General features: G+C 61.1%; 54 protein-coding genes and 1 tRNA gene (1 of these 55 cut by a window edge). 26 read left to right on the forward strand and 29 right to left on the reverse strand.

Translation table 11 applies throughout. The features are described from left to right. Positions 1–156: 156 nt before the first annotated feature. Genes Q0936_RS12310 through Q0936_RS12325 form a run of 4 tightly spaced genes read right to left on the reverse strand, consistent with a single transcriptional unit; the run spans position 157 to position 4,473 of the window. A complete protein-coding gene (locus Q0936_RS12310) occupies positions 157–1,128 on the reverse strand; it encodes a D-glycerate dehydrogenase (RefSeq protein WP_299298177.1) in 972 nt (323 codons plus the stop codon). A 1-nt stretch (position 1,129) separates the two neighbouring features. Beyond that, positions 1,130–2,020 (reverse strand): succinate--CoA ligase subunit alpha, encoded by an 891-nt coding sequence (sucD, locus tag Q0936_RS12315; protein WP_299378158.1) that lies wholly within the window; start codon positions 2,018–2,020, stop codon positions 1,130–1,132. Further along, positions 2,017–3,216, reverse strand: coding sequence for a malate--CoA ligase subunit beta (locus Q0936_RS12320; protein WP_299293798.1), 1,200 nt, complete (start codon positions 3,214–3,216; stop codon positions 2,017–2,019). Before Q0936_RS12320 ends, sucD begins: the two co-directional genes overlap by 4 nt. Before the next feature lie 12 nt (positions 3,217–3,228). Beyond that, positions 3,229–4,473, reverse strand: coding sequence for an aminotransferase class V-fold PLP-dependent enzyme (locus tag Q0936_RS12325; RefSeq protein WP_299293795.1), 1,245 nt, complete (start codon positions 4,471–4,473; stop codon positions 3,229–3,231). A 194-nt stretch (positions 4,474–4,667) separates the two neighbouring features. Between Q0936_RS12325 and Q0936_RS12330 the strand changes: the two genes are divergently transcribed. The 8 genes from Q0936_RS12330 (at position 4,668) to Q0936_RS12365 (ending at position 10,430) form a co-directional block, all read left to right on the forward strand. Continuing rightward, positions 4,668–5,303, forward strand: a complete 636-nt coding sequence (locus Q0936_RS12330; protein WP_299293792.1) for a response regulator transcription factor — start codon at positions 4,668–4,670, stop codon at positions 5,301–5,303. Between the two features lie 111 nt (positions 5,304–5,414). Next, positions 5,415–6,389: a CoA ester lyase gene (locus Q0936_RS12335; protein WP_299293789.1), complete on the forward strand. Its 975-nt coding sequence runs from the start codon at positions 5,415–5,417 to the stop codon at positions 6,387–6,389. A gap of 192 nt (positions 6,390–6,581) precedes the next feature. Further along, the gene (locus tag Q0936_RS12340) at positions 6,582–7,046 is read left to right on the forward strand and encodes a GNAT family N-acetyltransferase (RefSeq protein ID WP_299293786.1); all 465 of its coding nucleotides are present in this window, start codon (positions 6,582–6,584) and stop codon (positions 7,044–7,046) included. 43 nt (positions 7,047–7,089) lie between these two features. Beyond that, positions 7,090–7,166, forward strand: a tRNA-Arg gene (locus tag Q0936_RS12345). Positions 7,167–7,356: 190 nt separating this feature from the next. Further along, positions 7,357–7,977 (forward strand): glutathione S-transferase, encoded by a 621-nt coding sequence (locus tag Q0936_RS12350; RefSeq protein WP_299293783.1) that lies wholly within the window; start codon positions 7,357–7,359, stop codon positions 7,975–7,977. A 34-nt stretch (positions 7,978–8,011) separates the two neighbouring features. Next, on the forward strand, positions 8,012–8,680 hold the full coding sequence (locus Q0936_RS12355) for a cupin domain-containing protein (protein WP_299293780.1): 669 nt from the start codon (positions 8,012–8,014) through the stop codon (positions 8,678–8,680). A gap of 4 nt (positions 8,681–8,684) precedes the next feature. After that, positions 8,685–9,368, forward strand: a complete 684-nt coding sequence (locus tag Q0936_RS12360; protein ID WP_299293777.1) for an SDR family NAD(P)-dependent oxidoreductase — start codon at positions 8,685–8,687, stop codon at positions 9,366–9,368. A 3-nt stretch (positions 9,369–9,371) separates the two neighbouring features. After that, a complete protein-coding gene (locus tag Q0936_RS12365) occupies positions 9,372–10,430 on the forward strand; it encodes an FAD-dependent oxidoreductase (protein WP_299293774.1) in 1,059 nt (352 codons plus the stop codon). Here the strand turns inward: Q0936_RS12365 and Q0936_RS12370 are convergent. After that, positions 10,427–11,497, reverse strand: a complete 1,071-nt coding sequence (locus Q0936_RS12370) for an alpha/beta hydrolase fold domain-containing protein (protein ID WP_299293771.1) — start codon at positions 11,495–11,497, stop codon at positions 10,427–10,429. The genes Q0936_RS12365 and Q0936_RS12370 overlap by 4 nt on opposite strands. Positions 11,498–11,585: 88 nt before the next feature. On the opposite strand from Q0936_RS12370, the gene Q0936_RS12375 reads away from it, so the two are divergent. After that, the gene (locus Q0936_RS12375; protein WP_299293768.1) at positions 11,586–12,413 is read left to right on the forward strand and encodes a helix-turn-helix domain-containing protein; all 828 of its coding nucleotides are present in this window, start codon (positions 11,586–11,588) and stop codon (positions 12,411–12,413) included. 18 nt (positions 12,414–12,431) lie between these two features. On the opposite strand, the gene Q0936_RS12380 is transcribed toward Q0936_RS12375, so the two are convergent. Both Q0936_RS12380 and Q0936_RS12385 read right to left on the reverse strand, forming a co-directional pair. Continuing rightward, a complete protein-coding gene (locus Q0936_RS12380; protein ID WP_299378161.1) occupies positions 12,432–12,755 on the reverse strand; it encodes a hypothetical protein in 324 nt (107 codons plus the stop codon). Between the two features lie 75 nt (positions 12,756–12,830). Continuing rightward, entirely contained in the window at positions 12,831–13,217 is a 387-nt protein-coding gene (locus tag Q0936_RS12385; protein ID WP_299293762.1) for a hypothetical protein, read from the reverse strand. Positions 13,218–13,300: 83 nt separating this feature from the next. Here Q0936_RS12385 and Q0936_RS12390 point away from each other — a divergent pair, with 83 nt between their 5' ends. Both Q0936_RS12390 and Q0936_RS12395 read left to right on the forward strand, forming a co-directional pair. Further along, the gene (locus Q0936_RS12390) at positions 13,301–13,855 is read left to right on the forward strand and encodes a TetR/AcrR family transcriptional regulator (protein WP_299293759.1); all 555 of its coding nucleotides are present in this window, start codon (positions 13,301–13,303) and stop codon (positions 13,853–13,855) included. Then, the gene (locus tag Q0936_RS12395; protein ID WP_299293757.1) at positions 13,852–14,307 is read left to right on the forward strand and encodes an SRPBCC family protein; all 456 of its coding nucleotides are present in this window, start codon (positions 13,852–13,854) and stop codon (positions 14,305–14,307) included. The genes Q0936_RS12390 and Q0936_RS12395 overlap by 4 nt, the downstream gene beginning before the upstream one ends. Here Q0936_RS12395 and Q0936_RS12400 read toward each other — a convergent pair. Genes Q0936_RS12400 through Q0936_RS12410 form a run of 3 tightly spaced genes read right to left on the reverse strand, consistent with a single transcriptional unit; the run spans position 14,298 to position 17,541 of the window. Continuing rightward, a complete protein-coding gene (locus Q0936_RS12400; protein WP_299293754.1) occupies positions 14,298–15,278 on the reverse strand; it encodes a 2-dehydropantoate 2-reductase in 981 nt (326 codons plus the stop codon). The two genes, Q0936_RS12395 and Q0936_RS12400, sit on opposite strands and share 10 nt — an antisense overlap. After that, positions 15,279–16,817, reverse strand: coding sequence for an acyl--CoA ligase (locus Q0936_RS12405; RefSeq protein ID WP_299293750.1), 1,539 nt, complete (start codon positions 16,815–16,817; stop codon positions 15,279–15,281). A gap of 37 nt (positions 16,818–16,854) precedes the next feature. Beyond that, the gene (locus tag Q0936_RS12410) at positions 16,855–17,541 is read right to left on the reverse strand and encodes a fumarylacetoacetate hydrolase family protein (protein WP_299143060.1); all 687 of its coding nucleotides are present in this window, start codon (positions 17,539–17,541) and stop codon (positions 16,855–16,857) included. Positions 17,542–17,797: 256 nt separating this feature from the next. On the opposite strand from Q0936_RS12410, the gene Q0936_RS12415 reads away from it, so the two are divergent. Together Q0936_RS12415 and Q0936_RS12420 are read left to right on the forward strand one after the other, a co-directional pair. Then, entirely contained in the window at positions 17,798–20,800 is a 3,003-nt protein-coding gene (locus Q0936_RS12415; RefSeq protein ID WP_299293748.1) for a LodA/GoxA family CTQ-dependent oxidase, read from the forward strand. After that, the gene (locus Q0936_RS12420) at positions 20,797–21,822 is read left to right on the forward strand and encodes a tryptophan 7-halogenase (protein ID WP_299293745.1); all 1,026 of its coding nucleotides are present in this window, start codon (positions 20,797–20,799) and stop codon (positions 21,820–21,822) included. The genes Q0936_RS12415 and Q0936_RS12420 overlap by 4 nt, the downstream gene beginning before the upstream one ends. A 15-nt stretch (positions 21,823–21,837) precedes the next feature. Here Q0936_RS12420 and Q0936_RS12425 read toward each other — a convergent pair whose 3' ends face one another. Beyond that, entirely contained in the window at positions 21,838–22,974 is a 1,137-nt protein-coding gene (locus Q0936_RS12425) for an aminotransferase class V-fold PLP-dependent enzyme (protein ID WP_366864930.1), read from the reverse strand. 94 nt (positions 22,975–23,068) lie between these two features. On the opposite strand from Q0936_RS12425, the gene Q0936_RS12430 reads away from it, so the two are divergent. Both Q0936_RS12430 and Q0936_RS12435 read left to right on the forward strand, forming a co-directional pair. Next, positions 23,069–25,879: an FAD-binding and (Fe-S)-binding domain-containing protein gene (locus Q0936_RS12430; RefSeq protein WP_299293740.1), complete on the forward strand. Its 2,811-nt coding sequence runs from the start codon at positions 23,069–23,071 to the stop codon at positions 25,877–25,879. A 9-nt stretch (positions 25,880–25,888) separates the two neighbouring features. Next, positions 25,889–26,647, forward strand: coding sequence for a sulfite exporter TauE/SafE family protein (locus Q0936_RS12435; RefSeq protein WP_299143046.1), 759 nt, complete (start codon positions 25,889–25,891; stop codon positions 26,645–26,647). Here Q0936_RS12435 and Q0936_RS12440 read toward each other — a convergent pair. The 5 genes from Q0936_RS12440 to Q0936_RS12460 form a co-directional block, all read right to left on the reverse strand. Further along, positions 26,644–28,143 (reverse strand): AMP-binding protein, encoded by a 1,500-nt coding sequence (locus Q0936_RS12440; protein ID WP_299293737.1) that lies wholly within the window; start codon positions 28,141–28,143, stop codon positions 26,644–26,646. The two genes, Q0936_RS12435 and Q0936_RS12440, sit on opposite strands and share 4 nt — an antisense overlap. Beyond that, positions 28,140–29,537, reverse strand: coding sequence for an aldehyde dehydrogenase family protein (locus tag Q0936_RS12445; protein WP_299293734.1), 1,398 nt, complete (start codon positions 29,535–29,537; stop codon positions 28,140–28,142). Before Q0936_RS12445 ends, Q0936_RS12440 begins: the two co-directional genes overlap by 4 nt. 30 nt (positions 29,538–29,567) lie before the next feature. Further along, positions 29,568–31,058 (reverse strand): tripartite tricarboxylate transporter permease, encoded by a 1,491-nt coding sequence (locus Q0936_RS12450; protein WP_299143036.1) that lies wholly within the window; start codon positions 31,056–31,058, stop codon positions 29,568–29,570. Positions 31,059–31,065: 7 nt separating this feature from the next. Beyond that, a complete protein-coding gene (locus Q0936_RS12455; RefSeq protein ID WP_299143034.1) occupies positions 31,066–31,623 on the reverse strand; it encodes a tripartite tricarboxylate transporter TctB family protein in 558 nt (185 codons plus the stop codon). An 83-nt stretch (positions 31,624–31,706) separates the two neighbouring features. After that, on the reverse strand, positions 31,707–32,720 hold the full coding sequence (locus Q0936_RS12460) for a tripartite tricarboxylate transporter substrate binding protein (protein WP_299143032.1): 1,014 nt from the start codon (positions 32,718–32,720) through the stop codon (positions 31,707–31,709). Between the two features lie 348 nt (positions 32,721–33,068). Here Q0936_RS12460 and Q0936_RS12465 point away from each other — a divergent pair, with 348 nt between their 5' ends. Genes Q0936_RS12465 through Q0936_RS12475 form a run of 3 tightly spaced genes read left to right on the forward strand, consistent with a single transcriptional unit; the run spans position 33,069 to position 35,327 of the window. Beyond that, on the forward strand, positions 33,069–33,950 hold the full coding sequence (locus tag Q0936_RS12465) for a LysR substrate-binding domain-containing protein (RefSeq protein ID WP_299293731.1): 882 nt from the start codon (positions 33,069–33,071) through the stop codon (positions 33,948–33,950). Further along, on the forward strand, positions 33,947–34,690 hold the full coding sequence (locus Q0936_RS12470; RefSeq protein WP_299293728.1) for a sulfite exporter TauE/SafE family protein: 744 nt from the start codon (positions 33,947–33,949) through the stop codon (positions 34,688–34,690). The genes Q0936_RS12465 and Q0936_RS12470 overlap by 4 nt, the downstream gene beginning before the upstream one ends. A 19-nt stretch (positions 34,691–34,709) precedes the next feature. Next, complete coding sequence (locus tag Q0936_RS12475; protein WP_299293725.1) at positions 34,710–35,327, forward strand: glutathione S-transferase family protein; 618 nt, start codon at positions 34,710–34,712, stop codon at positions 35,325–35,327. A gap of 4 nt (positions 35,328–35,331) precedes the next feature. On the opposite strand, the gene Q0936_RS12480 is transcribed toward Q0936_RS12475, so the two are convergent. The 7 genes from Q0936_RS12480 to Q0936_RS12510 form a co-directional block, all read right to left on the reverse strand. Then, positions 35,332–35,997 (reverse strand): fumarate hydratase C-terminal domain-containing protein, encoded by a 666-nt coding sequence (locus tag Q0936_RS12480; RefSeq protein WP_299293722.1) that lies wholly within the window; start codon positions 35,995–35,997, stop codon positions 35,332–35,334. Further along, the gene (locus Q0936_RS12485; RefSeq protein ID WP_299293719.1) at positions 35,994–36,596 is read right to left on the reverse strand and encodes a DUF6434 domain-containing protein; all 603 of its coding nucleotides are present in this window, start codon (positions 36,594–36,596) and stop codon (positions 35,994–35,996) included. Before Q0936_RS12485 ends, Q0936_RS12480 begins: the two co-directional genes overlap by 4 nt. Continuing rightward, positions 36,597–37,553 (reverse strand): fumarate hydratase, encoded by a 957-nt coding sequence (locus Q0936_RS12490; RefSeq protein WP_299293716.1) that lies wholly within the window; start codon positions 37,551–37,553, stop codon positions 36,597–36,599. It abuts the gene before it with no gap. Positions 37,554–37,737: 184 nt separating this feature from the next. Next, positions 37,738–39,495: an FAD-binding protein gene (locus Q0936_RS12495; RefSeq protein ID WP_299293713.1), complete on the reverse strand. Its 1,758-nt coding sequence runs from the start codon at positions 39,493–39,495 to the stop codon at positions 37,738–37,740. A gap of 3 nt (positions 39,496–39,498) precedes the next feature. Next, positions 39,499–39,849, reverse strand: coding sequence for a succinate dehydrogenase, cytochrome b556 subunit (sdhC, locus tag Q0936_RS12500; RefSeq protein ID WP_299293711.1), 351 nt, complete (start codon positions 39,847–39,849; stop codon positions 39,499–39,501). Next, positions 39,846–40,178 (reverse strand): succinate dehydrogenase, encoded by a 333-nt coding sequence (locus Q0936_RS12505; protein ID WP_299293708.1) that lies wholly within the window; start codon positions 40,176–40,178, stop codon positions 39,846–39,848. The genes sdhC and Q0936_RS12505 overlap by 4 nt, the downstream gene beginning before the upstream one ends. Continuing rightward, the gene (locus Q0936_RS12510; protein ID WP_299293705.1) at positions 40,178–40,891 is read right to left on the reverse strand and encodes a 2Fe-2S iron-sulfur cluster-binding protein; all 714 of its coding nucleotides are present in this window, start codon (positions 40,889–40,891) and stop codon (positions 40,178–40,180) included. Before Q0936_RS12510 ends, Q0936_RS12505 begins: the two co-directional genes overlap by 1 nt. A 134-nt stretch (positions 40,892–41,025) precedes the next feature. Here Q0936_RS12510 and Q0936_RS12515 point away from each other — a divergent pair, with 134 nt between their 5' ends. Then, positions 41,026–41,868, forward strand: a complete 843-nt coding sequence (locus Q0936_RS12515) for a nitroreductase family protein (protein ID WP_299293702.1) — start codon at positions 41,026–41,028, stop codon at positions 41,866–41,868. An 84-nt stretch (positions 41,869–41,952) separates the two neighbouring features. On the opposite strand, the gene Q0936_RS12520 is transcribed toward Q0936_RS12515, so the two are convergent. From Q0936_RS12520 to Q0936_RS12540, 5 genes are all read right to left on the reverse strand, one after another. Continuing rightward, entirely contained in the window at positions 41,953–44,382 is a 2,430-nt protein-coding gene (locus tag Q0936_RS12520) for a calcium-binding protein (RefSeq protein ID WP_299293699.1), read from the reverse strand. Positions 44,383–44,643: 261 nt separating this feature from the next. Next, positions 44,644–45,198 carry a pyridoxamine 5'-phosphate oxidase family protein gene (locus tag Q0936_RS12525; protein WP_299293696.1) on the reverse strand — a complete coding sequence of 185 codons (555 nt, stop codon included), beginning with the start codon at positions 45,196–45,198 and terminating at the stop codon, positions 44,644–44,646. Next, positions 45,191–46,234 carry a lipocalin-like domain-containing protein gene (locus Q0936_RS12530; RefSeq protein ID WP_299293694.1) on the reverse strand — a complete coding sequence of 348 codons (1,044 nt, stop codon included), beginning with the start codon at positions 46,232–46,234 and terminating at the stop codon, positions 45,191–45,193. The genes Q0936_RS12525 and Q0936_RS12530 overlap by 8 nt, the downstream gene beginning before the upstream one ends. Next, positions 46,224–48,593, reverse strand: coding sequence for an ABC transporter permease (locus Q0936_RS12535; RefSeq protein ID WP_299293691.1), 2,370 nt, complete (start codon positions 48,591–48,593; stop codon positions 46,224–46,226). The genes Q0936_RS12530 and Q0936_RS12535 overlap by 11 nt, the downstream gene beginning before the upstream one ends. After that, a complete protein-coding gene (locus Q0936_RS12540; protein ID WP_299293688.1) occupies positions 48,590–49,246 on the reverse strand; it encodes an ABC transporter ATP-binding protein in 657 nt (218 codons plus the stop codon). Before Q0936_RS12540 ends, Q0936_RS12535 begins: the two co-directional genes overlap by 4 nt. A gap of 295 nt (positions 49,247–49,541) precedes the next feature. On the opposite strand from Q0936_RS12540, the gene Q0936_RS12545 reads away from it, so the two are divergent. Genes Q0936_RS12545 through Q0936_RS12560 form a run of 4 tightly spaced genes read left to right on the forward strand, consistent with a single transcriptional unit; the run spans position 49,542 to position 53,720 of the window. Beyond that, positions 49,542–51,395, forward strand: coding sequence for a ferritin-like domain-containing protein (locus Q0936_RS12545; RefSeq protein ID WP_299293685.1), 1,854 nt, complete (start codon positions 49,542–49,544; stop codon positions 51,393–51,395). Between the two features lie 16 nt (positions 51,396–51,411). Beyond that, positions 51,412–51,978 carry a hypothetical protein gene (locus Q0936_RS12550; RefSeq protein ID WP_299142989.1) on the forward strand — a complete coding sequence of 189 codons (567 nt, stop codon included), beginning with the start codon at positions 51,412–51,414 and terminating at the stop codon, positions 51,976–51,978. Next, positions 51,975–52,925, forward strand: coding sequence for a DUF692 domain-containing protein (locus Q0936_RS12555; protein ID WP_299293682.1), 951 nt, complete (start codon positions 51,975–51,977; stop codon positions 52,923–52,925). The genes Q0936_RS12550 and Q0936_RS12555 overlap by 4 nt, the downstream gene beginning before the upstream one ends. Positions 52,926–52,928: 3 nt before the next feature. Next, complete coding sequence (locus Q0936_RS12560) at positions 52,929–53,720, forward strand: DNA-binding domain-containing protein (RefSeq protein WP_299293679.1); 792 nt, start codon at positions 52,929–52,931, stop codon at positions 53,718–53,720. 17 nt (positions 53,721–53,737) lie between these two features. Here the strand turns inward: Q0936_RS12560 and Q0936_RS12565 are convergent, their stop codons facing one another. Continuing rightward, the gene (locus Q0936_RS12565) at positions 53,738–54,097 is read right to left on the reverse strand and encodes a hypothetical protein (protein WP_299142981.1); all 360 of its coding nucleotides are present in this window, start codon (positions 54,095–54,097) and stop codon (positions 53,738–53,740) included. 271 nt (positions 54,098–54,368) lie between these two features. Between Q0936_RS12565 and Q0936_RS12570 the strand changes: the two genes are divergently transcribed. The 3 genes from Q0936_RS12570 to urtB all read left to right on the forward strand — a co-directional run. Then, positions 54,369–54,728: a hypothetical protein gene (locus Q0936_RS12570; RefSeq protein ID WP_299378165.1), complete on the forward strand. Its 360-nt coding sequence runs from the start codon at positions 54,369–54,371 to the stop codon at positions 54,726–54,728. Positions 54,729–55,025: 297 nt separating this feature from the next. Beyond that, a complete protein-coding gene (gene urtA, locus Q0936_RS12575; RefSeq protein ID WP_299293673.1) occupies positions 55,026–56,303 on the forward strand; it encodes an urea ABC transporter substrate-binding protein in 1,278 nt (425 codons plus the stop codon). Between the two features lie 69 nt (positions 56,304–56,372). Next, positions 56,373–56,551: the 5' portion of an urea ABC transporter permease subunit UrtB gene (gene urtB, locus Q0936_RS12580; protein WP_299293670.1), read on the forward strand. It continues 1,792 nt past the right edge of the window; 179 of the gene's 1,971 nt are visible here — the first part of the coding sequence; its start codon is at positions 56,373–56,375; its stop codon lies beyond the right edge, outside the window.

Consider the following 56,551-nt stretch of genomic DNA (forward strand, 5'->3'; position numbering starts at 1 on the left):
ATCGAGCCAAAGAGCTCAGGATCACGGTCGGCGAGGGACTGGCTGAAAAAACCGTCGGTGCGATGTGGGGCGTTCATGGGAACCTCATTGAGTAAGTGAACGCCCTGACGGTGTGGTCAGGGCGGATTGTGTCGGTGGACGATGGTGGGGATATGATCAGATCACCCGGTCGCGCGGATCACGTCCGGCAAAGAAATCGGCCAAGTTGTCCAACACGCGGAAACCCATGGCCTCGCGCGCCTCTTTGGTTGCCGAACCGAGATGCGGCAACATCACGAGGTTATCGCATTGCATCAGGTCGGGCGCGATCCGGGGTTCGCCGTCAAAGACATCCAGCCCCGCACCGCCAATGGTGTCGAACATCAGCGCCTGGGTGAGGGCAAACTCGTCGATGACTTCGCCCCGCGCGGTGTTGATCAGGAACGCATCGGGTTTCATCAGATCCAGCCGACGCGCGTTGATCAGGTGCCGGTTGGCCGCGCCACCCGGACAGTGGAGAGAGACGAAATCGCATTGCGGCAACAGGTCTTCGACAGTGTCGACCTGCGTTGCGTTGCACGCGGCGAGGACCTGAGGCGCGACGTTGCTGCGGTTTTGCACGATGATGTTCATGCCAAACCCGTGGTGGGCGCGTTTGGCCAGTTCCTGTCCGATGCGGCCATAGCCGATGATGCCCAGCGTTTTGCCTGACACTTTGGTGCCGATCAGGTGGGTTGGCCGCCACCCTGTCCAGCCGCCATCGCGCAGTTCCCGTTCGCCTTCGCCAGCCCGGCGGGCGACCATGAGCATCAGCGTCATGGCGATGTCAGCGGTGCATTCCGACAGGACATCGGGGGTGTTGGTGACAGTCATGCCCAGATCGCGCGCGGTGCTTGCGCATATGTGGCTGTAGCCGACGCCATAGTTGCCGATGATCCGGGTCTGTGGCCGCGCCACGTCGAGCGCGTCGGCACCGATCCTGTCTGTCACTGTGGGCAGCACAGCATCAAACCGCCCCAGCGCGTCGCGAAAGTCGGACGGCCCAAGCGGGCGGTCGCCGGTGTTGAATGTGACCTCATAGTCGCGGGCCAGTTGGGCCTCGACCGCTTGGGGCCAGCGACGGGTGACGAGAACAGAGGGTTTCATCATGTCAGGCCGCCTTTCCCATGACACGCGCGATGGTTTCACCAATCACTGCGGGGTTTTCGGCAACGGTCACGCCGACCGCCGAGAGGATTTCGACCTTTTCACTGGCGCTTTCGCCAAAGGCCGAGATGATGGCACCGGCATGGCCCATGGTCCGGCCCTTGGGTGCGGTCAGGCCTGCCACATAAGCCACAACGGGTTTGGTGATATGGTCGCGGATATAGTCGGCGGCTTCGGCCTCTTGCGGGCCGCCGATCTCACCGATCATGCAGATCACCTCGGTGCCGTCGTCTTCTTCGAACCGTTGCAGGATGTCCTTGAAGGACGACCCGTTGATGGGGTCGCCGCCGATGCCGACAGAGGTTGAGACGCCAAGGCCCAGCTCCTTGAGTTGTGCGGCGGCCTCATAGCCCAATGTGCCGGACCGGCCGATGATGCCGACATTTCCCTTGAGATAAATGTGACCCGGCATGATGCCCAACAGTGCCTCGCCTGGTGAAATGGTGCCTGCGCAGTTCGGGCCGGTGAGGACCATGCGCCGTTCCTTGGGGTAGCGCATCATGTAGCGTTTGACGCGGATCATGTCGCCTGCGGGGATGCCGTCGGTGATGCAGACGCAATAGCTGATGCCTGCATCCGCGGCTTCCATGATGGAATCGGCGGCAAAGGGGGGCGGGACAAACACAAGGCTGGCCTCGGCACCGGTGGCGGCCACGGCGTCCTTGACCGTGTCGAACACGGGCAGGCCATCGACGGTTTCGCCGCCTTTGCCCGGCACGACGCCACCCACGATGTTGGTGCCGTAGTTGACCATATCCTTGGTGTGGAAGCGGGCCATGCGCCCGGTGATGCCCTGCACGATGACTTTGGTGTCGCGATCAAGAAGGATGCTCATGTTATTGCCCTCACTCTGGTGCCTTGGCTCAGGTCGTTTTGCCATGCGCCGACGGCGCGTTCGGCGGCTTCCATCAACGTGTTTGCGCGGATGATCGGCAGGCCGGATTTGGCGAGGATTTTCTGACCCTCTTCGACATTGGTGCCCGCCAGACGGACAATGACGGGGACGTCGACCTGAACGTCCTTGAGCGCCTGCACCACGCCTTCGGCCACCCAGTCGCAGCGGTTGATACCGGCAAAGATGTTGACCAGAACGGCCTGTACGTTGGTGTCGGACAGCACCAGGCGGAACGCTTTGGCGACCCGTTCGGGGGTTGCGCCGCCGCCGATGTCGAGAAAGTTGGCGGGCGCGCCACCGGCGAGCATGATGGTGTCCATCGTGGCCATCGCGAGCCCCGCGCCGTTAACGATGCAGCCGATATTGCCGTCGAGGCCGACATAGGACAGACCACGGTCCGCCGCCCGGCTTTCGCGGGGGTCTTCCTGGGATTTGTCCCGCAGTTCGCTGATTTGCGGGTGGCGGAACAGGGCGTTGTCGTCGAACGTCATCTTGGCGTCGAGCGCGATCACGCGGTCATCGCCCGTCACGACCAGCGGGTTGATTTCGACCATCGTGGCGTCCAGTTCGGAAAACGCGCGGTAGCACCCCTGAAGCGTGCGGACCATCTGGCTGACAAGACCGGGCGCGATGCCGAGTTTGAAGGCGATCTCGCGGGCCTGAAAGTCCTGAAGCCCGACCGCAGGTTCGACGGTGGACCGGACGATGCTGTCGGGTTTGTTGGCTGAGATGTCCTCGATCTCCATGCCGCCCTCGGCGCTGGCAACGATCATCACGCGCTGGCTGGAGCGGTCCATGACAAAGCCCAGATAGAACTCGGTTTCGATGGGCACCGCGCTTTCGACATAGACGCGGTAGATGCCTTTGCCTTCGGGGCCGGTTTGGTGGGTGACCAGTTTGCGACCGAACATATCTTCGCTGGCCTCGTGGATGGCGTGGTCGCTGTCACAGAGTTTGACCCCGCCCGCCTTGCCGCGCCCACCTGCGTGGACCTGAGCCTTGACCACCCATTTGTCGCCGCCCAGCTCGCGGGCGCGGTAGGCGGCCTGTTCTGGGCTGTAGGCGAGTGCGCCGGGGGGCACTTCGACGCCGAAGCCTGACAGGATTTCCTTGGCTTGGTATTCGTGGATGTCCATGGTGCGTTCCCTCTATTCCGCCGCGATGGCGGTGCCGTAGCGTTGGTCCAGCACGTCGGTCACCGCGTCCATATCGACCGTGCCGTCCAGATCCTGAATGGCCGCTGCGAAACGCATCACGATGTCCGAGATGGCCCGAGGGTTGAGTTGGTTGAGGATGCCGATGCGCACCTGCACGGGGGCGGAGAGTGTGGGCCAGATGCCAAAGTTCTGTGCGCGGCAGTGCTGGACCAGCTCCATCTCGCGGCCAGCGAGGGCAGGGGGCAGGTTCAGCACGACGAGGCTGGTCATGTTCGAGGTCACGGTGCAGCCCATCGTCTCGACGGCGGCGCGCAACACGTCTTCGTGGTGGATGTAGCTTTGGGAACGCTTGGCAAGCCCTTCTTCGAGTGTCAGGCGCAGCGCCTCGTGAAAGGCGGCCACGGCGTAGCCGGAGTGGGTGCGGTGGTAGGTGCCTTTTTCGACGTCCTGCCCGTCGACGATGCCCCAGTGCCGGGCCTCGAAAATCGGGTGATTGGCATAGGTGGACGCGCCGGTTGCGCGCAGGCTGTCCATGTAGCGGTCATCAAAACTGACGGGGGCGTATGTCAGGGGCAGGCAGCAGATGCCCTTTTGTGGGCAGGATGCCCAACCCGCGACGCCGGGGTAGTCGTCGATGCGGAAGTCTTCGACGCCCAGTGACGATACGGCGTCGACAAGGCCCAGAACACCGTGGCGCTCGCATGCCTCCGAGAACCCGGCCAGATCGTTGATCCGGCCCGACCCGGTTTCCCAATGCGCCATGAATGCCCATTTCGGTTTGTGCTCTGCTAACGCGCGCTCGACGTCTTCGCCGCTGACGGATGTGCCGTGAGCGACCTCGATCACCGTGACAGACGCCGCCTGTGGGTCGAGCGGGTTGGCCGCCAGTTCCGCGGGTGTTGCGGCCTTGATCCGCAGCGTCAGCGCGTCGATGCCCGAGAAGGTGCCGTTGGCGAAGGCGACGACCTTGTCGCCGGGTTGCACCGCCGAGAACATCATGTCCAGCGCGGACCATCCCGTTCCCGCGACGCCGAATGTGTGGACGTTGTCAGTGCCCCAAACCGCGCGCAGCATGTGTTTGCATTCGACCATCCCGCGCAGCACGTCGGGCTGCATGTGATCGGCGACGCCCGCCGCAGCAAAGCGTTGCAGCACCCGCGCATCGGTGTTGCCAGGTCCAGGTCCCGCAGCCAGAGTTTCGGGAATGACGAGTTGGGGAAAGACGTGGACGGACATGCTGAACACCTATGGTTTGGTTATGGTGGTTAACGTGGCCCGTCCTTGCGACATCGCACAATATCCGATACTCCTGCTTTTGGGTATCTAATTGGGTAGGAAAATACCCACCCATATTGGTAAGTATTCGACTGTATACCAAAATGACACCTACCTATTTGGGTGGTTTATTCGAATTAGGACACGAATTTCAGATGGTTAACGAAATGGAACGTCGGATCGACGTCATGCTGGCCGACAGCAATCCGTTGGTTCTGTCCGCCATGTCTGAAGTGTTCGAACGCGATTCGCGATTTTCCTTGGTGGCGACGACAGCGACAGCCGAAGGGTTCCTGGGCACGGTTATGCGTGTGCCTTGCGACGTGGGCGTCATCGACTGGAACCTGCCTGTGCTGGGGGGCGCACGCCTGATCGAAGTGCTGCGCGAACAGGAGGCGGCCCCGAAGCTGGTGGTCTTTGGCAATGACACCAAGGATCTGCCACGTCTGGCCATGAGTGCGGGTGCGGCGGGGTTTGCGCCGCGTTCGGGCGATGTCGAGGGATTGCTGGACACCTGCGCGGATGTCGCGCAGGGCAAGATGGTGTTCCCCTTTATCGACGTGCGCGAGTTGCAGGCCGATCCGATTCAGTCACTCAGCCGCAAGGAACGTGTCATGCTGGAAGCCCTGTCCAAGGGGTTGACCAACCGCGAGCTGTCCAAGGAATTGGGCATCTCGACCAACACGGTCAAATTCCATCTGTCGAACCTGTATGACAAGCTGTCGGTGCGCAATCGCGCCCAAGCCATCGCGTTTTTCTATTCGTCCCGACTGCCCACAAAAGACGAGTAATATTGTTGCGTTTGTATGCGATTGTACGCAAAAATATTTCTTGACACCTCGTGAAATGCCGCATTTGTCTGGCCGCCATCTTGAACGTCCCAGAGCAAAATGAGGTCAGCCATGAGTTTTCACCCCATCGAACAGGCCCCCGGCCGTCTGAATCGCAGCGAACTGGCCGTGCCAGGGTCGCAGCCGCAAATGTTTGAAAAGGCAGCACAATCCGATGTGGATGTGATCTTTCTCGATCTTGAGGACGCGGTGGCGCCGGATGAGAAAGTGCAGGCTCGCAAGAACATCATCCGGGCGTTGAACGAGATTGACTGGAACACCAAGACGATGTCGATCCGGATCAATGGGTTGGACACGCATTACATGTATCGCGATGTGGTCGACGTGCTGGAACAGGCGGGTGAACGGCTTGACCTGATCATGATCCCCAAGGTGGGGACGGCGGCGGATGTCTATGCGGTCGATATGCTGGCCACGCAGGTCGAAGACGCCACTGGTCTGAAGAAACGGGTGGGGTTCGAGCACATCATCGAGACCGCCTTGGGCATGCAGAATGTCAATGAGATCGCAGGTGCGTCCAAGCGCAACGAAAGCCTGCATTTCGGTGTGGCGGACTATGCCGCCAGCATGCGGGCGCGAACCACGGTCATTGGGGGTGTGAACGCGCATTACTCTGTGTTGACGGATCCGGAACAGGACGGGTCACGGGGGGTACATTGGGGGGACATGTGGCATTCGGCGATTGCCAATATGGTTGTGGCGGCGCGCGCCAATGGTCTGCGTCCGATCGACGGCCCGTTTGGGGATTTCTCGGACCCGGACGGGTACAAGGCCGCCGCCTATCGCGCCGCCGTTTTGGGGTGCGAGGGCAAGTGGGCGATCCACCCCAGCCAGATTGCCCTGGCCAACGAAGTGATGAGCCCGTCGGACGACGAGATCGAAAAGGCCAACCGCATCCTTGCCGCCATGGCGGATGCAGAGGCGGCAGGCAAAGGTGCGGTGTCGCTGGATGGTCGTTTGATCGACTACGCTTCCATACGCCAAGCCGAAGTGCTGGTGGAAAAGGCCAAGCAGATCGCGGCCTGACGTTCTACGGATGCGCGCCCGCTCCCTGTTTTGGGGGCGGGCGTCTTCTTTTTCAGCGCGATGGCATCTGTGTGCGCCGCCCATGGCGGTGCGCGCGGTTTTTGGATTGCCCTTGTTGTGTTTTCGCTGAATCCTCGGCGCGTGTAGCGGGCTGACAAAATACGTCTGCCCACGTGATCGTCGGAGACAGCCATGGCAGATGTGACAGTGACCCAAGATACCCCAGGCACGCCTGATGTGCAGGCGCTGCTGTTGCGGCACTTTGATCTGATGCGCGCCTCGTCCCCGGAAGAAAGCTGTCACGTGATGCAGCCGGATGCGCTTTTGGACAAGGGGGCGGTGCTGTTTGCTGCGCGTGACGGTGACGTGCTTTTGGGTGTTGGGGCGTTGGCTGCGCTGGATGTGACGCATGGCGAGTTGAAGTCGATGCACACCGCAGCAGAGGCACGTGGGCGTGGTGTGGGTGCCCGGATCCTGCGGTCGCTGGTGGATCATGCGCGCGCGGCGGGCATGCAGCGCGTCAGCCTTGAGACGGGAACGGCTGAGATGTTTGCGCCTGCCCGTGCGCTATATGCGTCACATGGGTTCGAGGACTGTGCCCCGTTTGGCGACTATCAGTTGGATCCATTGAGCGTTTTCATGACGCGGCGGGTTTGAACCGCTTGCCCTGCGCCCGCACCTGCGGCATGACGGTGCCAGCGGTCCCTTAGCTCAACTGGATAGAGCAGCTGACTTCTAATCAGCAGGTTGAGGGTTCGAGTCCTTCAGGGATCGCCATTTCTTCCTTTTTGTAGCCTGACAAACAGGCGGTTTTTGACGTTGGGCCTGTGGTTCTGGCTCTGGATCGAAGAGCCCGATGTGGTTGGGATTTTCATGCTCACAGGCTCGTGACTTGATAAACTATCTACTAGTTGATAGGTAAATCTCACACAAACCAGATACCCACCTCACAGGAGAGGACACTCAAATGAAAATCTATGATGTCGAAGGCTTCCCGAACCCCGCGCGTGTGCGGATTGCACTGGCGGAAAAGGGCGCGGTGGACCAGGCTGAGTTTATTGCGGTCGACGTGATGGGCGGCGAACATCGGACCGAGGCGTTCAAGGCCAAGAACCCGGATGCGGCCGTGCCGTGTCTGGAACTGGAGGATGGGACGCACATCTCGCAATGCACCGCGATCACGGAATACATTGATGCCGCTTTTGACGGTCCGTCGTTGACTGGCACAAACCCACAGGAGCGGGCGCAGATTTCCATGATGAACCTGCGGGCGGAAAGTGGCCTTTTGGATGCTGTCGCAACCTATTTCCACCACGCGACGCCGGGGCTTGGCCCGGACCTTGAAACCTACCAATGTGCCGAATGGGGCAACAAGCAAAAGGATGTCGCGGGTCAGACCATGGCGTATCTGGATGCGGTTCTGGCGGAAAACGCGTATCTTGCGGGTGATGTGTTTTCGGTTGCCGATATCACGGCCTATGCGGGTCTGGCCTTTGCCGATCTGGCGCAGGTCGAGATCCCGTCCAACCTGACACACCTGCATGACTGGCGTGCGCGCATGGCGGCGCGTCCCTCAATCGCGGCCTAGCGCGGCCATTCCCTAGCCGAAAGGAACCAGACCAATGGACCTCAATTCAGATTTCACCACGCGCGTCGTTGTTCGAGCAGACGACCTGGAATGGCAAGCGTCGCCCATGAAGGGTGTGGATCGCCGCATGCTGGACCGGATCGGCGGCGAGGTGGCCCGCGCGACGACCATCGTGCGCTATGCACCCGGCAGCCACTTTTCGGCACACACCCACACGGGCGGCGAAGAGTTCATCGTGTTGGACGGTGTGTTTCAGGACGAGCATGGGGATTTTCCCGCAGGCACCTATGTCCGCAATCCACCGACCAGCAAGCACACACCAGGGTCGGAACCGGGGTGCACGATCTTTGTCAAACTCTGGCAGTTCGACATGGATGACCGGACCCAGTTCCGCAAGACGATGGCGGACGAGCTGGCCGCGCCGGTCAATGGTGTGGCGACGGCAACATTGCATGCTGATGCGCGCGAGACGGTGACCTACAGCCATCTGGAGGCTGGGGCCACGTTGACGTCAGAGGCCGATGGCGGGATCGAGATCCTTGTGATTGACGGAACGGTTGAGGCCGGGGGTGACGTGCTGCCCAAGAACGGTTGGCTGCGGTTGCCCGAGGGCGACACGTTGACAGCCACGGCAGGTGACGCTGGGGCCAAGGTGTGGATGAAGTCGGGGCATCTGCCCTTTGCCAAAGCGCCGGCGGTCTGACGCGATGGCAGGTGAGAAACCGCTTGCGATAGTGGCGGGTGCCGGGGCTGGGCTGGGGCAGGCGTTGCTTGCCCGGTTTGAGGCGGGTGGCATGGTGCCAGTGGGGTTGGGGCGGTCGCGCCCCGACACCTGCGTTGGTGTGTTCCACGAAATGGACCTGTCCGACCCGGTTGCCATGTCCGACTGTCTGTCCGCGCTGATTGCGGCGCATGGTCCGCCACGGATTGTGGTGCACAACGCGGCAGAGTTGGTGATTGCGCCGTTCGACAAGACGACGTTGGCTGATTTCCAACGGACATGGGCGTCGATGGTCGGGGCCTTGGTCGTGCTGGGTCAATCGGTGTTGCAGCCGATGGTGCGCGGTGGCGGTGGCGCGTTGATAGTCTCGGGTGCCACGGCGTCGTTGCGTGGCGGCGCGCAGTTCGGGGCCTTTGCGTCCGCCAAATTTGCGTTGCGCGGTCTGACGCAATCGCTCGCGCGCGAGTATCAGCCTGCGGGTGTTCATGTCGCGCATGTGGTTCTGGACGGTATCATCGACACCGCGCGGTCCCGCGACCTGCATGACATGGACCCGGCCAAGATGATGCGCACCGAAGACATTGCCGAGGCTTATTGGAACCTTGCCCATCAACCCAAATCAACGTGGACGCACGAGTTGGATTTGCGACCCGCGTCGGAGGCTTTTTGAGCCATGGATCTACAGACACGGACCCTGATCATCGGCGGCGGGTTGTCGGGGCTGGCGCTGGCCGACCGATTGGCGGCGGTCGGGCAGGATTTTCAGTTGGTCGAAGCGCGGGACCGTTTTGGCGGTCGCGTGTTGACGGACACCATCGGGGGTGCTGCGTTTGATCTGGGGCCCGCGTGGTTCTGGCCGGGACAGCCGCGCATGGCGGCCCTGTTGGACAGGTTGGGCACCGGCGTGTTCGAGCAATATGCTCAGGGCGAGTTGATGTTCGAGGATGAGAGCGGACAAGTGGCACAGGGGCGCGGATTTGCGTCGATGCAAGGTTCGTACCGGGTGGTCGGCGGTTTGGGTGCAATGATTGACGGTTTGCGCCGCTGTCTGCCGCAGGACCGCTTGCACCCGTCCACCCCTGTCACAGCCTTGCACCGGGTCACAGACGGCGTGCAGGCTCACACCACCGGTGGTGGGCGCGTGACTGTGCAACGGGTTGTTCTGGCGATGCCGCAGCGCTTGGTTGCGGCGTTGGACTATCAACCGCCTTTGCCCGCGTCTGCCGTAGCGGCCATGACGGACACAGCCACATGGATGGCGGGACAGGCCAAGGCCATTGCGGTGTATGATCGCCCGTTTTGGCGCGAGGCCGGTTTGTCCGGTGACGCGATGAGCCGACACGGCCCCATGGTGGAAATCCACGATGCGTCCCCTGCGCAGGGCGGGCCATATGCCCTGTTTGGCTTTGTCGGAGTGCCTGCGAAAGGGCGGCGGGATCAGCAGGCATTGCGCGCACAGGTGCAGGCGCAGCTTGTGCGCCTGTTTGGCGCTGCCGCCGCATCGCCCGTTGCGATTGTGATCAAGGACTGGGCGTTTGATCCATACACGGCCACGACCGACGATCAGCAACCGCTTTATGCGCACCCGCAATACGGTGTCCCGCAAGCCGCGGAAAACATGTGGGACGGCGCGTTGATCCTGAGCGGCACGGAGGCCGCGCCGCAATTTGGCGGCTATCTCGAAGGCGCGTTGGAGGCGGCGGAGAACACTGCCGTGTTGCTTGGCGCCTAGGCGTTGGACCCGGCGATGTGTGTGATCCCATCGTGCGGGGTCACGATGGGGTTTTGCGTGGTGGATCGTCTTTGGGTGGCCGTATGGAAAGCCTGGGCCAGCCGCGCCAATGCGTCGCGAGACGATGCTTTAGTGCTGTCATAGCCGTGAAAGTTGTGGGGCATGTCTGGCCAGACGTCCAGCATCACATTTGCGCCCCTTGTGGCCTGCGCTTCTGCAAATGCGACAATCATGTCGTGCAGGACCTCACGCCCGCCCGCCTGTAGATAGAGCGGGGCGAGCCCGGAAAAATCCTGGTCCATGGGCGACAATGCGCGTCTGCCAAAGGTGCCATCGGGGTCCAGCCAGCGCCCGAATTGCAGGGCCATCCACCCTTGCACCAGGTCTGTCGGATCGTTGGCGGTCAGGCTGGTCCCGCGCGCACCGATGTCTGTCCACGGACACATGCCGATGCACAGGGCAGGTTGATCCAGTTCCCGGCATTTGAGGCTTTGCAACAGCGTCAGCGCCATATGCCCGCCTGCGCTGTCGCCCATGACGACAATCTGATCCGGCGGCGTGTGCCGGGTGAGGGTGTGCCAGGCGGTCAGCGCATCCTCGGCCTGGGCGGGGTGGGGATGTTCGGGCGTCAAACGGTAGAGCGGCATATAGACCCGCGCGCGCAGGTGGTGGGCCAGCATCGCGGCAAAGCGGTTGGTGATTGCACCGCGAAACGCGTACCCGCCGCCGTGGCAATAGAGAGCTACGGCATCTGTGTCGCAGGACGCGGGAATGAACCAACGCGCCGGTTGATCCTGCGCGTGACAGACGGTCACGTCATACATGTCCGGGGTTTTGGGCAACAGGCTGTTCCAACGCGCGCGCCCTGTGTCCAGATCGTTGTGGGTCATGGCGTAGGTGAACTGATGCCGGACAAAACGGATACCGACCTCTGTCAAGATGTCCCAGTCGGCGGCCATTTTGCGCCCAACCGCATGACGGGCAGCCACCTGAAGGACAAACCGGTTCAGGGTCAAAAAGCTGGCAAGCCGGTGCCTGAGTGGACCTTGAGTTTCAAAGCTGGACATGGTGTCTCCCTGGATGAAAGTCTTGGGTCGTTTTGGACGCAGCCGGTTGGGGTGCGATAGAACGATCACGACACCGGGGAGACGTCAGATGACTGCGCGTGCCGAACTGTTGTTGCCGCCTGCGGCGCTGGCCGGGTGTGTGGCGGCGGGCGTGTTTCGCGACACGCTTGGTGTGGATATGCCGGACCGGGACCGGTTGAACTATTTCCCTGCCAGCCCACTGTTTTCGGTCACCCGCGTGTTTGAGGGGCAGTTGCATGTGGCGCGGGGCCTCGCGGATATTTCGACATTGCGCCAGCAGGTGCCGGACCCCGCGTTGGTGGCCAGATCACCCAATGCAGAGCCGATATGCAGTTGGAGCGCGGGGGGCATACGCGCGCTGACCATTGGGTTTTATCCCGAGGCGTGGATCCGGCTGGGCGGCTTGCCGGAGGGTGGGCATGTGCCTGAACCCGTCGCGGCGCTAATGCATGGCGAATGGGCCGATGCGTCTGCATCCTGGGCGGCGTTCTGTGTGGATTTGCAGCCGTTGTGGGGCGCGTGCAGAGGTGACAGCGCGTTGCAATGGGCCGGGTCGCATCGGCTGGCCGACTGGGTGCGTCATGTGACCAAAGCGGCAGCGTTAAGCGGGACTGGGCAGAGCCTTCGGTCTGCCGAACGGCGGTTTCGCAGGTGGACAGGACAGACGCGCCAAGGTGTCGATCTGTTCGCAAAGGTCGAAGACTTGTATGCGCGGCGGGTGGAGGATCCGTCGGCGCCGCTTGCGGAATTGGCGGCGGATGCGGGGTTCAGCGATCAGTCGCACATGGGCCGCGCCGTCAAACGGGTCACGGGATTTTCACCCGCGCGCCTGAACCAGCTGATTGAGACCGAAGAGGCGTTTTGGTGCTACCGTTTGATGGGTGAACGGTTCTGATAAAGGGGCGGCGGTGCCCTAGCTGGCGGACAGGGCGAGCAGGACAGCGACAGGCAGGAAAAACACCCAAGACAGGTGTTTGCCCCGTGACACGATCAGGGCAACACCGCCGATAGCCGCGCAGGAAAAGGCCCATGCCAAGAGGGTAGCCTGCGCCGTTTGCGCCGGGTCTGACGCCATGCGCCAGAACACATATGCCTGCGCCCACCAGAAGAATGACAAGGCGTGCCAGCCAAACCACAGGGTCAGACGACCGTTCCTCTGACTGCCCAGAACAACGGGAAAGTCGTCGCGTTTGATCAGCGGACCAATCAGGTTTTTACCCCCAAGGATGCTGTGCATGGCACCAACGCAGACGAGTAGAATTGCAGCAGTTTGGAGCAAGATGTGTCCCTTCATCAAATTTGCGGTCAGGGCCTAGAGACCCAGTGCAAGCACGCCAGCGCAAGCGAACCAGACGATCCAGTGGGGCAGGCGCAAGAGACCGGCGTCGGGGCGTTTCAGCCACATACATTGGATCAACCAAACGCCGCCCCAGAGTGCAAAGAGGGCGATCAGGCCGGTCACTATGACGCCCTCGGCGGGACCAAGATCCCAGAGGGCCACCCCGGCCAACAGAGCGGTTACAGCCAGAAGATCCACAGACAGCATCTGGAAGGCGCACATTGCCTGTACCCAATATCGCGTTTTGTCGGGCGTGCCATCTATGGGTTCGATGCGTGCGGTTTCTCTGATACCGCCCAACACATGAGCGAAAAATGCGAGCCCTGTGACGCAAGCGACGATCAACGCGGGGATGTTCATGGTGGACCTCTGGAATCGTACCGGATGACGAGAACCATACAGTTCTGTCTTGTTCTTTCAAGACAGAACTGTATGGTTTGCCTATGAGCAAACGATTGACCCGCGAGGCGTGGATTTCACATGGCTTTGACGTGCTACGCAGCACCGGCCACGAAGCGTTGAAGGCTGACACGCTGTGCAAGGCGCTGGGCGTGTCACGGGGCAGCTTTTATTGGCATTTCCCGTCGCTGGGCGAATTCCACGACGCGCTCTTGGTGGCCTGGCGACAGCGAAATACCGAGGCAGTGATCGCCGAGTTACAGGAACATCCGGACGCGGAAACCCAACTGGCCACTTTGATACAAAAGGCCATTGAGACCCCACAACCGCTGGAAAATGCGATGCGTCGTTGGGGGGGGGCGAACCCGGATGTGGCTTCGGCACTGGCCCAGGTGGACCTGTTGCGGCGCACCTATCTGGTTGAGCTGTTGATGGGCGCCGGCGTGTCGGCGGCTGTCGCCCAAGACCGCGCGACGTTGCTTACGTGGTCCTTTGTCGGGCGGTCCTTTGCCCCCATGTTTGTGGCGGATACGTCACCCAAAGTCGCGGTCGAGATGAGCGCCCTGTTCCTGTCCAAACCTGCCGGAGAGACGCTGTGAGAACCGTTTTACTGACCCATCACTATGACGCGCCCGCGCGTGATGTGTGGGACATTGCCATCGACTACGACTGTCTAAGCGAAGTCATGCAAGGTCTGGTGACCTTTGATGGATTGCCCACGGGTCGGGTGATGCCCGGACAATCCTTGACCGTGATGGTGTCGCTGTTTGGTCTGTTGCCTGCGCAGCCGTACCATATGGACGTCGTCGCCTTTGACGACGCGGCGATGCGGTTGACCTCGTCCGAGCGCGGTGCCGGGGTTAAGTCCTGGCGGCACACGCTGGTGGTTGAGGCGACCGAGACCGGGTGCACCCTGACCGATCGGATAGAGATTGACGCGGGGTGGATGACCTGGGCCTTTGCGCGGTGGGCGCGGTTTCTTTACCGCAGGCGTCATGGCCCGCGCCTGCGCATCCTCGCGCGCAGGCACAAAGGCACGGTTCAGCCGTAGAGCCCGGCGACACGCCCGCGCAATTGCACCAAGGCCGAGACGGTGTCCAAGGTGGGTGTCGGCGTTTGGGTGAGCGCGCCCAATTCCTGGACTGCGCACACCAACGCGTCGATTTCCATCGGGCGGCCCATATCGAGGTCCTGCCACATCGACGTGCGATGCGCGCCGACCGCGGCGCCTCCGTCTATGCGGCGGTCCACGTCGATGGGGAATTTGACACCCAGCTTTTCGGCGATCTGTTGCGCTTCGACCATCATGCCACGTGCGACGGCACGAGTTCCGGGGTCGGTGCACAGCACATCGAGGGTGGCGTGGGTAAGGGCCGAGATCGGGTTGAACGACAGGTTCCCCCAGAGCTTGACCCAGATCTCGTCACGGATGCGGGGACGAACCGGCGCGCGCAGCCCTGCTGCTGCCAGCGCATGGGACAGCGCCAGCGCACGTTCGGATTTCGATCCATCGGGCTCGCCCAGCGAAAAGCGGTTGCCTTCGATGTGTTTGATTGTGCCGGGTTGCACGACTTCGGCGGCGGGATACACGACACAGCCCAGAACGCGGTCTGGTCCAAAGCCGTCCCACTGCACGTTTCCGGGATCCACGGATGCGAGACGTGTCCCCTCGAACGGTCCGCCCAGTTTGTGGAAATACCACCAAGGCACGCCGTTGACGCCACTGACGACTGTGGTGTGTTCGCCTATCAGCGGCTGCATCTTGTCCACGACGGCTGGCACGGAATGTGCCTTGAGGGTGACGATGACATAGTCCTGTGGACCGAGGGCATCGGCGCTTTCGGAGGCGGTCACTGGCACGGTCAGCGGGTCCTGTCCTTCTTGCAGCAACGTCAGGCCGTTTTCCTGCATCGCGGCAAGATGTGGGCCGCGCGCAACCAGGCTGACATCTGCCCCGGCCTGCGCCAGTTTCGCGCCCATAAAGCCGCCGATGGCACCGGCCCCAAAGATACAGATTTTCATTTACGATCCCCCGGTCAGGCCGAGTTTATCGGCCATGCCGATGCGCTGTATCTTGCCCGTCGCCCCTTTTGGAATTTCGTCCAGGATCACAACCGCGCTTGGCACTTTGAACTTGGCCAGATGTTCACCGGCAAAGCTGCGGATGGCCTGCGCATCCAGTTGCGACGTTTCGGACAGCACCACGGCGGCGGCGATGTCCTCGCCCAGCTTGTCATGCGGGACGGCGAAACAGACCACTTGCGCGATATCCGGGTGGGCGAGCAGGGCGGCGTCAACCTCGAGCGGGCTGATCTTTTCCCCGCCGCGGTTGATGATCTCCTTGAGGCGGCCCGTGAGGCTGAGATAGCCGTCCGCGTCAAACGCGCCCTGATCGCCCGTGCGGAACCAACGGTGACCTTCGGCGTCAAAGAAGTTGTCGGCGTTTGCCTTGTCGTTGCTTTCGTATCCCAGGGTGACATTCGGGCCGCTGATCACAATTTCACCGGTGGCGTCGGGGGCGAGCAGGACGTTTTCGGTCTCAGAGGCGATGCGCACCTGTGGTCCGGCGGCAAGGCCAACAGAGCCAGGTTTTTGCGCGCGCGGCGGCAGCGGGTTGCAGCACATCTGATGGGTGGCTTCGGTCATGCCGTAGGCCTCGATCACCGGTGCACCGAACGTGGCCACCAGTTCCTGCATGACCGGGGCGGGCAGGGATGCGGAGGACGAGCGCAGAAAACGCAGGCGGGCACCTTCGATGATGTCCCTGTTGCGATCTGCGCGCGCGAGGATGGCCTGATGCATGGTCGGGACAGCGGTGTACCAGGTTGGGTCTACATCCCGAAGCTGAGCAAAGAAACGCAGCGCGTTGAAGCCCGGTATGCAACTGATCTGCGCCCCGGCTGCAAAGGTGGCGGATACGGAGGCAATGAGGCCGTGAATGTGGAAGAGGGGCATCACGCTCAGGCAGCGGTCATCGGGGGTCAGCGCCAATGATGTGAGAATGTTGTGGGCTGATGCACAGATGTTCGATTGGGTCAGGGGCACGATCTTGGGGCGCGAGGTGGTCCCCGATGTGTGCAGGATCAAGGCGGTATCGTCCGCATCCGGCAGCGCAAGATCGCCCGCGTCAAAAGTCGCCTCGGACGCAAGTGTAAAGGCGCCCGCCGGACCTGCCGCATCAAAAGACAGGCGGATCAGCCCAACACCACACCGAGCGGCGGCGGCGATGGCGGGGCCATCTTCATCCGCTGCAACGATCAGCGCTTTGGCGCTGAGGTCATCGAGGTAGAAGGCAAACTCGTCCTCTTTGTACGCCGGATTCAGTGGCGCGGTGGTCGCGACCTGTGCTGTGGCGAAAAACGCGGTGGCCATTTCAGGACCGTTCGGCAGGACGATGGCGACCCGGTCGCCGCGTCCGATCCCCATGGCGTGCAGGCTGTCGGCGACCTGCGCGCAAAGCTGGCGCAGACCGGCATAGGTCAACCACGCCCGATCAGGCGCGCCCAGGGCAAGTGCGGTGTCGGGATGGGTTTCGATCAGGGTCGATAGGGTATGTGTCATCGGCTTGCTTCCGCGCTTGGGTTCGGATGGGAGGGTGTCAAACAACTTTGACCGTCAGTTGGCCCAACGTCTCAATAGTCAGTGACATTTCGTCCCCGCGGTCGACCGGTCCGACGCCTGCCGGGGTGCCGGACAGAATGATATCCCCGCCAGCCAGTTCAAATTGCGCGCTGAGATAGGCAATCATCTCGGGCACTTTCCAGATCATCTGGTTCAGGTCGCCCTCTTGTTTCAACGCGCCATTGACGGTCAGGGCCAGACGGCCAGAGGTCGGATGACCAACTGCGGATACGGGATGTATCGGACCACAGGGCGCGGACCGTTCAAACGCCTTGCCGATTTCCCAGGGGCGGCCCATCTTTTTCATCTGCGCCTGTGCGTCGCGTCGGGTCATGTCCAGTGCCAGGCCGTAGCCATACACGTGATCCAGCGCGTCATCGGTGCTGATATCGGTGCCACCTGACTTGAGCGCAATCATCATTTCCGCTTCGTGATGCACATCATTGCTGTGCGGCGGGTACGGAAACGTGCCGGATGGATCCAGATTGTTGGGGTTTTTCTGAAAGAAAAACGGGGGATCGCGGTCAGGGTCGTGGCCCATTTCGATGGCGTGCGCCGCGTAGTTGCGCCCGATGCAGTACACCCGCCGAACGGGAAAGACCGCGTCGGTTCCGGCGACGGGCAGTGTCACGATAGGTGGGGTGTCGATCACGGTGTTGATCATGGGGCCTCCGCAGATGTGTCGCGCCATATCTGGCGCGCTGTTCGCACATTGGTAGTCCAGTGCCGCGCGCGCGACCAGAATGTTGTGCAATCTGTGCATCGCGGAGGAACCTCTGACGCGGTGCAGAACGCGTCGGTCGTCGGTCCTAGCAAAGGCATGCCAACTTTTGCGTGCATTTTTCCCGCTCCGGTATAAAGTTCTGCTCAGGTTATTTTAGATCTGCTTTTTTCGTCCGTTTCATTTCCTGGGAGGAATTATGCGCCTGACATCGCATTCCAATGATACGTCGCACCCGTCCGTCGACTGTGCCACCGACCCTGTGCAATCGCTGGTCACCATGTTCGTGGACATGATCCAAAAGGGTCGCATCAAGGCTGGGCAATGCCCGGCGATGCGGCCTGTGTTTCTCAAGCCGCATGGCGTGGCGCATGGCACGTTTCGCATGCGACCGGACATGCCGGATGATCTGAAGGTCGGTGTGTTTGCCGGGTCCGAGTATCCGATGTGGTTGCGATCCTCATCCGATACCTTGCCCACCGTGGCCGACTACAAAACCACCGTGGGCCTTGGGATCAAACTGTTCGACACGCCAACGCCCAAGATTTTCGGCGCGCCGGACGACACCACCTTTGATTTCATCTTTCAGAACATGGATGTGTTCTTTGTCGATACGGCGCAGGACATGTGTGCCTTTACCAAGGCCGGGGTGATCGACGGCGATTATGGTCCCTATCTTGCGGCGCACCCGCGGACCAAGGACATTCTGGACGCGATGCAAAAGCCGGTGGGGTCGGTTTTCGGCTCCCCATATTGGAGCATTCTGCCCTTTGCGCTCGGTCCTGATGGTTACGTCAAATACAAGCTGGAACCGGTGATAGACGTGGATGTGCCGGACACGCCTCCGGCGGATCCCACATACCTCGCCGCCGATTTCAAGAAACGGTTGGCCGGTGGGGCTATGCGATTTCGGTTCCTCATTCAACGGCGCACCAACCCGGACACCATGCCGTTGGATGCCGCCACTGTGCCCTGGCCCGAGGACCAAAGCCCCTTTGTCCATGTAGCCGACATTGAGCTGCCGCAACAGGATGTCGATGCGATGGGACAGGCGGCCTACGGCGAAAACCTCGCCTGGAACATTTGGCGCGTCACCAAAGATCACGCGCCCCAGGGGTCCATCGCGCTGGCGCGGCGAGACGTTTATTCAGCCTCTGCGGACACGCGCAGAAACGCCAATGGCATTCCCGATGGTGAGCCGCTCACCAATCGCCCCCCATACGTAGTTGAGAAAGATAACGACATGACGCCTGTTCCAGACACAAAAATCGTAAGAGCCGCCATCCACCCCGCGATTGGGGTGGCCCGCGTTGGGGATGCGCAATCCGCGTTCTTTGTGGGTCCCGAGGTCACGCATCCGCCGCAAGAGGCCGGTGACTATTTCCGCGACGGCGACGCGTTGAAACGTCAGGCGGCCAAGTTTCGGATCTACGGCTACAATGCAGCCGGTGAGGCCGTGCGCGAGCTGGACGCGAGCAATGCGTCGATCACGTGGACGGTCGAATTGGCGAACCGCAAGGCGCAGTGGTACCAGTTCATCACCGCCATGGATATTCCAGAGACGGCGGACCTGTCCGTGATCCGGCGCAACAAGGATCAGACGTCTCAGGCAGACCGCGAAAAGCTGGCGATCACGCCCGGACCACGGTCGATTTCCGGGATGTCCGTGTCGGGCGGGTCGGAACATGCTTTTGACACCGGGTCATTCACAGTGGGCGCGGATCAGGCGACCAACATCTATCTGGGTGAGGTGCAGACCACCGAAACAGGGCAGCTTTTGGTGCTGGGTGGCCGGGGCGTGTCCAAATCACTGGTCGGCGCGCCACCCTTTGATCCTGCGGACCCGGATTCGTTCAACAACGCGAACACCTGGTACGATGATATGGCGGACGGGCCGGTCACCGCAGAGGTCAGCATTGATGGCACCGCGATCCCGGTCGAAGGAGGTTGGGTCACTGTGGCTCCGCCGAACTATGCGCCGGACGTCATTGGGTGGCGCACAATGTATGACCTGATGGTAGACACCTTTGTTGGCGCGGGCACGATGCCTGTCCCGGCCGTGACGTCCTTTACCAAGGATGTGCTGCCGCAATTGCAGCGCATGTCGAACCTGCAATGGGTGAACAAGGGGTTCGCGACCATGTTCGGCAAGGGCGGCCCGATGGATTTCGATGATCCGACGCTGATTTCGCGGCTGGCGCAGGCGCCGGGGGCAGACGATCCGTGGCATGAGTTGCGCCAACAGATCATGAACGCGTTCCGACCCACTGATACCAAGGTCAACGAACCGCGCATTTGGCCGTGGATTTACGGTGATGACTTTGGTGGCGACCTTGATGGGCCCAGCCCACGCACCATGCTGGCCTTGCCCTCCATTCAGCAGCTGCATCTCAGCCGCTGGGTCGATGGAAACTTTGTGGCGGATTGGGATCCGAACCATCAGCCACCGGAGCATCTGTCTGACATCCGGGTTCAGGACCAGCCAGCAATGCTGGATCAGGCGGCTCTGCATTTCTGCCTTGCGGATGCGTTCCATCCGGGGTGCGAACTGACCTGGCCGATGCGCCACGCGTCGCTCTATTCCAGCCCGTTCCGTATCCGCCATCGGCCCGATGACTACGAGGACTACGGGAAAGAATTGTCAGCGACTGTCGCCTTGTCGCCCACGGGGCCGCTGCACGGTCAGCGCGCTGGGGATTTGACCCGCTGGATGGGTTTGCCATGGCAGGGGGACACCGCCTATTGCCGCGCGGGCTATGCGCCGGACTATGATCCATACCTGCCGACGTTCTGGCCGGGGCGCGTGCCAAACCACGTGCTGACCGAGGAGGACTATCAGATTGTCATCGACCCATCCAAGCCGCTGGAGGATCGGGTGGCGGCCTTTAATCGGCGTGCCAGCTGGTATCGGTTCATCGACGAGGCCGATGGGATCGCCAAGCGCATGGAGCGGATGATCGCCATCTTTGGTCAGCAAGGGATCGTCGAACCGCGTGAAGGTGTCCGGGATGTTCCCAATTTTCCGGATGTCCTCTATGTGGAAACGGTGGCGCCATCCCTGGCTGCATCGGTGGACAAGGCGGTCCTGCTGGCGGCAAGCCCAGAGGCTGCACAAACGGCACGCGACGCGACCCTGTCGCGCGCAGGTTGGCATACAGAGGCGCATCTCGAAGAGGCGGTGAACCTGCGGCGTCGGCGGTGACGCCGTATGACGTTGCTGTTCTGGGGGGCGGCCCTGCGGGCGCAATAGCGGCTGCATTACTGGCCCGCGCGGGACACAGCGTGGTTTTTGTCGATCCTGACAACCGTCAGGGCGACCGGATTGGTGAAACGCTGCCCGCCTTTGCGGCGGACCTGTTGGAACGCCATGCGCTGCCCGGACCACTCTCCAGTGACGCCCATTTATCTATACGCGGCGTGGTTTCCGATTGGGGCGGTATCCGCACCCAGGATGACGCGCTCATGCGGCCCGGCGGTCCGGATTGGCGGTTGGATCGGGGTTTGTTCGACGCAAGTTTGCGTGCGGCAGCGACGGATGCTGGCGCAAGTTCGGTCATTGCCAAAGTCAACGCCGTGACCCGCAAGCCTGATGGATGGCATATCGCGACAGACGCTGACGCATGTTTGCAGGCGCACCGGGTCGTGGATGCCACCGGGCGACGCGGTATTCTGTCACGATCATTGGGCGGCGCGCGACGGCAACAGAGCAGGCAAGTGGCCGTTTGGGCCGTCGGTAACGCTGTGGGGACGGACAGCGCCGCGACATCACGCACGCTGATCCAGGATCAGGTGGGCGGGTGGTGGTACGGTGCCATTTTGCCCTCTGGTCGTCCTGTTGCGGCCTTTCACACGACCACCGAACAGGCAACACAGATGCGGCGTGATCCCGCGGAGTGGCATGCGTCATTGGCCAAGGCGGCGGTGCTGGCCGAACACTTGCCAACGGCCTTGTTTTCAAGTGCGGAGTTGAAGTTCACCGATGCCACGGGTGAGGCCTGCACCAAGGCCGCTGGCGACGGATGGGTCGCCTGTGGTGACGCGGCGATTGCTTTTGACCCGCTGGCCTCGCAAGGCTTGTTAAACGCGGTGCGCACCGGCATCGCCGCTGCGGATGTTGCCGCTGACCGGGTCACGCCAGTGCAGTATTGCGCAGAGATGGACCGCGTGTGGGATCATTATGTTCGGCACCACGCGTCCTTGATGGCGCGGCGCGCACTGGCCTGACATGGGTCGGCGCCTTCACGCGCTCAGGAAATCCATTGCCGCCTGGACACCGCCGGGCGTGTGGCTGACACCGGCCCGTTTCAATCCCATTTCAACACCGCAAAGCGTGCCCATCAGCATCAAATCGTTGAAGTCGCCCAAGTGGCCGATGCGGAACACCTTGTCCGCCACTTTGTTCAACCCGGTGCCAAGTGACATGTCGAAACTGTCGAGGACTTCGGCGCGTAGTGCATCGGCACCTTGCGCATCTGGCATCATAACAGCCGTCAGCGCGTTTGAGCGTTCGTGCGGATGCGCGGCCAGAATTTCCAGCCCCCACGCCTCGACCGCCCGCCGCGTCGCCTCGGCGTGCCGGGCATGGCGGGCAAAGACGTTGCGCAGCCCCTCTTCGGCCAACATATCCAGCGCCTCGCGCAGGCCATAGAGCAGCGTGGTCGCGGGGGTGTAAGGGAAGAAACCCTGCGCGTTTGGGCCAACCATGTCGCGCCAATCCCAATAGGACCGTCGGTCGCCACCTGCCTCACATGCGGCCCATGCCTTGTCCGAGATCGCGTTGAACGACAGCCCCGGTGGCAACATCAGACCCTTTTGCGACCCTGCCACCACAACATCAACGCCCCAAGCGTCGGTTTGAAAGTCGATGGACCCCAGCGATGAAATCGTGTCCACCATCAACAACGCAGGGTGCTGCGCGTCGTCCATCGCCTTGCGTACAGCGGCAATGTCCGACGTGATCCCGGTGGCTGTATCGTTGTGCACGACGCAGACCGACTTGATCTGATGCCCGGTGTCGGCGGTCAGTTGTGCGCCAATTGCTTCGGCATGCGCCCCGTGGCGCCAGTCGCCTTGCATGAACACCGGGTCAAATCCCAACTTGGCCGCCATGTTTTTCCACAGGGTGGCAAATTGGCCGGTTTCATACATCAGAACCTGATCACCGGGCGACAGGACGTTTACCAAGGCCGCCTCCCATGCACCTGTGCCAGACGCGGGATAGATCACAACGTGGTTCTCGGTCTGGAAAACGGCCTTGAGGTCGCGCAACAGGTCACGGCCCATGGCGCCAAATTCCGGGCCCCTGTGGTCGATGACGGCGCGGTGCATGGCCCTCAGGATACGGTCAGGTGTGTTGGTCGGTCCCGGTATCTGCAAAAAATGTCGCCCTGATCGCATCCTACGCCTCCAAATTCGTTGCAATTTGAATGGGCCGAGCAGAGGATGCAATAGTCGCGAGGTCAAGACAGAAATGGTGAACTACAAATCGCTTGCGCAACGCATCGAAGGTGACGTTCTGACCGGCGACTATGACCGGGGGCGTTATGCCACCGATGCCTCCATCTACCAGATCATGCCCAAAGCAGTTGTCGTGCCAAAACGCTGGGATGACGTCGAAGCCGCGCTGAGCTTTGCCCGCGAGGCTGGCATACCCGTCCTTGCCCGCGGTGGTGGCACATCGCAATCCGGGCAAACGGTTGGCGATGCGCTGGTTGTGGATTTTAGCAAGCATCTCAATCGGATACGCGAGTATGATCCGGAATCCGGAACGGTTCGGGTGGAACCCGGTCTGGTGTTGGATGATCTGAACCGTCGCCTGAAGGCGGATGGTTGGTGGTATCCTGTCGATGTCTCGACCGCGTCACGCGCGACGCTGGGTGGGATGGCTGCAAACAATTCCTGCGGTTCGCGGTCGATCCGCTATGGCAAGATGCAGGACAATCTTGTGGCGCTCGAAGCCATGTTGGCAGACGGTTCCGTACGGAGTTTTGGCCACGAGCTTGCGCGTTCCGCCCTCGACAGTGATCTGATTGCGCTAGCCAACCGCGACGCCGATGAGATTGCGGCGCGGTTCCCGAACGTGTCCCGGCGCGTGGGGGGGTATAACGTCGATGCGCTTGTCGGCGCATCCCCGAACATGGCGCACCTTATGGTGGGGTCCGAAGGGACACTGGGTCTGACCAAAACGCTTGATTTGGCCCTGTCGCCCGTCTTGACACACAAGACACTCGGCGTGTGTCATTTCCCGACCTTTCGCGCGGCCATGGATGCGGCGCAGCATATCGTCAAGCTGGACCCTGTTGCCGTCGAATTGGTGGACCACACCATGATCCGGCTGGGACGCGAAATCCCGCAATTCCGACCAATCGTGGACGCATTTGTGAGAGGCGCGCCGCAGGCGCTGTTGCTGGTGGAATTTGCAGAAAACCCCGCAGAAAACCGCCGCAGGCTGACTGCGCTGGGTGATCTGATGGCAGATTTGGGGTTCCTGTGGGGAGATCCGGGCAAGGCCGAAGGTGGCGTGGTTGAGGCGGAAGATCCGACATTTCAGGCGCAGATCTGGGGCGTGCGAACACAGGGTTTGAACATCATGATGTCGATGCGGGCAGAGGGCAAACCGGTCTCGTTTGTCGAGGACTGCGCGGTACCGCTACGGCATCTTGCCGACTTTACCGACCAATTGACCGAGGTATTTCGCAAGCATGGGACTGATGGCACATGGTATGCGCATGCCTCCGTCGGATTGCTGCATGTCCGGCCCGTGCTGAACCTGCGTCTGGAGATGGATGTCAGGTCGATGCGGGCCATCGCCGAAGAGGCGTTTGACCTCGTGGCGCGGTTCAAAGGGTCCCATTCGGGTGAGCACGGCGACGGCATTGTGCGGTCCGAATTTCACGAACGGATGTTTGGCACCCGCATGGTGCGCCTGTTCGAAGAGGTAAAGGACCGGTTCGATCCGGATGGCGTGTTGAACCCCGGCAAAATCGTGCGTGCGCCCAAAATGGATGATCGCAGTTTGATGCGGTGGCCCGAAGGGTACGCACAGCGCAGCATCGACACTGTGTTTGACTGGGAGGCCTGGCCCGGCGGTCTCGCTGGGGCGGCAGAGATGTGCAACAACAACGGCGCGTGCCGCAAAAGCACCGGTGGTGTCATGTGCCCGTCCTTTCGCGTCACGGGCAATGAACGGGACCTGACGCGCGGACGCGCCAACACGGTGCGACTGGCCCTGACCGGGCAGTTGGGTGATGACCCGTTTGCGTCTGATGATATGGCCGAAACCATGGCTTTGTGCGTCGGATGCAAGGCGTGCAAATCGGAATGCCCGATGTCCGTCGATATGGCCCGGATGAAGACCGAAGCACAGGCGGCGCGGTACAGAACGCATGGATTGCCCCTGCGCGACCAGGTGATCGCAAATCTGCCCCGCCTGGCCCCCTTCGCCGCAAAGGCACGGTCAGTGGTCAATGCCGCAGGTGCCTTTCCGAGCGTCTTGGAACGCACCATGGGGATCAGTCGGACACGCCGTTTGCCACGGTTCCAAGCGCCGATACCGATGTCGGGTGACGGCGATGTTCTGTTGTTTGCCGATACGTTCAATCGGTATTTTGATCCCGCCAATCTGGCGGCGGCCCAGCGGGTCATACGCCACACAGGACTGACCGTCGGGTTTGTCGATGCGCCGGGTCGGCCCCTGTGTTGTGGGCGGACGTATCTGTCCTCGGGCATGGTGGAGCGCGCGCGTTCCGAATTGACCCGGACCGTGGAGGCATTCCGGTCGGCACTGGATCAGGGCAAGACAATTGTGGGGCTGGAGCCGTCCTGCACGCTCATGTTCCGCGATGAGGCACCTGACTTGGTGCCAGGTTGGACCGCTGAGATGGGGGCGCAGGTGTTGACCTTTGCCGAGTATATGGCCCAACACCCGCTCGAAGGGGTGCACATGGCCGACACGACCGTTCTGGTACATGGGCACTGCCATCAGAAGGCGCAGGGTGTGGCCAGTGCGACCGTTGCGGCACTGTCGCAGATCGGCGGAGTGACGGCGCAGATGATCGACTCGTCCTGTTGCGGCATGGCCGGTCAGTTCGGGTATCAGGCAGAGACCGATGGTGTGTCGCGCCAGATGGCAGAATTGTCCTTGGCGCCCGCCATCCGCGCCGCTGCGCCGGACACGCAGGTTGTCGCAGACGGGTTTTCATGCCGGTGCCAGATCAAGGACGTGACCGACCGGAAGGCAGATAACCTCGCGGTCTTTTTGGACCGGGCGATTTCGGGATAAGGATGCACAATGCTTGAAACACTGTTGCCGGCGCTCGACGCCCCCACAATTGCCGTTCTGGTCAGCGTGTTCCTGTTTGCGGGTATCGTAAAAGGGTTCCTGGGCATTGGTTTGCCCGCTGCGGCCATGGGGTTGTTGACCCTCGTGCTGCCACCGACCGAGGCGATACCGCTGTTGTGGTTGCCGATCCTTGCAACCAACACGCTGCAATTCGCACATGCGCCGGAAAAGCGGATGATCGCGCGGCGCTATGCGTGGTTTGCAGCGGCAATTGTCATCAGCATTTTTGTGACGTCCATGTTCATCGCTGACTATCCTACGGCGCTTTTGACGGTGGCCATCGGGATTGCGATGGTCGTGTTCTCTCTTAACCTCCTGTTGGGGGTAAAGCTGAACATCGGGCCGGGGCGTGGCTGGCAGGTGGGGTTTGGCCTGCTGTCCGGCACCTTGGGCGGCATCAGCTCCATCTGGTCACCAACCGTTGCGATGTACCTGGTGGCCCGCAACGTATCCAAAGAGCATTTTATCGGGGCCACTGGCTTTCTGTTCCTCGCCGGATGCTTGCCGTTGGGTGCAGGGCAGGTGATCGCGGGCATCCTGACTGTGCCGGTTTTGCTCAAGTCGATCCTTGGGCTGGGCGTGGTGCTGGTGGGGTTCAGGATTGGTGAGGTTCTGCGCAACAAGGTGTCACAAACCTATTTCCGTCGTGCCGTGTTGATCGCGTTTCTGATCATGGGGCTGCGCCTGATCGCGCTGGGCGTGTTCTAGGATTTTCCGTACAGCATTTCGTTAAGATAAAGCCGCTGGATCTTGCCTGACGGACCTTTGGGCAGTTCATCAAGGATGTGCACGCAATCGGGCGCTTTGAACGTGCCAACGCGGGTCGTGCACAGTGCAACCAAGTCATCTGGCGTCGCACTTGATCCGGGACGCAGGCGTACCGCCGCCTCAACACGCTCGCCGTATTGGGGACAGGGCCTGGCAAATGCGGCGGCCTCCATCACATCCGGGTGCTGATAGAGCGCCTCGTCAATCTCGCGTGGGGCGATGTTTTCGCCACCTTTGATGATCAGCTCTTTGAGGCGTCCGGTCACGTAAACGTAGCCATCGGCGTCCATGCGGCCCAAATCCCCGGTCCGAAACCACGCACCGGCGAAGGCGTTGGCGGTGGCGTCGGGGTTTTTGAGATACCCTTTCATCACGTTGGGACCGCGTACCTGAATTTCGCCCTCGACATCCGTTGGGGAGGGCGTGCCGTTCTCATCCGCAATCCGTGCCTCATTGCCGTAGGCGATGCCGGACGAGCCGATCTTGTGGCGTGCGGGGTCCAGCGGGTTGGACAGGATTTGCGCCGCCGTCTCGGTCAGCCCCATGGTTTCGACGATCGGGATACCAAAGCGGTTCTGAAACGCTGTCTGCGTTTCTACCGCCAGCGCGGACGAGGCGGACCGGCCAAAGCGGATGCGGGATCGCACCGCAGGTGCGGGATCATCCTTGGCGTGCAGCACATGGCTGATGATGGTTGGGACAACCGAAAACCAGGTGACCTCGCCAGTGGCCGCCTGTTCCCAGAACTGCGATGCGGAAAACCGGGACACCATGGCAAGCGACCCGCCTGACACAAGACTGCCCATCACCGTCACGCACTGACCGTTGATGTGATAGATCGGCAGCACGCAAAAGCCGCGATCCTGTGCGGTCAAATGATGCGCGACCGTGACGGTCCAGCCGCCTGCCAAAAGGCTCGCGTGGGTGTGAACGACGCCCTTTGGACGGCCCGTGGTGCCAGAGGTATACATCAACAGCGCGTCATCGCTGGCCTGCAACGGGTGCAGATCGACCTGCGACGTCGAAGATGTGGGCAGATAGATATTTAGGTGCGCGGGCTTGGCCTGATCAAACACGTCCCGTTGATCCGGGTGGACAAAGGCCACACGCGCCTCGGAATGCTCCAACGCATAGGCAATGGCGTCTGGCCCCGCAGCCAGGTTGATCATGGTGGCACGAAACCCGCCATAAAGCGCGGCATAGAGCGCGATCACACCGTCGCGGCCATTGGGGTGCATGACGGCGACGCTGTCGCCCTTGTTTATGCCCAGCGCTGTCAGGTCCAGGGCGATCCGCGCGGCCTCTGCCTGCAATTGCTGCCAACTCAGCGTGCCACCTGTTTCCGGGAACACGATAGCGGTGCCGCCGGACTGCGCGCGCGCGTCCAGCCAATCCCGTACGGTTCCGTCGGGCGGGGTGCCGTGATGCAGTTTCATTTTCCGGCCTCGGCCCAATACCCGGCAAAAATATCCGCGACTTCGGGTTCGCGGGGCGCAATGGGACGCACGATCTTGGTGGTCTGCATGAAGTGCTTCCAATGCAGGTTGTCGTCGATAGAGTTGCCGCCCCACGATCCACACCCCATCGACAGCGAAAACGGCATGCCGTTGTCGAACGCGCCGCCTGTCGCAAAGCAATGTGCTTGGTTGACGATGACGCGGCTGGTCGGGATGGCCTGTCCCAAGGTGATGGCGCGGCTGTCCTCTGCGGAGTGCAGGCCAACCGAATGGCCCGCGCCCAGATGCAATTGGATGGTCCGTGTCACCTCGACCGCATGGTCAAAGTCACGCGCGCGATAAAGGGCCAGGACCCGCGACAGCTTTTCCCCAGACAAGGGATGATCCGGGCCGATCCCGGCGGTCTCGACCGCGACATATTCCGTGCTCTCTGGCACTTCACCTTGTAGCCCAAGCGCGGCAATCAGCTTGTCCGCGTCCTGTGCGATGGCATTCCGGCTGAGGTGACCGTCCGGCCACAACATGTCGACCACGCGCGCCTCGTCCCGGATCAGCGCACCACCAGCCGCGGCCATGGCCGCGACAAAGGCATCATAGATGGCATCCACCACAACAACGGCGTTTTCGGACGAACACGAAGTGGCGTTGTCAAAGGTCTTGGAGGCGCGGATTTTCTCGGCGGCTTGCGCCAGATCAGCGGTTTCATCCACGATCACGGTGACGTTGCCCGCGCCCACGGCCAGCGCAGGCGTGCCGCTGGTATAGGCGCGTTTGACGTTGTTCTGGGACCCGGTCACGACGATTGTGTCCGTGTTTTCCAGCAAGACCTGCGTCTTTTCCTTTGATCCGCGTCCGGGGATCATCTGAACCAGATCGGGGTTTTCACCGATCTTTGCGAACTCTGCGTGGATGTATTCCAGCAACCGCTCGCAGGTTGGAACACCCTTGGGGCTGGGCGACAGGATGATCGCATTGCCGCATTTCAGCGCGTTGATCACGTTGTTCGCCGGCGTCGCGCCGGGGTTGGTTGAGGGCACCACGGCCCCGATCACGCCAATGGGGCGGGCGATTTCGGTGATGCCGGTATCCGCGTCCTCGCTGATGATGCCGTAGGTCGGGACGTTTTGGATGTCGCGCATCAGGCCCAACGTCTTGCGGTGGTTCTTGGTGATCTTGTCCGGGACATTGCCAAGGCCCGTTGTCTCAACCGCCAGCTCTGCCAGCGCGCGGTTGCGCGCAGGTTCCATAATGGCCCAGGCTGCTGCTGCTGCGGCGCGGTCATAGCGGGCTTGACTGCCTGCGGTTTCATACTCGACCTGTGCCACGCGCGCGCGGGCGATCATCGCGTGGACGGCGTCTGTGTCTGTGCTCATGCGGGTTCCTCTCGAACGGTTTGCCCGGCCTTAACGCGGTTGCGCGGCCGGCGCAAAAGCCCGGTAGATGTTGGCAAGCAGGGTGATGAACCCGGCAGCGATCAGGATGGCACAGATCGGGCGCGAGAAATACGTGCCAAGGTCATAGTGGACCATCTGCATCCCTTGGGCAAAGTTCTGTTCCCCGATCTGGCCAAGGATCAGGCCCAGCACGATCCCCGGAATGGAGAAGCCAGAGCGGCGCAGCAAGTAGCCAAGGATGCCCGCGATGAACATCACCATCACGTCCAGCACGAGGCCGCGGCTGATATAGGCACCGATCGTGGCCAGCATCAGGATCAGCGGCGCAAGGAACTGGAACGGGATCTTGAGCAGGTTGAGGATCGTCTTGGTCTCGACCAGCCCGATGATCAGGATCGACAGGTTGGCATAGAACATCGCCGCGAACACGACCCAGATCAGGTCTGGCGAGGTGTAAAACACCAGCGGGCCCGGTTGCAGGTCGTGCATCTGGAACACCGCGACCATCATCGCCGTCAGCGCACCGCCCGGCAAGCCAAGCGCCAGCAGCGGGATCATCGCGGCCCCGGTGGCGGCGTTGTTGGCGGTTTCCGAGGAAATCACACCTTCGAGGTTGCCTTTGCCAAAGCTCTCCTTGTCCTTGGACCAGCGCACGGCCTCGCCGTAGCCCATAAAGGCCGCAAGCGTCGCGCCGATACCGGGCAGGATACCACAGAAGAAACCCACGAGGATGGACCGCAGCACGGCAAACTTGTGCATCCACAGCTCGAGGAAGGTCGGGAACGACATGCTGACCTTGGGCGCCTTGTAGGTGCCGCCCGCCTTGCGCTCGGCCTGCACGAAGATCTCGGAGACGGCAAAGAACCCGAGGATCGCAGGCACAAAGGCGATGCCCGCAGCCAGATCGCCGACACCAAAGTTGTAGCGGTTGATGCCGCCCACCGGGTCCTGCCCGATGGTGGCGATCAAGAGGCCGATCAGGACGGACATCCAGCCTTTCCAGATGGTGCGCGCACCTACGGACGAGGCCACGGCAAGGCCAAAGAAAACAAGTGCGAAAATCTCGGGTGGCCCGATGTTGCGGATCGCCCACTGGGCCAGCGGCTCGGTCGCGGCCATCATGATCAGGGCCGATGCCACGCCGCCAATTGCTGAACACAGCACAGCAGCACCAACAGCCTTGCCCGACTTGCCCTGTTGGGTCATCGGATAGCCGTCAAAGGCCGTGGGCGCGTTTTCCGGCGCGCCAGGTATATTGAACAGGATCGCCGTGATCGCCCCGCCATAGGTGCCGGTGCAATAGATCACCGCAAAGAGCATCACACCCTGCGCAGGCGTCAAACCGGCGGTAAAGGGCAACAGGATCGCCGCAAGGGTCAGCATGCTGACACCGGGGATCGCACCGAACAACATGCCGCCGATCACGCCAAAGACAAAGATGGCGATGGTGACGGGGTCACCAAACAGCGCGCTGCTTCCAGCCAGAAAATTCTCGATCATCGGGGGGTCACCAGAGGTTTTGAAGTTGCGTGTTCATCTTCAAGATCCACGCGCTGTAGTCGTAAAACGGCGATGTGTTGCCTTGGGGCAGGGGCGCGTTCAGCACCACCAGAAACAGGCCCAGAAAGATGACGTAAATCACGGCAGTCATGATCAGAATGGCCTTGATCCGGCGTTCGCCGAACAACCACATGATCGCGGCAATAAAAAAGGGCGCGCTAAAGTAGATGCCAACAGGTTTGAGCAGCCACGCAAAGATGAATGGCGTGAACAGCACCGCAATCATCTTGATCAGTGTGGACGGGTCGCTGAAGTCTGTTTCGTCTTCTTGGTTTGTGACGCCGATCCGGCCCTGTTGGGCCGATGACCCGTAGCGGTAGGAATAGTACAGGTTGCCCAGCGTCGCGATGACCAAAACCGCAACAACCACGCGCGGCCAGGCGGTCGCCCCAAACTTGTAGATTTCAATCGGCTGGTTGAATTCGAAAGAATATCCGAAAAATACGGCCGCGATGGTCAGCCAGATGGCCGCCTCGATGATGTGAGCCCGCTTGAGACGCCCCATGGTCTTCTCCCCGTCGCAGGTCTGCCCCTGCTTGTATCCCGGCGCCGCACGTTATCGCAGGCGCCGGGGACCGTTTGGTTGGGTTACTTAACGTCCAGGCCCATCGCCTTGTACACGTCGCGGTACTGGCTGACGGACCGAGTGATCAGCTCTTTGGCGCCGTCCGTGTCACGATAGCTGTCGATGACAGTCATGAACTTGGATTCGTTGAACGCCTGATAGCTGTCCTCGCAATAACCACGCTGGAACGCCCATTGCAGCCACTCGACGCGGTCCGCCGGTGCATCCTTGTGAACATAGAAGCCGCGGAACCGAAGTAGCGGGTCAAACTCCATGCCCATTTCGCGGTGCGTCGGCACGTCTGCGAAGACGCCGGGACGTTCGTCAAAGATGGTCAGGATCGGCTTGAACTGGCCTGCATCAAGGAAGTTGCGCACGTCGCCCGGTTGTTCAAACAGCGCGTCAACCTGTGCGCCCAACAGAGCGCCGTAGCGTGGCGCGCCCTTGTCAAAGGAGATCTGCTGAATTTCCATGCCGGTTGCATCGGTGATGAACCGCATGGTCACGCGCTCCATGGAGCCTTCCTTGGACACGTTGGCGATTGTGGCGCGGCCACCCTGCGCCTTGACCCACTCGACAAACGACGGCCAGTCGGTAAAACGGTCCTCGTTCGAGCGGATGTAGATCTGCGAGAATGTCACCTGCGACACGACCAGCGGGATCAGGTCTTCGGCCGGGTTTGGCACAGAGGAATCCAGCGCGTGCGCAGATGCGGCATCGTCGATGTGTTCCAGCACGTTATAGCCATCCGCAGGCGCGGCCATGTAGGCCGTCATACCAACGGTGCCTGAGCCGCCCGGTTTGTGGTCGCGGTTGATCGACACACCGGTCAATTCTGTAACGGCCTCAGCCATTGCTGCTGCAACCTGGCCCGAACCGCCCGCCGGGCCGTAAGGCACGATCATGGTCAGCGCGCGTTCGGGAAACCCGCCGGGCTTGTCCATCGAGCTTTCGCCAACAGCGCACTGAAACGCGTATGCAGAGCCGCACATCGTCAACGCAGCGGCAAACACCGCTGTTCCAAACATTTTCTTCATGTAGTCCTCCCAGACAATTGCCAAATGCGAGGGTTTCCCGACATTCGGCTCCGTATGTGAACCCAAGATTTGCGGCTGCCATTTTTGGCTTTTGTTCCGCAGGGTAAGGTTCATCTAAATTGATAGGTCAACTAATCCAGTCTGTCTATTGTTCGGTGCGGTGCGATCACACAGGAATGATGTGGTCGTACCGCGCAATGTGCCGGTCGGTCGGGCGCGACAGGGGGCGTTGCCATGGACAAATACATCCAATTGGCGCACAAGCCATTCTGAAAGTACACGTTGCGGTGTGGTTCCTGACCGACACACTTTGGTCAGCAGAGCTTTCGAAAAGGGGTGCGTTCGCAAGTGTCTATCCGGCTTCTCCGAACTTTGGTTGCGGTTGCGGATAACCGCACCTTCAGTGCGGCCGCCGCGCATGTGCACGTGACCCACGCAGCGGTCAGCCAGCAGATGCAGGTGCTCGAGGCTGACCTTGGCGTCACCTTGTTCAACCGCCGAACACGTACGCCTGAATTGACGCCATTGGGTCAGCAAGTCGTTGCAAAGGCGCGCGAATTGCTCGCCGACTATGACAATCTGGTGCCATCGGTTCTGGCCGATGGTGGTCTGCACGGTGTTCTCAAACTCGGGGCATTGGGGACGACATTGACGGGTCTGACGCCACAGGCGCTGGCCATTCTGAAATCCCGCTTTCCGCACATCAAGCTGCATATCCGCCCCGGACTGACGGGTGATCTCTTGGCAGATACCGAGCGCGGAAACCTGGATGCGGCGATCGTCAGCCAACCGCATCTGATGCCCGTTGGCGTTGTGTTTCGTGAATTGACCCAGGAACCAATGCAACTGATTGCGTCTGTCGAAGAGGGGGAAGACGACCCGCTTGTCTTGCTGAACAGTCGCCCCTTTATCCGGTTCAACCGGAATGCGGTGGTCGGCACGTTGATCGACAATTGGATCGTGTCCAAACGAATCCGCGTCACCGAAACGATGGAACTGGACAGCCCGGAAGCCATCGCAAGCATGGTGCATGCGAATCTCGGCGTCTCTATTGTCCCGGATCTCGTGATCAAGCCGCGCGAGGTTATTCCAGTCAAACGATTGAGCTTGGGAGATGACGCGCCCCGTCGGACCCTTGGGCTGGTCTATCAAAAGGACAACATCAAGATGCAGGCGATTGACGCGGTCCATGACGCACTTGGGGCGGCCATTGCCGATGCATCCACATGAGCGGTTCGTTCATTGCGTTCCTGCTGTTGGGGGCTGCTGCGGGTGGGTTCATCAACGGCTTGTCTGGCACCGGTACCGCGTTGTTTGCGCTTGGGTTTTATCTGGTTGTTCTGGACCCTGTTCAGGCTGTGGCCATCGTCGCGCTCATGTCGGTTCTGGCGGGGCTGCAAGGCCTGTGGATCGTGCGGCGCGATATTCTGGCGAGGCCAAAGCGTTTGCTACGATTTCTGCTGCCGGGTCTCGCCGGCGTGCCGTTTGGATTGTCTCTTTTGAACGTGATTGATGCTGGCACCCTGCGTCTGGGGATTGCGACGCTGTTGATCGTGTATGGCGGATACTTCGGGTTTCGCGCAGCCTTGCCTGCATTCACGCGGCGCACGCCGGTGGTTGACTGCGGGATCGGCTTTGTTGGTGGTGTGCTGGGCGGTGCGGCCTCTGTATCTGGCGCCATTCCCGCAATGTGGCTGTCGATACGCCCCTGGACCAAGTCCGCGACCCGCGCTGTTTTGCAACCCTTCAACGTGGCCATTCTCAGCACAACGGTGTGTTTGCTGTTTTTCAAAGGTGCGTTTGACCGAACCGCGATGCAGGCGCTACTGATCACCATACCCACCGGTATGGTTGCCGCGCAGGTTGGGATCGCGGTGTTCCGAATGCTCAGCGACACGGCGTTCCGGCGCTTGCTGATCATACTGACGTTGCTGATGGGGGTCGGCATCATGGTGAGTGAACTGACCTGAACGATCCGAGGGGAACACTATGCTGACCTACTATTACTCCAGAGGGTCGTCGTCACTGGCGGCGCACATCCTGTTGATTGAAGTGGGTGCACGGTTCGATGCGGTTGAGGTTCCGATTTCAGACGGGGCGCACCGTGCCCCCGACTATTTGCGCATCAATCCCAAAGGTCGGATACCCGCATTGCAAACACCGGACGGTCTGATCACAGAGAATGCGGCCATCCTCGAATACATCGCAGCCACCCACGCGGACGCAGCCACCGTGCCGTCAGATGCGTTCACGCAGGCTCAGGCGCGTGCGCTTTGCGCATATCTGGGTACAACGGTGCACGTGGCCTATGCACACGCGCGTCGCGGGGACCGATGGGCCAATCTGGACGCGTCCCTCGCCGACATGAAGGCACGCGCCCCACAGAACCTTTTGTCCTGCGCTGATTTCCTGGAAAAACATTTTGTTTCAGGGCCTTGGGCCTTGGGGGGCAAATTTTCCTTTTGCGACCCTTACCTGTTTCTTTTAGATCACTGGCTGACGCGTGTTGGCGCGTCCCTCGACGGATTCCCCAAACTCTCTGCACACAAGGCCGCAATGATGGCGCGCCCTGCCACGCGACAGGCGCTTGCGATATACGCCGAATAGCGCCCTAGATCACTTCGTCCCGTCGGTCGTCGCTTTCACCATATCGCTTTAGCACAGCGGGTTTGGTGCCCTCGTAAACCCGTTCAACGTTCTTGGCGATCTTGGCGTTTTCACGCTCGAACAGGCAATCGCCATTCATGTCAGAAGCAACGATGAACGGCCCCATCTTGTTGCACTTGATCACCCACATGGCTTGGGCCAAACCCAGCTCTTCGTTCCAATGTACGGCCTCGACACTTTCGACGCCGCGCCCCAACAACGCGCCCGTGCCGTAGCCGACGGTCGATAAATATACGGCGCCGTTTGGAACGAAATATTCCTTGTAGTCCTTGGACGTCATGCCGCCTTTGCCGACAATCAGCTTTGCGCCTGTCTTGGCCATCCATTCGGGCAGCCATTTGGCAAAACGGAAGGACGCCGTGGCCGTCACCGCACCCATGTCAAAAGAGCCATCGGGGTTGATCCGCGCGGCGGGTGAACAGTGGAAGTTGGCCGCCGACTGGCTGGGCAACTCCATCGGTATGTTCGCCTTGTCCTCCAGCGCGCGCATGTAGACGCCCTCGCGTGCAGTATACATGAGACCGTCAAGATAGACGACGTCGCCCAAGCGCAGGTCGGCGATGGCCTCGTCGGAGGGCGTTGTGGACAAGCGGACTTCGCGGGGGCTCATAGGTCAAGGTCTCCGGGTTCATATCGGTGGCGGCCAGTATCGGACGGTTGCTGGATCTTGAGGGCCCAAACCCGCCTGACATCGTCCATGCCCAGCGTGGGATTGTCGGCCATGAAGTCGCGCGTATATTGGTTGAACTGGTTGTGATCCCTGATCTGAGTTTTGCCCGACGCGCTCTGACAGGTGCCATAGGCCGTACAGGCGTCGCGCAGCGTGGCCCCGGCGTTGGCCTTCATCCAATCCATAAACGCGATGTTGAATTTGAATCCATCACCCAGAGTGGATTTGAAGTACCGCCTCACGTTTTGCGTGTTGCGGTAGTTGTCGGTGATCACGGTGGCATCGTCTAACGGTGCAGAATGCCAATCAAAGCGCGACGCAGGTTTTGCCGATTTGGGCTGCGGCACTAACCGTTCGCCCGTATCCAAAAAATGCGCGATACGGTCCAACACCTCGAACTTCCCACCGCCTGTTTTCAACCCCAGTGTCCTGGCGCGCGCAACAAGTTCATCCTTGCGCCAATACCAGCGGCGCAGCTCGGATCCGGTGGCCAGCTGTGCCATATCCGGGCGCGCATCCTGTGGCTCGCCGCGCGGCATTTATTCCGCCGCCTCGCGCTGCGGTTCCCAGTCTACCGTCTCGCGGCGTTGGTACGGCGTGAACCAGTCGGGATCCGTGCGGTATTCGACCCGCCCGTCTACGTGGATGCGCGCCACCGCGCGACGCGAGGACAGGCAAAAAGCATGCACGGACATCGGCATGCCGCCCGTGTGGCAGTAGCCCACCTCGATATTGCAATCGATCACCATGTTCTTGCCCACAAACCCCATGGCGCCCATGCCGATGGAGTTGCCGAGCTCTTTGAACTCATCCTCCATCTCGGCAATGCGCGGGTCGGAATTGCGGCTGCCCACGATGCGCAGGGTAGAGGCACGCTTGCCCAGTGCCATGCATGTATCTTTGGACCCGCCAAGGCCAATCCCGATGATCGCGGGCTGACAGGCGAGGCCGCGTTTGCCAAATGCCATGAGGCTGTCGAGGTAGAACCGCTTGATCCCCTGAATACCATCGCTGGGAAACAGCATGCGGTAGTCAGTGCCAAAAAGGCCCCCTTTGTGCACCGTGATCAGGTCGATCCATTCCCCTTCGGGCTCGAACCCATATTCAATCTCGGGCGCGCCGATGCCGACGTTGTTGTCGTGATCTGTCCGCCACAGCGGGTGCACCCGGTTGGGACGCAAAGGCACGCCGTTGGTTGCATTGGCAGTGGCCCGGCGCAGCGCGGTTTCCATCGCGACCATGCCACCCTCGACCTGCGCCTCGTTCCCCATCTTCACGAACCAGCGCGGCACGCCGGTGTCGCCGCACATGGCGCGGCGGTCTTCTTTGGCTGCCTCATAGTTGTCGAGCATGGCTTTGAGGACGAAGGACGAGAGGTCACCATCCTCGGTCTTGGCCGCCTGTTGCAGGCCGTCGAGGTAATCCTGCGGGATTTCGATGGCAGCCTTGTCCATAAGGACCTCGGCGGTGGATTGGATGAGGGAGATAGGGATCATATCACGTCTCCTGATTGTGCGAGCGGATGCGCCAGCCCCGACCTCGGGAGGGCCTTGCCGCCTATTCTGTCCTTTGTTCTAAAAGGCATCAGCGGAGTTTGGTGTTGCCATTGGTCCGACAAAGCCCCTCCCGGGGGGGAGGTCGGGGCTGGCGCATGCGCGCCGGTTGTTCTGTGTGCCAATATCATTGCGCCGCCACCAGCGTTTCGGGCTCACCCTCGGGCAGGATCGTCTCGCCCGGTCGGACGATGGTGAATTGCACGGGTTCGCGGGTCACTTTGACATCTTTGCCCTTGAGCGTCGCCACTGTGAAGTCACTGTTTTCAATCCCGCCGTCTTCGGGAAAATCCTCGCGGTAGTGTGCCCCGCGCGAGTTTTCGCGGGCGATCCCAGCCTTCGTGATCACCTCGGAGATATCGCAGAGCGAGCGCAGGTTCAGCCAGTCGTGCCAAGTGAGGTTGAAGGCGAGGTTGCTATCGTCCACGCCCACGTCCATCAGTGCGCCCGACACCTGCGAAATGCCATTGAGGCCGCGTTTCATACCTGCTTCGGTCCGCATGACACCCACCTCTTCCCACATCAGGTCTTGGAGCTGTTTGCGCAGGGGCAAAATTAAGTCGGGCTTGAGGCTTAGCGGATAGGTGGCGCGTTCGAATTCGGCGGCCAGCACGTCTTCGTCGGGGTCGCGCAGGGTCATGCCCGCCACGTCTCGGCCCATCGTATCGCCTGCGATGCCACCATAGACGGTCGAGTTCGCCACCCCGTTGCCGCCCAGTCGGTTGGACCCATGTGCACCGCCCGCGTCTTCACCCGCCACATAGAGGCCTTCTATCGCCGTGCGCGTGTCTACATCGACCACGACGCCGCCCATGAAATAGTGCGCCGTCGGCACAACCTCGACCTGACCACCAGCCAGATCGAAACCGCTGTCGGCACAGCGTTTGACCATGCCTTTGAACTTCTCCGCCACCCACTCCGGCCCGAGGTGCGACATCGAGATGAACACGCCCTCTTGCTCGGGACTGTTGTTCTTGCGCATCTCCGCGTAAATCCCGCGGCTGACCACATCACGGGTGGCGCGTTCGCCCTTGCCATCATAGTCGAACATGAACCGCTGGCCTGCGTGGTTGATCAACTGTCCGCCCGCGCCGCGAAGGCCCTCTTCGAGCACGGTTCCAGTCATCCGCGTATGGTCGCCTGCCAATAGGCCCGTGGGGTGAAACTGCACCATCTCCATATCGCGCAGAGGCAATCCCGCACGCAGCGCCATGGCAAGGCCATCCATCGTCTTGTCACCGCTGGGCGTGTGGTATTTGTACATGGTCGGGCCACCGCCCGTGGCCATCAACACGGTCTTCGCCCGCACCAGACGGAACCGCCCAGTGCGCATGTCGATCATCAGCACCCCGGCCAATGCAGACCGATCCTTCGTCGGGATCAGGCCCACGGCGCGATGCTCCTGCATCTTTTCGACACCGCTCGCCAGCACCTTTTCCATCAGCCGGTTGATGATCTCGATGCCGGTCAAATCGCCCTTGTGCACGGTGCGGTCCGCGGTCTGGCCCGCAAATGCCTTCTGGTGCAGCGACCCGTCCGGGTTGCGGTCAAAGAAACAGCCGACCTCGTTCTCCAACTCGCGGATACGCACCACGGCCTGCTCACAGAGCCGCCACGCCATGTCCTGATTGGGCAGCCACTTGCCGCCCTGAATGGTGTCCATGAAATGCCGTTCGACCGTGTCGCCACCGCCAAGGGCGACGTTGTACCCCCCCTGAACCATGCGCGTGCAGCCGCATTTGCCGATCAAACCTTTGACGGCGATGGTGATCTTGGTTCCCTCCGGCGCGGTTTGCTGGGCATGTAGCGCAGCGAACAGGCCCGCACCCCCGGTCCCAAGGATCAGGATGTCCGTATCGTGGCGTTCAATGTCCGCAAGTTTCATGGCTCACATCGCCTGCATCAGGAAAAGGGTGGCAATCAGGAACGATACAGCCACAGCGCCTGCGGCCAGTGTCTTTTGTGGCGCGGACCACGGCAACCATTCCATCGCCATCAGGCGCAGACCGCCGAACATGTGAACGGCCAGCAAAAAGACCAGCACAAATTCCGCCAGCTTGACGACCCCAATCTCGGAAAAAGCCAAAAAGCTGTCGAGCCGGTCAGGGCTGGTCAGCACCAGCGACAGAATCCAGAAATGGAACGGCAGGAACAGTGCAAGCCCAAGCCCGGACAACCGGTGCAGAATATAGGCCAGCCACAAAGAGTGCGCACGGGATGTGATGCCAGCGACGCTCATGCGAATGTCACCGCCCAGACGGCCCGTGCGCCGAGCGCGAACAGCGCAAGGCCCAGACCCCACATCGCCGCCTCCAGCAGCGGCCCTTTCAGACCGCCCCATTCATGCAGCACCGTGCGCAGCCCGATCGCACCATGCACAGACACAGCCACGACAAACAGCCCGTAGAACAGGAACCACGCAACCGACCCCTGTGTGCGGCCCAATATTTCTGCAGCACTCAACCCGCCCTGGATCGCATAGATCATCACCGCGAGATGCCCCAGAACCAGCGGCGCCATCAGCAGCGCAGTGATCCGTTGCAACATGTACAGACGCAGCGACAGCATCAGCGACCCCTCCGGAAAAAGGACTTGGCCGTTTCACGTTTCAGGCCCGCAATGGCGGACATCGGGTCCAGCTCATTTGGGCAATAAGTCGTGCACGACCCCATCGAATGACAGTTGTGGCATCCGCCCGATCCCGAAACGGCATCCAGGATTGCAACGCGCCCTTCGTCCTTGGCGTCATTCAGCAGGGTCCACGCCCGTTGCAATGCGGCCGGGCCGAGGTAGTCGGGATTGCCCGCAACCGTATCGCAGGCCGCATAGCAGACCGAGCAATTGATGCACTCAATTCCTGCGTTCGCCACGATGCGCGCGGCGCTGCCTTCGTCGACCGGCGCGATGGGGTCATGGCGGGTCAGGCCGCCGTGATGCACGCCCTCTGCATCGATCCACTTGTCAAAGAACGGGTCCATATCCACGACCAGATCCTTGACCACAGGCAGATTGCGCAGCGGCTCGATTGTGACTGCCCCCTTGTCCAGCACCTTGGAAATGTGGGTCCGACATGTCCAGCGTGGCACGCCATTCACCATCATCGCGCAACTGCCACACATGCCAACGCGGCACGCAAACCGATAGCTGAGCGTCGGGTCCGCGTTTTGTTGCACCCACGACACCACATCCAGCACCGTCTGGTTCTCATAGGCCGGCACGTCGAACACGGACTGTCCGCCGGATGACCGCGCCACGATTACTTTGATCCTGTCGTCGGGCATGTCTCGTTCGGGTCTTTCTGGGTCAGGCCAAACTGTGCCACAGTATAACTGACAGCCTTGCTTTATGAAAATTATCATTCGTGACGGTGACTGTCAGTGTTTCTTACGAAAACGGCCCGCAAAGGATGATCTGCGTGCAACAGAAACCTCCGCCTAGCCTTCGCGCATCTCTGGCCGAACGGTTCAGTGACGCCCCCGATGTTGATGCGCAGAGCGATCAGAATGACATCTTGCGCCACATGGCCGCGCACGCATCCTGCCGCGCCTTTCTGCCTGAAGCAGTGTCGATGGACGTGTTGAAGGTGCTGTGCGCAACGGCCCTGTCCTCACCCAGCAAGAGCGATCTGCAACAGCGCGACATCGTGCTGATCCAGTCGCCCGAACAGAGGTCCCGCATCAGTGACCTGGTGTCGGGCCAGGCTTGGGTCGCAGACGCGCCTGTGATCGCGGTGTTCTGCGGCAACAACCGGCGTCATCGATTGGCGCACGAATGGCACGACATCCCATTTGCCAATGACCATCTGGATGCCATGTTCAACGCAGCGGCGGATGCGGCCATCGCCCTTGGCGCATTCGTGACTGCCGCGCAGGCCGTTGGTTTGGGCTGTTGTCCGATCAGTGCCGTTCGAAACGAGGCAGAGGCCGTGTCAGACCTGCTTGGCCTGCCGGACCATGTCTTTCCCTTTGCCGGTCTCGCGATCGGTGTGCCGCGTTCTCAGCCCGACGTGTCGAAACGACTGCCGTTGTCGGTGACATGTCACGTGGATCGCTACGGCGAGGACGGCCTCGAAAATGCCGTGCGCACCTATGATGCCGAACGGGCGCAGGCACAGCCATATGCCCAACAACGGTTCGCCGACCGATTTGGCGCCTCCGACACCTATGGGTGGTCCGAGGACAAGGCCCGGCAATACAGCGCGCCCGAGCGGGCAGATTTCGGCGCGTTCATCCGGCGGCGCGGTTTCTCGCTGGACTGATCCTACGACCACGAGCGCCGCGCAAGAAAAAAGCCCCCGCACATGCAGGGGCATTTTCCAACTCTTGCTCTTGCCCGGCGGGCGTTAGCCCAGTCCGGTAAAGCTGACGTCGTCCAGCAACGCGTTGACGTTGGTGATGCCAGTGAATGTCAGGCTGTCATCGCCAAAGGTCAGAACCACAAAGCCGTCAGCGTCCACCGATGCAAAGGCAAGCAGGTCATTCGCACTTGGCGACATGTTGGACAGCAGTGCGGAATCCAGCTGGAACGTGTCGATGTTGTTCTGGAAGTCCGCGATCCGGTCGTCGCCCGATCCGACAGAGAAGACAAACGTATCGGCACCGATCCCGCCGCGCAGCACGTCGTTCCCGGTTCCGCCGTCCAGCGTATCGCTGCCCGCGTTCCCTTCGAGACGGTCATCGCCCGCGCCGCCAAACAAGGTGTCCGCACCATTGTTCGCGTTCAGCGTGTCGTCGCCGTCACCACCGTTCAGCAGGTCATTGTTGATCCCGCCGTTCAACACGTCATCGCCGTCTTCACCCAGCAACGTGTCCGCGCCCGAGTTGCCGTTCAGCGTGTCATTGTCGGCGCCACCTTCCAACTGGTCGAACCCGGCCTGACCCGACAACAGGTCGTCGCCGTCACCGCCCAGCAGCGTGTCGAGGCCCAGACCGCCAAACAGCGTGTCGTTGCCAGCGCCACCATCAAGCGTGTCAAAGCCGTTGTTCCCGGTCAGGCTGTCATTGCCGTCGCCGCCAAACAGGCTGTCAAAGCCGTCCTGACCCAGCAACGTGTCATTGCCCGACCCACCGTCGATGGTGTCAAAACCGATGCCACCCGACAGGGCGTCCGAACCACCCTCGCCGGAAATCAGGTCGCCAGAGGCGCCACCCGACAGGGTGTCGTTGCCGCCTTCGCCGGTCAACGTGTCCGAATCCGGTGTGCCGGACTGATCCACAGCCTCGACAAAGTCGCTGAATTGGATGGTCTCGTCGAGGAATTGAATGTTCTCGACATCCGACATCACCACAGTGGTTTCAAAACCCGCCGTGATCTGAAGCGCGCCCATGACCAGCGTAATCGTCGCGTCGGCGCGATTGGCATTGATGACTGCGGTGTCGGTGCCGTCACCACCCGACAGGGTGTCGTTGCCCTGCTCGCCATACAGCGTATCGTCGCCGCCACCGCCACTCAGGATGTCGTCGCCGCCACGGCCATTCAGGATGTTGGCGTCGCCATCCCCGATCAACGTGTCATTGCCGGTCCGTGATCCGCGCACATACTCGATGTCGATCAACGTGTCGGTAAAGGCAAACCCATCCCATGTGCCCGTCGCTGTGCCTGCCTCCAGATCGACGAACACAGGGCCCACGCCCGACCGGTCATAACGGATCCGGTCGAATCCTTCGCCACCGTCCACGGTGTCATTGCCTTGCTCGGTGATAAAGCTTTCGTCGCGGTCGCTGCCGGTCATGCTGTCTGCATTGTCGGTGCCGCGGATTTCCAGCCTGCCGTCGCCGCCCAGGATCGTGATTTGCTCCATGTTGCCAAAGCCGTCATTGGCAATGACGCCCGTCGCAAGGTTGATGACAAGACCGTCAAAGGGTGCCTGATCATCGCCAAAGTTAAAGCTGAGGCGACCGCCGCCGGACAGCGTGATCGTATAGCTGTCTACGCCCTCATTGCCACGCAGGTTGAACCAGCCATCCGGCCCCGCATCGACGACAAAGACGTCATTTGCGGCCGATCCTTCGAGGCCGAGGCCATCCGCTTCGAGGATCGCGGATACGTTCACCAGAGTGTCGGTGAACCCGGCACCCGAGATTGTCCCGGTATTGGCCACACCGTCGATCGTAAAGGTAATTGGGCCAACGCCGTTGGGGACAAAATCAAGGTCGTAATCCAGCCAGACAAAGGTTTCAGAACTGACGCCCGAGAAATTGATCGTGTCATTCCCGGCGCTGGCTTCGACAACGTGTTCACCGAAAAAGTTGGAACCGATGTTGATCGTATCGCTGCCAATACCGCCCAGCAGCCGGTCAAAGTCATTGGAACTGCCATTGATCGTGATGGGTTGGGTGAGCAGGACGAGCAAATCTTCGAGGCCATCCACCATATCGATGCTGCCTGTCGCAGCACTTGCATCCAGCGTGAGCGGGCCTTGGCTGTTGAACAGGGCCGCAATCTGGCTCAAGTCGCCGGTGTTCGTGATCAGGTCCAGCGCGCCAATAAACGGGACAAGGCCAATGCTCACATTGGTAATCGACCCCTGCGGGACACCATTCTGTTCAAAGAAGATGCTGTTGACGGTGCCGGAAATCGGATCGCCGTCATTTCCTTCGCTCAGGGCCATGTTGGACCCGTTGATGGTCAGAAGAAAGCCAGTGTCGGGGTTTGAAATGACCAGCTGCGTGCTCGATACGGTAACTGGATCCAGACCCTCAAGGGAGTCGTTGTTGTCGAAAAAGCCGTCTCCGATGAAATTCGAATTCGTGCCGGTGAAGGAAATAATCATAATGCCGCCTTTTAATTTCTGGGGTATTTTCAAATCAGACCCGAAACACAGATTTGTGACAAGTGTATTCTTTGCCATCACACCCGCGGCATCGCCTTTGGCCAGCTATGTTTAGACGGTTCAAGCCTTGATGGACCTATGCCGCAGGGCGCGTCAGAAGTGAGTGATCTTGTTTTCGAGGGGCCAATTCCCGCAATGCGGGAATTTTCCGGCCGCAGTAGTGATTAAAGGCGAATCAATTCGGTTCTGCGCAGCCCGGATTTACGGCGCCACCCAGGTTCCGCGCCAATCCGTATCCGCACTAAAGACTGCGCGGCGATGGCGTGCGCCCAACTGCACGATATCCATCTCTGTGACGGCACAGAGCAACACGGCAAAACGCGCGCGCAACGCCGGTTTTTCATAGGCATGGACGTGGTCAATCGGGGTGCCGGGCAAGGGGTTCGTGCCATAGGATACCCGCGAGGCCACTGGAACAGATGCCCAGGCCGCGTCGACCTCCGGGCCTGTCACGATCTCAACCTTCGTCGTCAGACGAATTTGCAGGTCCGCGCGCGGCACCCATACGTGCAGGGCCGCAAACTGGGCGTGGCGCAGGGACGCGACCTTGGGCGTGTCCACATCCGTATGAACCTCGACCTCTCGCGCGCTGACTGAGGCCCGGCGCATGGCGACTGTGCGAGCCTCCGGCATTCCGGACGGCGATACGGTCGCAAAGGTTGGAAACCGCGCGGGATGCCTGCTGTCTGCGGCACCACGGGCCAAATGTTGCCACGCCAGGTCGTAAAAGGCCTGCAAATCGTTTGGGTCACTCATAACCTGTCATCTCCAGATATCCTTGCCCCGTGTGACTGCCGCTCACCCGCACCGGACCTTCCCAATAGGGGATCGAAAGGTCCATCCATGCCTGCGGGTTCAGCGCCTCGACCGTCACATCCACCTGACGGTCCGGCACGGCGACGCGCCAACGGGTTGGCACCTTACGCCCCGCAACATCGGTGATTTCGCGCGGTTCGACCTGCACAATCCCGTCCGGGATCGGCGTCGCATTGCCATCGGCATTAATCCAAGTGCCAGAGCTAAAGCTGTCCCCATCGCTCTGGCGCAACCGAAACGCCATCAGCTTGTTGCCATCGTCCAGCGACAACGAAAACCAGTCCCAGCCCGTCTGCGTCTCGCTCAGCGGTTGCGAGGACCACTCGCGGTCCAGCCATGCCGACCCCGTGACCTGCACCGGCCCGTCCGGCAAGGTTAGCGTGCCTTCGATGTTGTAGGACGGCTGCGAATAGTAATAGCTCGCTTGCCCCTCGGTCGATTTGACCGAATAGCCATCGCGCCCGTGAAAGACGAGCGGGCCGTCGGCGGTCAACGCCATGTCATAGGCAAAATCCTGACCCGACGCGTTCAGCGCCAAGGTGTCAAAGTCCGGCCCCCTGAGCGCCCATTCGTCGATCCACGCCTCGAACGGTGCGGCGGTTACACCGGCCTGTCCGATGCCACCACGCGCAAACCGCTCGCTGGCGTGGTGCGCCTCTGGGGTCGTCACGGCGGCATGCGCAAACCAGACCTGTGGCGATGACCAACCCGCGGCCTCTCCGGGGGCGAGGGCGGACCGAAAGAGCGTCCATTGCAACCCATAGGCCGTGCCATTGGCATCTGTCAGGTTTGCCGTGATGTACCACCATTCGATCCGGTAATCCGGGTGCGGGCCATGGTCCTCGGGAAAGGTGAATTGCGGATCAGGGCGCGGCATTGCAAAGCCGTCGTCCGCCGTCGACCCTAACCCGGAAAACCCCTGCGCCATCGCGCATACCGGCCAAAGCATGAGAAACAGGATCAGCCTAACGTTCATTTGCAAACACCTTGAGCAAAACAGCCGGAGGCACCCGCATCAAACGGCGTGCAGGCCACGCAGCGGCCAACCCGGCGGCGGCCAGCGCATAGGCCCCCAGACGGGCATAGTCGACCGGAAACAGGAACATCGGCAAGCGCCAGCCAAATGCCTCCACGTTGACAACTGACAGCAGCACCCACGCCAATGCCAACCCCAGCGGCAGGGCGCAGACAAACACCAACGCCGACAACGCCACCGCGCGCAACAGCTCCAGCTGCCCCAACCGCGCACGGGTCAGACCCAGCGCCCAGACAGGGGCCAACTGCGGCACCCGCAGATCGGCGAGGGTCAAAAGGCTCATCAGGATGGCAAATCCGGCCACCCCCAATGTCAGCACATTCAACGCCGCCGTCACGGTAAATGTCCGCTCGAACACGTCCAGCGACACAGCCTTGATTGCGGCCTGATCGGTGATGTCGCTGTCGGTTAGATCAAGCGCACGCACCAGGTCGGTGCGCAGGGCGCTGGCATTGTCTGTGCGGATGCCGAACTGCGTCGGAAAGACATCGGGGTGCAATGTGCCGAACATGTCGGCGGCAATGACAACCTGACCCTGCGGATTGCCATAATCCCCAACAATGCCCGCAATCGGCAATGGATCGGCACCATCCACCGTAACCTCATCCCCGATCCACAGATCACTGCGCCGGGCCAATTGCTCATTGATCACGGCGGCCTCGCCCCGCTCCACCCGGTCCCAGGCATCCGGTGAAGCATCCAGAAACACCCAATCGTCGCGATAGGTGGGGCCAACGCGGATGCCGAACAGACGCACAGGCAGCCCTGCCGCCACACCCGGCACCGACAACAGCGGCAGCGTCTCAAGGTCCCGGTCCTCGAGATAGGCCATCAGGGCAGTGCTCTGCGCCTCGGTTTCGACCCGCACAAACAGCTCCGGCGCAAGGCGTTGATCCAGAAACCCGACAAAGGTCAAACGAAAGCTCGACACCATCGTCGACACCCCGATATTCGCCGATACCGCCAACAGCAGCGCCATGAGCGCAAGGCTCAACCCCGGCAATTGTTGCCGCGTGTCGGCCCAGAACCAGCGCCAGACCGGCGCCGTTGTCATCCGTTCAAACCGGCCCATCATCCAACCCGCAACGGCGGGCAGCGCCAGTGCCGCCCCAATCAACAGGCAGGCGAGCAACGCAAAGGCTGCCAACAGCCCATCGGCCAGCAGGGCCAGCAGCCCGGCGGCGCCCAACAGTCCCAGCGCCGCCCCCGTTTGCGCCCGCAACCGAACCCCGCTTGCCATGACCCACGCGCGGGGCCGTGCGCTTGCCAACAGGGGCATACGCGCGATGTCCCACAACCGGCTGGCCAGCGCTGCGGCGGTGCCAAACATCGCCAGCAAAAACCCGGTCAGCCACCATTCTGGCCGCACCGCCAGCGTGCCGGACACATCGGCCCCGTACAGCCCCTTGAGCGTCGCCGCCACGTCGGGCAGCAACAGCGCCGCGATCACATAGCCCAGGACAATTCCGACCACCGCCCCAAGTGCGGCGAGCGTCATCATTTCCACGCAGATCACCGTCACCAACAGGCGCATCGGCACACCAAGCGACCGCAACGTCCGTATCATCCCGCGCCGCTGTTCAAAGGCGAGGCCAATCGTGCTGTGCACAATGAACAGCCCAACGGCAAAGCTGAGCAATCCGAAGGCGGTGAGGTTGAGATGAAAGCTGTCCGTCAGTTGTGCAATATCTGCGGTTTGTTGCGATGCTTGCCGCTTCAGTTCGGGCGGTAGGGCAGGGCGGTCAGCTTGTGCAAAGGGCTGGTCCGGCAGAACCATCAAACGCGTCAGCGTGTCCCGCTCTGCCAGCCTCAGAACCAACCCGACGTCGCCCATGGCAAGGCCGGGGCCAATCGACGGGTCGACCACCACATCCGCCAACCCACTCAGGCCCGCCGCCGTTTCCGCATTGGCAAACAGCGCGTCCAGACGGCCCATACCACCGGCACCCGCCTGCGCAAAAGCCGTCGCAGCCAGAGGGGAGGTCAGCGGGTCGATCCCAATCACGCGGACACCGTTCAGCGTGGTCTCAACAACCGGGGACACCAACCATCCTGCACGGCGCAGCGCGACATAGGTGTCCACGGCAATCGCGTCGCCACGTCGCGGAACGAGTTGATCGTATTGCCCCTCACCCAAAGTGTTCGCGGCCGCGTCATAGCTGGCCCGCGCTTCGGAATTTATCGCCTGCACACCCGACCACAGACCCGTCGCCAGCGCCAACCCCGCAAGAAAGGCAAAAAGCTGAACAGGGTTCCGCCGCCAATGCGACAGCAGCGCCGCAAAACAGGCCCGGATCACACCAAAACCCCGTTCCGCAGGTGCAATTGCGTGTTCATCCGGGCGGCGATGGCGGGCGAATGGGTCACAATCATCAGGGCCGCGCCCGTCTGCGCCACCAGCCGCAGCATTTCGTCCATGACATCCCGCGCGGTGGCTTCGTCGAGGTTGCCCGTCGGCTCATCCGCGAGCATCAGCTTGGGCTTAGCTGCCAATGCGCGCGCGATGGCGACCCGCTGCTGCTGCCCACCTGACAGCGCCTCCGGGTATTTGTGCAGATGCGCGCCCAGCCCAAGCGCCTGCACCAAATTGTCGATATGCGCGGGATCGACGCGATCTGACAACGCGGCCTGAAAGCCGATGTTCGCGGCCACAGTCATGGACGGGATCAGGTTGAACTGCTGAAACACCAGCGCGATCTCGGTCCGGCGGAACGCGGCCAGCGCCGCATCACGCATCGCCGTCAAATCGTGGCCGGACACCTTGACCTTGCCCGCGTCCGGCGCATCCAGCCCGCCCGCAATATGCAAGAGCGTGCTCTTGCCGCTGCCGGATTCCCCGGTCAGGGCAACGGTCTCACCCGCGTTCACCGCAAAACTGACACCGCGCAGCACGGGAATGTCACCTGCGCTGTCGCGGTATGATTTTTTGACGTAATTAAGCTCTAGCAGCACGGTGTACCCCTGTTCGGGCATAACCTATGCCATCACGGCGCGTCTAACAGGGCCGCGGCGATGTTTTTGTCGTCGCAGTCCATACGATGCGCGACCGTAATGCCCTGCCGCGGTCGCCCATGCTGCCAATCCGGAATTTTTCGCGCCAAAGGTGCAAAAAGCCATTGACTTGAATACACGCAATACACGAGCCTGACACCATAGATATGTACGCCATTTTGTTCGGCACACCACCTGTTGCGGTTTATTCATCGACCGACAGCACTTTTTGAAAATCTGACTTGGGGAGGTCGACTTGAATCCGCACGACAATTGGGAACACGTTCGCGAGGCGACAAAACAATTCGATTTGAACCCGGCGGAAAGCATCATGGTCTTTGCCATGAACGCCGGGGTCTACGGAAATCGCGAGAAAATTCTGGCCCGGCTCAAGGGAGATCTGCAAGCCGCGATCTCTGTCGAATTGGCCACCATTCCGATCTATCTCTACACCTACTACTCGATCGACCGGACGGTGAATTCGGGGCGCGACCTGACCGATACATCGCGCTTTGCGAACGAGGCGGGCGCGGTGATCATGTCCGTCGCCGTCGAAGAGATGCTGCACATGTCCTTGTCCAGCAACATCTACTTTGCCCTGACCGGCGCGCCGCCCCAACTGTACATGGCCGCCCCTGCGACTTACCCGACCATGCTGCCACACCACAATCCGGTGGGACCACCGGGCCCACAAGGCGGCACCGACACGCACATCCCGCTCAAGGGGCTCAGCTTTGAACAGCTGTGGCATTTCCTGCAAATCGAATACCCGCAGGGGCCCATCAATCTGGTGATGGATGTGGTCGAACTGTTCGACCCCGAGCTGAAATGGCAAACGACCATGGATCCCGCGCAAGTCACGGCTGATCTGGGCAAATTGCTGCACGGTCTGGGATGGCCTTCGGACGAGAACTGGAACTCGATTGGTCAGTTCTATTCGTTCATCCGGTGCATGATCGCCTGCGCCCATGTCACCGAAGAGGACTTTCAAACCGGTCTTGCCGCGCGCCAGATCCAGCCGCTGAACTATTCGCCCAACAACGTCGACACGATCTACGCCAAGGCCAAGTTCAACAAGAAAGCGCCTGCACCGGCGGCGGGCTGTGGTGCGGCGCAAACCGCGTCGAAACTGCCTCACGCGTCCGAAGTGGCGGTGTACACCGACGAACCCGACAGCCACGCGGGTGGCCACGAAGGTGACTGGGGTGAGGACAACGAGCTGATCACCGTCGCCAGCAAGACGCAGGCGATGATCGCCCTTCAGACGATTTGCGAGCAGGGCGAGGGCTACAAGGACGCCTTTGGCGCCGAAAACAACACCGACGACCCGCAAAAGGCCGCCGGTGGCGGTGGCCCTGCAGATGTGCGCAACTACGAACCCGAAGAAAGCCATTTCTTCAAGTTCCTGCGTCTTCAGGCCCAGTTCGTCGAATACGACCAGCACAAGGAAAAGCTGCCCGAGTGGATGGCCGCCGAGATCAAGGAGATGGAGCTTGAGGAACTGCTCGAGCACCAATACGCCAAACGCACCGCCGCCAGCCTGATTGACGGCGGCATGGTCTATGACGTGCCGACCAGCCCCGTTAGCGCGCAATATCCGCCCGCTTATGCCGCGCTGAACGACTTCAACAGCGGTCTGTTCCAGTACATGCTGATCCTGTCCGAAACGATCTATCTGGTGAAACCCGAGATGATCGGACCGAACAAGAAGGTGCACAGCCAGCAGCAGTTCTTTAACATCGCGCTGCACCGGTCGATGATCTGGATCATGGACAAGTGGATCCAGATGATGCGCGAACTGGACCCGATGGCTGACGGTCCGCACGCGGGCAAGATCATGGGGCCAACCTTTGAGAACCTCAGCCTCGGCACGCGGGAAAATGCCTTTGACGCTCTTGTAGCGCTGGGCGACCGCGCCGTTGCGGCATCCTCGGCCTTTGATGCATCAACACAAAGCAACATCGCGCACCTTGTCGCCAAGGCGGTCAGCCTGATGAGCACGGACGGCAAGGACCCAATGCACCTGCCCAACGTGCAGGACCATTGGAACGGCAACACACCCATCAACCCGACGCCCGCCGACACCTCCGGCGCGATTGCGGCTGAATAGGGCAGGGAGACACCAAATGAGCACAACAGACACCAAAGACCCCGCAGTCCCCCATTTCAACATCGAGGGCTTCAAACGCGTGCCCGTGCCGGGCGAGGAACTGCACGCCTGCATGGGCCTGAACAAATGCGCTGGTCAGGACAAATACGGCATGGATGGTGCGCCAGGGTTCGAACCCAACAGCTGCGCGGGCCAGGGCTTTTGCGCCACCACGGCCATGCACAGTTGCCACACCAACAACAACTGCGCCAACCAGGGCGGATGCGGGCTCTATGGATCGGAATCCGAATTGACCCGACCGGGCCAGAACGATTGCCGTTCCATGGGCTCCTGCGCGACACCGATCAATGCCGAACGGTTCATCACCACGGGCGGCCTGCGCGGCACCAGCGTCTGGGCGCGGGCGCGCAAGGTCTTTGCCGAAGCCTACGAGGAAAGCGGCGGCAAGGTCGGCCCACAGCCCGAACACTTCCCGCATGGCCCAACAGCCGAATGGATCAACCAACCAGCCGAAGGCGGCTCTTGCTCGTCATACGCGGCTTGCGGGTCCAGCGGCATGTCGGGCGGCGGCAGCTGCGGATGACCACACAAAACGGAATTGCGGCGTTGCCCCAGCTCGGTCTCGGGCTGGGGCTGCGCAACGTCCATTTCGAACACATCCTGACCCACTGGCCCGACGTCGACTGGTTCGAGGCGATCTCGGAAAACTTCATGGATTCGCAGGGCCGCCCCCGCGACGTCATCCGCAAGGTTGCGGACCGCTATCCCGTCGTGCTGCACGGCGTGTCCCTCTCCATCGGCAGCACGGACCCGCTCGACCTCGACTACCTCGCGCGGCTCAAGACGCTGGCCCACGAGGTGCAACCACAATGGGTGTCCGATCACCTGTGCTGGACCGGTGTCATGGGACTGAACAGCCACGACCTGCTGCCCGTCCCGCTCAGCGATGAGACACTGGCCCATATCGTGCCGCGCATTCACAAGGTTCAAGAGGTGCTGGGCCGTCCCCTGATCCTTGAAAACCCCTCTACCTATGTGGGGTTCAAGGACAGCACCATCGAAGAGCCGGACTTTTTGCGGGCGTTGGCGGACCAAACTGGCTGTGGCCTGCTGCTCGACGTTAACAATGTCTATGTGACCTGTTTTAACGCCGATGCGGATGCGATGGCCTACCTTGACGCGTTCCCATGGGACAAGGTGGTACAGATGCACCTCGCGGGCCACACCGACTGCGGCACACATATCATCGACACCCACGACCAACCCGTCAGACCAGAGGTCTGGGAACTCTACGCAACCGCCTGGCAGCGCACGGGCGGCGCTTCGACCCTGCTGGAGTGGGATGGCAACATCCCGGACTTTGACACCTGCCACGCCGAATTGCTCAAATCGCGGGCCTATATGGGCGGCGCGGGCTTTCAACAGGTGCTGGACGCCGCACAGATCGCCCCCGCGACCGGCGTATCAAACCCGGTCAGTTTTCTCGTACCGGACGTCATGGATGCAGCCACCCCGGCGGATCAGGGCTGATCCATGGCGGATACGCTGACAGACCTGCAACACTGGATGCACCGCGCGCTGCTGCGCCCCGAAGAGGCAAACCCGCAAGAGGTCGACGCCCGCCTGACACCGCATCCGCGGCTGTCCCCGTCCGGCGCGCTGGCGATCTATCAGCAAAGCTACCGGTTGCGCATCGCGTCCTGCATGCGCGAACAGTTTCCGGCGCTGTGCCACGCGCTGGGTCAGGATCTTTTTGACGATTTTGCCGCTGAATATGTGCGCGACTGCCCACCCGAAAGCTATACGCTCTACGATCTTGGCCGCCGGTTCGCCGGGTTTCTCGACGCCCAACGCCCAGACCGCGACAGCCAGACCCGCGAGGTGTGGGTCGATTTCGTCATCGACCTTGCCCGGTTCGAGCGTGACGTCTTTGTCACCTTTGACGGCCCCGGCGCCGAAGACCTGCCGCCCGCCTCGCCCGCAACCTGTGACGCCGATTTGCGCCTGAACCCCAGCCTGCGGGTGCGCGCGTACCAGTTCCCGGTTGCGCAATACTACCTCGCCGTCCGAGCCAAGGCCGCGCCCACCCCGCCACCGCCTGCGCCCAATCACACCGCTATTGTTCGCCAGGATTTCGGCACGCGGATTGTGCCCCTGCGCGCAGGTCATGCCCGCTTCCTGTCGGTGATGACTGAATGTACGACCGTTGCCTTGGCCCTGGCTGAACTTGGCCCCGGCGCGTTGACCCCCTGGCACGACGATCCCGGCCTGAAAACGGATTGGCTGCGCGCGGGCATGTTCGTGGCCGCAGACGCACAGACCTAGATAACGGGTCGCGCCGTTTAAGAGGCCCGCAAATGGTGCGTGTCAAAATACCCGTTTGTTTCGCCGCGCCAATGGCTCAGCAAATGGCGGCACTGGCGGCATTCTGTTCCCGTGATCGAATGCAATGCGATGTCCGCGGACACAGCCGCTGCCGCCCGGTACAAATCCAGCAAATGCCGCTGGTTCAAACGGTCTGCGATGGGCCAACTGTCCTCCAGCGTCGACGCCGCAGAGGCCAGTGACAATACCAGATATTCCACTGGCACGCCCGCAAAACGGTCGCACACAATTGGTACGGCACGCCGTACGGCAATTCCCTGTTCGAACGTCAATTCGCCCAGGCAACTCTCCAATTCATCCCAAAACTGGATGCTCACTGAAATCTCGGTCTTTTCCCAACAGATTCAATCTTTAGGTGAAAGTCCCGAAAGAACCCATAACAAAATGCAAGAATTCTATTTCAGGTAGAATATTCGTTGAATCGTTTCTGTATGTATCCGGTCACTCTGAATTGCCCGTTCGCAATGGCCCCGATTGACCGGTTCCGGCGCGGTTGAATTGAATACACAAGAGTTTTCAAACTGCACACTTGTGCGGCGGAAAATTTGCTGCGATGCTCGAATAGTGAGCAGAAAAAGAACGATAGCTGTGCAGGCTCTTGTGGCCCTGTCCCTGTCCGCACCGGCAATGGCGATGGACAACCTGGCATCCGTTTTCGCGGGATGCACCGGGCGCATATCGGCCGAGATGGAACATGCCTGGCTGATGAACAGCGACCGCGCTGATGACCTCGAGGGGTTGCGGCTCCAGTTTGTGACGCTCCTCGATGCGATCACGCCACCCGAACAGGCCCGGCAGGTCCTGCACTTCCGCATAGAGGCGAAACTGGCACATGCGGCGATGCTCACAACAGCGACCTTTGGCACCGATCCACGCCTCGTTCACATGGCGCAAAATCAGGCGGCACTGCGCGTAAGAGACTGCCGAAATCTGTTGCTCGACAGCTGATACTTGCCGAGCAGCCCGCTTTTTGCGCCTATGAAACGGGCATAAACCGCGAAACCTGCCCAAAAATCAAACAAATCCCGTTGACAGCACAACAATGCAGCAGGTCGGACTCGGCGCGGGCAAGCACAGCTTCATAAATGCTCAGGCAGTCCGACAGGGGCTGTTTGGAATGTGCGGCGGCGTTGGCCTGGAAACCTGAACACCACCGCACGTGGCAACATGAAAGTGCCGGGGGTGATATGAGGGTTCTGTTCCTTTTTCGCAATGCCCCTGGCGTGATGCGCTAGAGGACTCACAATGAAAAAATCCCTTCTCGGAACCACCGCTGCCGTTGTGCTGGGCACTGCTTTGCCCGCATTGGCCTGCGACGCCCCCATCAAAATCGGCGTGCTGCACTCGCTGTCCGGCACCATGGCAATCTCCGAAACAACTCTCAAAGATACGATGGAAATGCTGGTCGAACAGCAAAACGCCGCTGGTGGTGTTCTGGGCTGCGATCTCGAAGCCGTCGTCGTTGATCCTGCCTCCGATTGGCCGCTCTTTGCGGAAAAGGCACGCGAATTGCTGACCGTCCACGAGGTCGACGTGATCTTTGGCAACTGGACATCGGTGTCGCGCAAATCCGTGCTGCCCGTGATCGAGGAATTGAACGGCCTGCTGTTCTACCCCGTGCAATACGAGGGCGAAGAGTCGTCCAAGAACGTGTTCTACACCGGCGCCGCCCCCAACCAACAGGCGATCCCCGCCACCGATTACTTCCTCGAAGAGCTTGAGGTCGAGAAATTCGCGCTGCTGGGCACCGACTATGTCTATCCCCGCACAACCAACAACATCCTCGAAGCATACCTCCAGGACAAAGGCATCCCGGCGGACGACATCTTCGTCAACTACACGCCCTTCGGTCACTCCGACTGGTCCAAGATTGTGGCTGACGTCGTGGCTCTGGGTGCAGACGGCAAAAAGGTCGGCGTGATCTCGACCATCAACGGCGACGCCAATGTCGGCTTCTACAAGGAACTGGCAGCCGCTGGTATCTCTGCCGATGACATCCCCGTCGTCGCCTTCTCCGTTGGCGAAGAAGAACTGGCAGGCCTCGACACCTCCAACCTCGTTGGCCACCTCGCCGCCTGGAACTATTTCCAGTCTGCCGAATCCGATGCCAACGACGCATGGGTCGAAGCCTGGAAAGCCCGCATGGGCGAAGAGCGCGTGACCAATGACCCGATGGAGGCGCACTATATCGGCTTCAACATGTGGGTGAACGCGGCCACAGCCGCAGGCACCACAGACGTCGATGCGGTCCGTACGGCAATGTACGGTCAGGAATTCCCGAACCTGACAGGCGGCACCGCCGTCATGCTGCCCAATCACCACTTGGCCAAGCCGGTCCTGATCGGCGAAATCCAGGAAGACGGCCAGTTCGACATCATCAGCCAGACCGCCGAAGTGCCGGGTGACGCATGGACAGACTTCCTGCCGGAATCGGCCGTGCTGGTCTCCGACTGGAAAGAGCTGGGTTGCGGCATGTACAACACCGAAACCAGCAGCTGCGTACAGATCAAATCCAACTACTGATCTCGCAGATCCAACAAAAAACCGGATGGCGCATCACGCGCCGTCCGGAACACCAAGGAACGGGCTGGCATGCGGCACTTTTTGATTTTGATCTGGATGGTCGCATTGTCGTTTTCGGCTTTGACCGTTCCAGCGATGGCACAGAACATGGATGCGCCGATCCAGCAGTTGATGCAGACCCACGGCGACGCACTGGCCAAGGCATCGCGCAAAACGATCCAGCCCGCCATCGACGCGCTCACGGCCAG

The sequence above is a fragment of the uncultured Tateyamaria sp. genome, from assembly GCF_947488715.1.
Taxonomy (GTDB): domain Bacteria; phylum Pseudomonadota; class Alphaproteobacteria; order Rhodobacterales; family Rhodobacteraceae; genus Tateyamaria.

Excerpts from the sequence above, each read along its gene's own strand:
- Q0936_RS12410 (WP_299143060.1), bottom strand. The coding sequence starts at position 17,541 with ATGATCAACACCGTGATCGACACCCCACCTATCGTGACACTGCCCGTC.
- Q0936_RS12380 (WP_299378161.1), bottom strand. The coding sequence starts at position 12,755 with ATGCACAGCATCCTTGGGGGTAAAAACCTGATTGGTCCGCTGATCAAA.
- Q0936_RS12320 (WP_299293798.1), bottom strand. The coding sequence starts at position 3,216 with ATGGACATCCACGAATACCAAGCCAAGGAAATCCTGTCAGGCTTCGGC.
- Q0936_RS12400 (WP_299293754.1), bottom strand. The coding sequence starts at position 15,278 with ATGAAAATCTGTATCTTTGGGGCCGGTGCCATCGGCGGCTTTATGGGC.
- Q0936_RS12455 (WP_299143034.1), bottom strand. The coding sequence starts at position 31,623 with ATGGGGCGTCTCAAGCGGGCTCACATCATCGAGGCGGCCATCTGGCTG.
- Q0936_RS12490 (WP_299293716.1), bottom strand. The coding sequence starts at position 37,553 with ATGATCCCTATCTCCCTCATCCAATCCACCGCCGAGGTCCTTATGGAC.
- Q0936_RS12415 (WP_299293748.1), top strand. The coding sequence starts at position 17,798 with ATGCGCCTGACATCGCATTCCAATGATACGTCGCACCCGTCCGTCGAC.
- Q0936_RS12365 (WP_299293774.1), top strand. The coding sequence starts at position 9,372 with ATGGATCTACAGACACGGACCCTGATCATCGGCGGCGGGTTGTCGGGG.
- Q0936_RS12485 (WP_299293719.1), bottom strand. The coding sequence starts at position 36,596 with ATGCCGCGCGGCGAGCCACAGGATGCGCGCCCGGATATGGCACAGCTG.
- urtA (WP_299293673.1), top strand. The coding sequence starts at position 55,026 with ATGAAAAAATCCCTTCTCGGAACCACCGCTGCCGTTGTGCTGGGCACT.
- Q0936_RS12435 (WP_299143046.1), top strand. The coding sequence starts at position 25,889 with ATGCTTGAAACACTGTTGCCGGCGCTCGACGCCCCCACAATTGCCGTT.
- Q0936_RS12505 (WP_299293708.1), bottom strand. The coding sequence starts at position 40,178 with ATGCTGTCGCTGCGTCTGTACATGTTGCAACGGATCACTGCGCTGCTG.
- Q0936_RS12385 (WP_299293762.1), bottom strand. The coding sequence starts at position 13,217 with ATGAACATCCCCGCGTTGATCGTCGCTTGCGTCACAGGGCTCGCATTT.
- Q0936_RS12360 (WP_299293777.1), top strand. The coding sequence starts at position 8,685 with ATGGCAGGTGAGAAACCGCTTGCGATAGTGGCGGGTGCCGGGGCTGGG.
- Q0936_RS12375 (WP_299293768.1), top strand. The coding sequence starts at position 11,586 with ATGACTGCGCGTGCCGAACTGTTGTTGCCGCCTGCGGCGCTGGCCGGG.
- Q0936_RS12340 (WP_299293786.1), top strand. The coding sequence starts at position 6,582 with ATGGCAGATGTGACAGTGACCCAAGATACCCCAGGCACGCCTGATGTG.
- Q0936_RS12325 (WP_299293795.1), bottom strand. The coding sequence starts at position 4,473 with ATGTCCGTCCACGTCTTTCCCCAACTCGTCATTCCCGAAACTCTGGCT.
- Q0936_RS12335 (WP_299293789.1), top strand. The coding sequence starts at position 5,415 with ATGAGTTTTCACCCCATCGAACAGGCCCCCGGCCGTCTGAATCGCAGC.
- Q0936_RS12510 (WP_299293705.1), bottom strand. The coding sequence starts at position 40,891 with ATGCCCGACGACAGGATCAAAGTAATCGTGGCGCGGTCATCCGGCGGA.
- Q0936_RS12530 (WP_299293694.1), bottom strand. The coding sequence starts at position 46,234 with ATGAACGTTAGGCTGATCCTGTTTCTCATGCTTTGGCCGGTATGCGCG.
- Q0936_RS12525 (WP_299293696.1), bottom strand. The coding sequence starts at position 45,198 with ATGAGTGACCCAAACGATTTGCAGGCCTTTTACGACCTGGCGTGGCAA.
- Q0936_RS12350 (WP_299293783.1), top strand. The coding sequence starts at position 7,357 with ATGAAAATCTATGATGTCGAAGGCTTCCCGAACCCCGCGCGTGTGCGG.
- Q0936_RS12475 (WP_299293725.1), top strand. The coding sequence starts at position 34,710 with ATGCTGACCTACTATTACTCCAGAGGGTCGTCGTCACTGGCGGCGCAC.
- sucD (WP_299378158.1), bottom strand. The coding sequence starts at position 2,020 with ATGAGCATCCTTCTTGATCGCGACACCAAAGTCATCGTGCAGGGCATC.
- Q0936_RS12405 (WP_299293750.1), bottom strand. The coding sequence starts at position 16,817 with ATGACACATACCCTATCGACCCTGATCGAAACCCATCCCGACACCGCA.
- Q0936_RS12480 (WP_299293722.1), bottom strand. The coding sequence starts at position 35,997 with ATGAGCCCCCGCGAAGTCCGCTTGTCCACAACGCCCTCCGACGAGGCC.
- Q0936_RS12520 (WP_299293699.1), bottom strand. The coding sequence starts at position 44,382 with ATGATTATTTCCTTCACCGGCACGAATTCGAATTTCATCGGAGACGGC.
- Q0936_RS12330 (WP_299293792.1), top strand. The coding sequence starts at position 4,668 with ATGGTTAACGAAATGGAACGTCGGATCGACGTCATGCTGGCCGACAGC.
- Q0936_RS12495 (WP_299293713.1), bottom strand. The coding sequence starts at position 39,495 with ATGAAACTTGCGGACATTGAACGCCACGATACGGACATCCTGATCCTT.
- Q0936_RS12450 (WP_299143036.1), bottom strand. The coding sequence starts at position 31,058 with ATGATCGAGAATTTTCTGGCTGGAAGCAGCGCGCTGTTTGGTGACCCC.
- Q0936_RS12460 (WP_299143032.1), bottom strand. The coding sequence starts at position 32,720 with ATGAAGAAAATGTTTGGAACAGCGGTGTTTGCCGCTGCGTTGACGATG.
- Q0936_RS12430 (WP_299293740.1), top strand. The coding sequence starts at position 23,069 with ATGGTGAACTACAAATCGCTTGCGCAACGCATCGAAGGTGACGTTCTG.
- sdhC (WP_299293711.1), bottom strand. The coding sequence starts at position 39,849 with ATGAGCGTCGCTGGCATCACATCCCGTGCGCACTCTTTGTGGCTGGCC.
- Q0936_RS12560 (WP_299293679.1), top strand. The coding sequence starts at position 52,929 with ATGGCGGATACGCTGACAGACCTGCAACACTGGATGCACCGCGCGCTG.
- Q0936_RS12370 (WP_299293771.1), bottom strand. The coding sequence starts at position 11,497 with ATGTCCAGCTTTGAAACTCAAGGTCCACTCAGGCACCGGCTTGCCAGC.
- Q0936_RS12470 (WP_299293728.1), top strand. The coding sequence starts at position 33,947 with ATGAGCGGTTCGTTCATTGCGTTCCTGCTGTTGGGGGCTGCTGCGGGT.
- Q0936_RS12310 (WP_299298177.1), bottom strand. The coding sequence starts at position 1,128 with ATGATGAAACCCTCTGTTCTCGTCACCCGTCGCTGGCCCCAAGCGGTC.
- Q0936_RS12445 (WP_299293734.1), bottom strand. The coding sequence starts at position 29,537 with ATGAGCACAGACACAGACGCCGTCCACGCGATGATCGCCCGCGCGCGC.
- Q0936_RS12440 (WP_299293737.1), bottom strand. The coding sequence starts at position 28,143 with ATGAAACTGCATCACGGCACCCCGCCCGACGGAACCGTACGGGATTGG.
- Q0936_RS12555 (WP_299293682.1), top strand. The coding sequence starts at position 51,975 with ATGACCACACAAAACGGAATTGCGGCGTTGCCCCAGCTCGGTCTCGGG.
- Q0936_RS12355 (WP_299293780.1), top strand. The coding sequence starts at position 8,012 with ATGGACCTCAATTCAGATTTCACCACGCGCGTCGTTGTTCGAGCAGAC.
- Q0936_RS12550 (WP_299142989.1), top strand. The coding sequence starts at position 51,412 with ATGAGCACAACAGACACCAAAGACCCCGCAGTCCCCCATTTCAACATC.
- Q0936_RS12390 (WP_299293759.1), top strand. The coding sequence starts at position 13,301 with ATGAGCAAACGATTGACCCGCGAGGCGTGGATTTCACATGGCTTTGAC.